Raw genomic sequence first — 57,671 nt, forward strand, 5'->3', positions numbered from 1 at the left:
AATCATCTCCAGACTGGAAAGCTGCTCGGTGGACTTCATGTTGCCGATTTCCGCAGTGAGCGCTGAGCCAGCACGCCCAGCAAACAACAAGCCAGTGACGACCGGTCCCAGTTCGCGTAGCAGAGTCAAGGCAACCAACTGCCCGACAGCCTGCTCCGAACCATAGCTGACTAGGATGTTATAGCCTTGCAGAGCCAGCACCATGCCGATGAAAAGACCAGAGACAACGATGATCGGCAACGAAAGCACACCGATCGAGTGAATTTGTCTGATCAGCAGCTGAAAGCTGCTGCCGGCACCACCCCGACCGAACATGGTGTGCAGCAGAAACAAAGCAGAACGCCCCATTGCCTCGACCACATCAATGAAGGAGCGACCAAGCAGAGCGACCTGCTCAAGGAGGGATTTCTTATGCATCAGCGCCTCCCCAGAAGGTCATTGTGATAATCGGGTGCCGGAAAATGAAATGGCACTGGGCCATCCGGAAGCCCCTTCATAAACTGGGTGACACGCGGATTTTTGGAATTCATCAAGTCTTGAGGGGTTCCCTCTCCAAGCACCTGACCATCACCTACCACATAGAGGTAATCCGCAATGCTGGCCGTCTCGGCCAAATCGTGGGAAACCACTATGCTGGTAATACCTAAAGCATCATTGAGCAAACGAATCAGACGCACCAAAACGCCCATGGCGATTGGATCTTGACCAACGAAAGGTTCGTCATACATAAGAATTTGCGGATCGAGAGCAATCGCCCGAGCCAGCGCCACACGACGCTTCATGCCACCAGAAAGCTCGTCAGGCATCAGATCAATAGCACCGCGCAATCCGACTGCCTGCAGCTTCATCAGCACGATGTCACGGATCATTTCGTCAGGCAGCTTGGTATGAACCCGTAGCGGAAAGGCCACATTCTCGAAGACATCAAGATCGGTAAATAGCGCCCCGCTCTGGAAGAGCACTCCCATTTCTTTGCGCATCTCGAACAATTCACTGCGCGACAGTTGTGGAAGGTTATGCCCATTGACCCAGACTTCGCCGCTTTCCGGCTTGAGCTGAGCGGCTATCAGACGCAACAAAGTGGTCTTGCCGCACCCGGAGGGCCCCATGATGCCGGTGACTTTGCCACGCGGGATGCGGATGTCTACATTATTGAAGATACTGCGCGAGCCTCGCTTGAAGGAGACCCCTTCAGCATGACTGCGTAGTCGTTTGAGTCGCTCATCTAGACTCCTTGTGAATACCCCCTCGGCTAAACGCCGCTACCCCCAGGATAGGGAGACGCCGTACCGCTTGACCGAACTGACAGGCACTATAACACTGCGAGCACAGGCGTCCCAAGCATACAGGCGTTGTAGACCGCTTTGGTCGCAATCGTGCCAGTCGATATGTGAGCAGGATGGGCTTTACCGCTATAATCGGCGCCTTTTTTCAAGCGACGAGCTGCCACCATGCCCCACTCGAGCAACCCGATCCAGTCAGCCCAAAGAACCATACGCCTGGAAATCGCGGCCATCGAGGCACTTCTTGCACGTATTAACGGTGATTTTGCTAAAGCCTGCAAACTGATCCTAGATTGCAAGGGGCGCGTCGTGGTTGTCGGTATGGGCAAATCCGGGCACATTGGACGCAAGATCGCCGCCACCTTGGCAAGCACTGGTACGCCAGCGTTTTTCGTTCACCCTGGCGAAGCCAGCCATGGTGACATGGGCATGATCACCCGGGACGATCTGGTATTGGCCCTGTCCAATTCCGGCTCCACCGCAGAAATTATCACTCTGCTGCCTTTGATCCAGCGCCTCGGTATTACCCTGATCAGCATGACTGGCAACCCCAACTCTCCCTTGGCCGAAGCGGCTGCCGTTAACCTCGATGCAGGCGTTAGCCAGGAGGCCTGCCCACTCAATCTAGCCCCTACCGCCTCTACGACTACTGCCCTAGTGCTCGGAGACGCCCTGGCCATTGCACTACTCGAGGCACGCGGCTTTACCGCCGAAGACTTCGCCTTTTCCCATCCGGGAGGCGCCCTCGGCCGCCGCCTACTGCTGAAGGTAGAAAACATCATGCACGTCGGCGACAGCCTGCCCTGCGTGCAACGTGGCACCACGCTACGCGATGCACTGCTGGAAATGACCCGCAAGGGCCTCGGCATGACCGTGGTACTCGAGGGCGATGGACGCCTAGCTGGCATTTTCACCGACGGAGACTTGCGCCGCACCTTGGACCGCAATATCGATGTACGCCAAGCCACCATCGACGAAGTGATGACCCCCCATGGCAAGACCGCCCGAGCCGAGATGCTCGCCGCACAAGCCTTGAAGATCATGGAGGATTACAAGATTAATGCCTTGGTTGTGGTCGACAACGCCGATCGGCCGGTCGGTGCCCTGAACATGCATGACTTACTTCGGGCGGGGGTTCTGTAAAATGAACGACAGACTACTGCAACGAGCCAAGGAGATTCGCCTGGCCATCTTCGATGTAGATGGCGTTCTCACCGATGGGCGCCTTTATTTTCTGGCCGATGGCAGCGAATTCAAAACTTTCAATACTCTCGATGGCCACGGCATTAAGATGTTGATTAACTCTGGAGTACGTACTGCTATTATCAGTGGCCGCACCACACCAGTGGTCGAACGCCGCGCCCGTAACCTGGGCATCCAGCACCTCTATCAGGGGCGTGAGGACAAGCTGGTCGTATTGGACGAACTACTGGCTGAACTAGGGCTCATCTATGAGCAGGTCGCCTACCTCGGTGACGATCTGCCCGACCTACCGGTCATCCGTCGTGTTGGCTTGGGAATGGCCGTGGCCAACGCCGATAACTTTGTCCGCAAACACGCCCATGGCGTCACCCAAGCATGCGGCGGCGAAGGGGCGGCCCGCGAATTCTGCGAACTGATCTTGCGAGCCCAGGGCAACCTCGAAGCCACGCAGAGCGCTTATCTCTAACTAGAGGCGACTATGCTGCGCAAATTCCGCCTTTCGCTGATCTTTGCCGCCTTGGCCACACTGCTGGCGGCGATAGGCTACTGGAACATTCGTCCAGCGAGCTTTATGGACAAAGCAGGCAACACTCCAGACGACAACGCCATTGATTTTTATGTAACCAATGCGCGCACACTGCAATATCAGCCTGCAGGTAATCTGCATTACGAGATGACTGCCAACAGAGTGGAGCATCTCAAAAGCAGCGAAATCACCCTACTCACTCAGCCCGATTTGCTGATTTTCCGCGGCACCCCAACCCCTTGGCACGTACGCAGCGAGCGCGGCGAGGTCAGCCCCCAAGGCGACCAGGTTGAATTGATTGATGCGGTACGGGTTGAGCGCACCGATATCCAAGAGCGCTCCACCATCCTTACTACCAGCCGCCTGAGCGTGTTTCCAGAGCGGGAATATGCTGAGACTCAGCAACCCGTTAAAATTGAGGCGGCCAACGGAGTTACGACGGCTGTCGGGATGAAAGCGTATTTGGATGACAGCAGGATGCACCTGCTGTCCAGTGTAAGAGGCCAGCATGAGGTTCGCTAACCGTTTCCCCCACCGGGCTCTCCCTTTCTTGCTCAGCCTGTGCTCCGCACTGGGCGCAGCGAGCGCTTGGGCTCTTTCTTCTGATCGTGAGCAGCCGATCCGCGTCCAGGCCGACAGTGCCGAACTCGATGACAAGCAAGGGGTTGCGGTCTACCAAGGCGACGTGGTCATTACTCAGGGCACCCTGAAAATCACCGGCAACAAAGTCACTATCACCCAAGACGACAAGGGTGAAATCAAAGTTTTCACGTCAGTCGGCAATCCTGCCTCTTACGAGCAGAAACCGGCACCTGACAAAAGCATCGTCCGAGCCTACGGCCAGACTATCCAGTACTTTGCCGAAAACGAACGCATTGTGTTGGTTGATAAGGCACGGGTAGTTCAGGATGGCAACACTTTCGAGGGTGAAAAAATCGTTTACGACACCCAACGGCAGATCGTTAATGCTGGCCGTGCCACTGGAAACAGGATATCCAGTCCGAAACCACGGATCGATATGGTCATCCAACCGAAAAAGAAACAGCAGTCAGGACAGACACAATAATGGCTACCCTCAAAGCTCAGCATCTGGCCAAGAGCTACAAGGGCCGCCAGGTTGTCCGTGACGTCAGCCTTTCCATCGAAAGCGGTCAAATCGTCGGCTTGCTCGGCCCCAACGGGGCCGGCAAGACTACCTGCTTCTACATGATCGTCGGCCTGGTCCGTGCCGACCAAGGGCGCATTCTGATCGATCAGGACGATGTCACCCACCTGCCCATGCACGGTCGCGCCCGGGTCGGTATCGGTTACCTCCCCCAAGAGGCATCGATTTTCCGCAAGCTTACGGTGGCCGATAATATCCTGGCTATCTTGGAAACCCGCAAAGATCTGGATGGAGAAGGCCGCCGCCAGGCTCTGGAAGCTCTGCTGCAGGAGTTCCACATCAGCCATATCCGCGACAGTCTCGGCATGAGTCTCTCGGGCGGCGAGCGGCGCCGGGTCGAGATTGCCCGCGCTCTGGCCACTACTCCGAAATTCATCCTGCTCGACGAACCCTTTGCCGGCGTCGATCCGATTTCAGTTAATGACATCAAGCAGATCATTTATCACCTGAAGAACAAGGGCATTGGCGTTCTAATTACCGATCACAACGTGCGTGAGACACTCGACATCTGCGAAACCGCCTACATTGTCAACGATGGGCAGCTGATAGCCGAAGGCGACGCCGAGGCCGTCCTCACCAATAAACTGGTGCAGGAAGTGTATCTCGGCCATGAATTCCGTCTATGAGATGCTCTACTCCATGGGATAGACCAGTCAAACTCCGTTATAATCAGGCATGTAATTTGCTTTAAGAAGGCGCATCGTCGCCTCGTAGTGATTGACGCGAATGCTTTGGCAAATATGGTGCTTCCTACAATTATGAAACCATCGCTAGTCCTTAAGATGGGTCAGCAGCTGACGATGACTCCGCAGCTGCAACAAGCCATCCGTCTGCTTCAACTGTCGACCCTGGATCTTCAGCAGGAAATCCAAGAGGCCCTCGACTCCAACCCCATGCTGGAACGTCAGGAAGACGCTGAGGACTACGGCAGCCCGGACACGCTAGCCGAGCATGGGGATCAGTCGGCGATCGATGCCGCATCCGCTTCTTATCAGGAGAGCTACGAGAGCACGGCCAACGGTGAGGAAGGCAACAGCCTGGAGGATGGCGACTGGCATGAGCGAATTCCCAACGAGCTGCCAGTGGATACCGCTTGGGAAGACATCTACCAGACCAGCGCCAGCAGTCTGCCGAGCAGCGAAGATGACGAATGGGACTTCACCACCCGCACCTCCACGGGCGAAAGTCTGCAGAGCCATTTGCTCTGGCAACTTAATCTGGCCCCGATGTCAGATACCGACCGCCTGATTGCCGTTACCCTGATCGATAGCATCAACAGCGACGGCTATCTGGAAGCCTCGCTGGAGGAAATTCTGGCCTCGTTGGATCCGGAGCTGAGTATCGAGCTCGATGAAGTGGAGATGGTGTTACGCCGTATCCAGCAGTTCGAGCCCGCAGGAGTTGCTGCTCGCGACCTCAGCGAGTCGCTGCTGCTGCAGTTGCGCCAACTTCCAGCCGATACACCCTGGCTGGAGGAGGCGAAGCGGTTGACAAGGGACTACCTCGATCTGCTCGGCAACCGCGACTTCACCCAGTTGATGCGGCGCATGAAGCTCAAGGAGGAAGAGCTGCGCCCGGTAATCGAGTTGATCCAAAGTCTTAACCCGCGCCCCGGTGCCCAGATCGAAGCCAGCGAGCCCGAATATGTAGTACCCGATGTCATCGTGCGAAAGCATAATGACCGTTGGCTGGTGGAGCTCAACCAGGAAGCCGTACCACGCCTGCGCATCAACCCCCACTACGCCGGCTTCATCAGACGCGCCGATGCCAGCGCCGACAACACTTTCATGCGCAACCAACTACAGGAGGCTCGCTGGTTTATCAAGAGCCTGCAGAGCCGCAACGAGACGCTCATGAAGGTATCCACGCAGATCGTCGAACACCAGCGCGGCTTCCTCGACTATGGCGAAGAAGCCATGAAACCGCTGGTATTGCATGACATCGCCGAGGCAGTCGGCATGCACGAATCGACCATTTCGCGGGTTACTACCCAGAAATACATGCATACCCCGCGCGGCATCTATGAACTGAAATATTTCTTTTCCAGTCACGTCAGCACCGCTGAAGGCGGTGAGTGCTCTTCCACGGCCATCCGCGCCATCATCAAGAAACTGATTGCAGCGGAAAATCCGAAAAAGCCATTGAGCGACAGCAAGATCGCTGGTTTACTGGAAGAACAGGGCATACAGGTGGCTCGCCGTACAGTCGCCAAATACCGGGAATCGCTCAGTATTGCGCCGTCCAGTGAACGCAAGCGACTCATGTAACACAAGATCGAACCGGCCGCAGCAATGGCAGTAATCCTTCCGCGGTCAGTCGACACAGCGTATACCGGTAGCAGGCCCGTCAGCCTGCGTCAAAACAGCAACAAGGAGAAAGCGGTATGCAAGTCAACATCAGTGGACATCAGCTGGATGTGACCGACGCCCTACGTGATTATGTCGAGGAGAAGATCAGCCGCCTTGAGCGTCATTTCGATCGTATCACCAATGTGCAGGTGATCATGACCGTTGAGAAGCTCAAACAGAAGATCGAAGCAACCTTGCATGTCTCTGGTGCCGAAGTGGTCGCCAATGCTGAGCATGAAGACATGTATGCGGCCATCGATCTGCTTGTCGACAAGCTTGACCGCCAATTGATTAAGCACAAGGAAAAGCAGATCGAACGCCAGCAGGGCGCCACGGCCCGCTGACTCTTCTGTCCCATGATCAGACTCGAAGACATTCTGACTCCCGGCCGCTCTTTGGTGAACGTGCCGGGAGGCAGTAAGAAGCGTGCCCTCGAATATATTGCCAGCCTGGTCGCCCGCGAAATGCCCGATCTAGATCAGCAGACCATTTTCGAGAGCCTAATTGCCCGTGAGAAACTGGGCTCGACCGGTTTTGGTAATGGCATCGCCATTCCCCATTGCCGTCTACCTGGCTGCCCTGCCCCGATCAGTGTACTGCTGCGCCTGGATGCTCCGATCGATTTCGATGCTATTGACGGTGCACCGGTCGATCTGCTGTTCGTCCTGCTGGTTCCAGAAGCCGCTACCGACGAGCATCTGCAATTGCTTCGCCAGATCGCCAGCATGCTCGATCGCAGCGAGATACGTGAGCATCTGCGCCAGGTCGAGAGCAGCGAAGCCCTTTACCAAGTCGTGGCGGACGCGCAGAAGGGCCAGTAGGGTTTCCCGGGAGTGGTGCGGAGGTTCGTTGACCGTGAACGAGCAATTGACCGCCGGGCTTTCGGCAATCACTGACCGCGGAAAATATTCATCATGCGCGTGATTATCGTCAGCGGCCGCTCTGGCTCTGGCAAAAGCACCGCCCTCGATGTCCTAGAGGACAATAGTTTCTTCTGCATCGACAACTTGCCAGCCGTTCTACTTCCCGAGCTGGCCGAAAGGGCGCTACTACATACTGAGCTGATCCAACCCCAAGTCGCGGTATCTATCGATGCTCGCAACTTGCCCAGCCAGCTGAAACGCTTCCCCGAACTGCTGGCAGAGGTACGTACCCGCTACATCCTCTGTGATCTGCTCTACCTGGATGCCGATGACGAAACCCTGCTCAAGCGTTTCTCGGAAACTCGCCGGCGTCATCCGTTAACCAATGAGAACCGCTCATTGGCCGAAGCAATTCGCGACGAGAGCAGGCTGCTTGCTCCGATCAAGGATCTAGCCGACCTCAAGGTCGACACATCCCACCTCAATCTTTATCAGTTGCGCGACACACTCAAGCTGCGCTTGCTGAACAAACCGGAACCGGGCACGGCTTTTTTGATCGAATCCTTCGGCTTCAAGCGAGGAATGCCAGTGGATGCAGATCTAGTGTTCGATGTTCGCTGCCTGCCTAATCCATATTGGAAGCCGGATCTACGTAGCTTTTCCGGTCTGGATCGACCGGTCATCGACTACCTCGCCGCCCAACCGGACGTCGAGGAGATGTACCAGGACATCCATGCTTATTTGCAGAAATGGCTACCCCGCTTCGCCGCCAGCAACCGTGCTTATGTGACTATCGCGATCGGCTGTACCGGCGGTCATCATCGTTCGGTCTACGTGGCCGACCGGCTCGGCCACGCATTAAAGCAGTCACTCAAGAACGTTCAGGTTCGCCACCGCGACCTCGGCTGAAGGATGGATAACGCGATGCCCACCTGCGAAGTCACCATCATAAACAAGCTTGGACTACATGCCCGTGCAGCGGCCAAGTTCGTCGGAGTAGCCGGGCGCTACGCCTGTACGGTACGCATCGGCCGAGCCCCGGAGAGTCTGGTCGACGGCAAGAGCATCATGGCGGTCATGATGCTGGCTGCCGGCAAGGGAACGCCCATTCACCTGCATACCGAAGGCGAACAGGACTGCGAAGCGCTGGAAGCACTGGTCGAATTGATCAATAACCGCTTCGACGAAGACGAATAATACATACGTATCGCTGCCGCCGGGCTTCTGGCGACAGCTTCCCCTTCACTCAGCTTCCCGCCAGAGTCATGCGCTCGATAAGCACCGAACCGGTGCAAATATTGCTGCGCTGCTCCAGATCGTTACCTACTGCGACAATCTGCCGGAATATGTCGCGCAAATTGCCGGCGATGGTTACCTCCTGCACCGGATATTGAACTTCGCCGTTCTCCACCCAGAAGCCGCCAGCACCACGGGAGTAATCGCCGGTCACCAGATTGAGTCCCTGCCCCATCAGCTCGGTCAGCAGCAACCCGCGCCCCATGCGGCGAATCAAGGCAGCCTGGTCCTCATCCCCCGGGTTGACGAATAGGTTATGCACTCCACCGGCATTGGCAGTGCTTGGCATGCCCAGCTTGCGCCCCGAATAGGTACCCAGGGCATAGCTGGCCAAGCGACCCTGCTCGACAAAATGCTTGGCGCGAGTCGGCAGGCCATCGGCATCGAAGGCCGCACTGCCCAAAGCCCGTGGAATATGTGGACGCTCATCGAGGTTCAGCCATTCGGGAAACAGCTGCTCACCCAGCGCGCCCTCCAGGAAGGAGGCGTGCCGATAGAGATTACCGCCGGTGATTGCACCGATGAAATGGCCGAACAGTCCGGTAGCCAGCTCAGCGGAGAATAGCACCGACACCTCGCAGGTCGGCACCGGACGCGCACCGAGACGCCGTACCGCCCGCTCCGCCGCTCGCCGACCGATAGCCTGCGGGTCGGCCAGCGCTTCGCCGCGCCGGTTGACATCGTACCAGTAGTCGCGCTGCATCTGTCCTTCTCCCTCGGCAATCATCACGCAACTGAGGCTGTGCCGGGTACTGGCATAACCACCAATGAAGCCGTGACTGTTGCCGTATACACGACATCCCTGATGCGAATTAAGTGAAGTGCCGTCGGCATTGCGAATCCGCGGATCGGCGGCGAAGGCCGCCGCCTCACACGTGAGCGCCCGCTCGATGGCCTGCTCGGGACTGATCGCCCATGGATGGAAGAGATCCAGCTCGGGGAGCTCATCCGGCATCAGCGCTGCATCCGGCAAACCGGCGCAATCGTCCTCGGATGCATGCCGAGCGATCGCCAGCGCCGCTGCCACGGTTTCCCGAATCGCCGCCTCGCCAGTCGCCGAGGTGCTCGCCGAGCCCTTGCGCTGCCCGAGATACAGGGTGATGCCGAAACCCTGGTCACGATTGAACTCGACGGTTTCCACCTCGCCCTGGCGCACCGTGGTGGACAGGCCCTGCTCGATCGAGACGGACACCTCGCAAGCGGTGGCACCCTGACGCTCGCTCTCGGCAAGTATCCTCTCGACTTTGGCCCGCAACTCCGGCAGTGCCTGCGGACCTACCATTTCTGCTGGATTCATAACTACTCCTGTCAGGTCCGGGCCAGTCGCTCCGGAGCTGCTGTTATCATGGCGGCGTGTATCTCTGGACCGCCACCATGTCTGAATTTCACCAAGACCTCTCCGAAGAGAAGAGCAAATCCCAGGTCAAGCGCGAACTGCATGCCCTGCAGGAGCTCGGCGAACGCCTGACCACCCTCAGGCCCGAACAGCTCGACCGCCTGCCGCTGACCGACGCCTTGCGCCGCGCTCTGCTGGAGGCGCCGAAACACAGTGCGCACATCGCCCGCAAGCGACACCTCCAGTACATCGGCAAGCTGATGCGCGACCAGGACGTCGACGCCATTCTCGCCCTCTTCGAGCAACTGGATGCTTCTAGCCGCCAGTACAACGAACGCTTCCACGCCCTCGAACGCTGGCGCGACCGGCTCCTTGGAGGCGGTGACGACGCGCTCGAGGCTTTCGTCGGCGACTATCCGGACACCGACCGCCAGCACCTACGCGGCCTGATCCGCCAGGCCCGCCACGAAACGGAGCAGAACAAGCCGCCAACCGCCAGCCGCAAGATCTTCAAATACATCCGCGATCTCGACGAAAGCAAACGCGGATTGCGCTGACGATCTAGGACGGCCCACCCACCCTGCTCCGTCTCAGGCGCCGGTGCCGCCCACGGTGATCGCATCGATCTTCAAGGTCGGCTGGCCGACGCCTACCGGCACCGACTGGCCATCCTTGCCACAGGTGCCGACACCGCTGTCCAAGGCCAGGTCGTTGCCGACCATGGAAACCCGAGTCATCACCTCCGGACCGTTGCCGATCAGGGTCGCACCCTTGACCGGCGTCGTGATCCGGCCATCCTCGATCAGATAGGCTTCGCTGGTGGAGAAGACGAACTTGCCGCTGGTGATGTCCACCTGCCCGCCGCCCAGGCTGGCACAGTAGAGTCCCTTCTTCACCGAAGCGATGATCTCCTCGGGTTCGCTCTGCCCGGCCAGCATGTAGGTGTTGGTCATGCGCGGCATCGGCAGGTGCGAATAGGACTCGCGGCGACCATTGCCGGTCGGCGCCACGCCCATCAGGCGGGCGTTCAGCTTGTCCTGCATGTAGCCGCGCAGGATGCCGTTCTCGATCAGCGTGGTGCACTGGGTCGGCGTACCCTCGTCGTCCAGGCTTAGCGAGCCGCGCCGCCCGGCCAGGGTGCCGTCGTCGACGATGGTGCACAAACTGGACGCTACCCGCTCGCCGATCCGGCCACTGTAGGCCGAGCTGCCCTTGCGGTTGAAGTCGCCCTCTAGACCATGGCCGACCGCCTCGTGCAGGAGTACGCCGGACCAGCCCGGACCGAGCACCACTGGTAGCGTGCCGGCTGGCGCCGGAATCGTCTCGAGGTTGACCAGCGCCTGGCGCACCGCCTCGCGGGCATAACCCATGGCGCGATCCTCATCGAGAAAGAAGCGGTAGTCGGTGCGCCCGCCGCCGCCCTGCCCGCCGCGCTCGCGGCGACCGTTCTGTTCGACGATGACGCTGACGTTGAAGCGCACCAGCGGGCGCACATCCGCCCCCAGGCTGCCGTCGCTGGCGGCGATCAGGATGTGCTCCCAGACCCCGGCCAGGCTCACCGTGACCTGCTTGATCCGCGAATCCAGCGCCCGGGTGGCGGCATCGATGCGCTTGAGCAGCTCGACCTTCTCTGCCCGATCGATCACCTCGAGCGGATTGCCCGGCGCATAGAGGCGCGTCACTGGAGCTGCGGCGAAAGCCTGCACGCGACCCTGCTGCCCGGCGCGGGCGATCGAGCGAGCCGCCTGGGCCGCCTGGCGCAGCGCCTCGTCGGTGATCGCATTGCTGTAGGCGAAGCCGGTCTTCTCGCCGGACTGGGCGCGCGCACCGACACCCTGGTCGAGATGGAAGCTGCCCTCCTTGACGATGCCGTCCTCCAGCACCCAGGACTCGGACACCTGGCTCTGGAAATACAGATCGGCTGCGTCGATGCCAGGACCGGCCAGCTCGCCGAGCAACGCCGGCAAAGCATCGAGATCCAGGCCACCGGGACTCAGCAGCTGCTGACTGACGGGTAACAACAACTCGCTCATATTCACTCCAATTCGACCGGCCGCGGCACGGCCGGCACTGAAAATCGCCGATGGCGGTGCACCGGCATACGCTGACGGATCGCCGCCTGTTCCTCGGCATCGCGACTGGCCAGCAGTACCCCCTCGCCCCGCGCCTGTTCAGCGAGCAGCCTCCCCCAGGGGTCGATGATGGCCGAATGGCCATAGGTCTCCCGGGGCCGGGATGCCAACCGCCCTGGCCGGCCGCCAGCAGGTAGCACTGGGTCTCCAGCGCCCGCGCACGCACCAGCACATGCCAGTGGGCGGCGCCAGTCACAGCGGTGAAGGCCGAGGGGGCACTGATCAGTTCGGCCCCTGCATCGCGCAAAGCGCCATACAGCTCGGGAAAGCGCAGGTCATAGCAGACCGTCAGGCCGAGACGGCCGACCGGAGTGTCCGCCACCACCACCCGCTCGCCGTGGGCATAGTCGTCCGACTCGCGGTAGCGCCCACGCTGGTCTGCCACATCCACATCGAACAGGTGCAGCTTGTCGTAGCGCGCCACCAGCTCGCCGTACTCATCGAGCAGCAGCGAGCAGGCGTGGGCCTTGGCCTGCGGCCGGTCGGCCGGAGGCAACGGCAGAGTGCCAGCAACGATCCACAGGCCAAAGTCACGGGCAGCCTGGCGCAGGCCCGGCAGTATCGGTCCTTGCCCCTCCGCCTCGGCGCGGCCCAGGGCAGCGCCGTCACGCCGCCCCATGGCGGCGAAGTTCTCCGGCAGGACAGCAAGACGCGCCCCGCCGGCAGCGGCCTGTTCGAGCAGGCGGCGCGCGGTCGCCAAGTTGGCCTGCACGTCGTCCTGGCTGACCATCTGCAGTACCGCCACGTTCATCGGCTTCACTCCGCTTTTTCCTGATTTCGCCCGTCCAAGCTCTCGCACTTCGCCGCCCACTGCAACCCTCCTTCCTATCAATGCGGCTTCTCGAAGGGCTTTTCGAAGGTAATTCTAGGCTCTCGCCACGGACCTTGGACGCGGTACTGCACGCTGGCGAAACGCGCAACGTGATTGCCGAGCAGCTTGTCGAAGACGAACAGCGCTCCACCGACCGCCGGTGCGCCAACCAGCAGGGCGGCGAGTGGCAAGTTGTTGGTGATCGGCAGGGTGACCAACAGCTTGGCATCGATGCTGTCGCCGGGTACATCGAGGTTTCCGTCCAGCTCGAGATTGCTCGACGGCCCGCTCAAGGTCAGGGGAATTTCCGTTCTGTAGACCCCGTTGCGTCCCTCGACCAGACCCTTGACCCGATCGTAGCTCAGCCCCTTGCTGAACAGGTCGGAGAAATCCAGACGCAAGCGGCGGCCGATGGAGTTGAAGTTGAGCAGGCCGAACATCCGCAGGGCCGATGCCGCTCCCTCCACCTCGCGAAATTGTCCGCGGTGCAGGCTGACATCGAAAGTGCCCGTGTAGTGCTGGAGGGCCATGGCCGCCGGCGATCCCGGCCAGTTGCCATCGATATCCACGCGAAAACGCTCGCTGCTTGCACTCGGCGCGAAGCCCCAGGCCAGCAGCACATCGGCAAGATCGCCGCCCTGCAGGCGCCCGCGAAACGCGCTGCGCGTAGCACCGGGCGGCCCCTGCCAATCGGCGCTGCCGAGCACCCGCAAGCCCTTGAGGTCCAGGTCCAGGTCGCTGAACTGTACGCCGCCGGCACGCGGCCGTGCCTTCAGCGACCAGGCCCGAGCGACTCGGCGCCCAGTTGCAGGCGAGCGATGCGCACATCCAGCGGCGGAATCTTGCGGGGATCGACCGATAGCAGAGGATCCGCTGCGGTGGCTGCAGCGCCCGCGGAGGCGCCGACACTGCCCTGCACGGCACTCGGCAACTGCAGATGGGACAGATCGACCACGACCGGCACCTGGGTTGAGGTCGGAACGGCGATGCGCCCCTTGATCTGCGGGCCCTCCAGCTGCAGGTTCCAGCCGGCCCGAGTGGGCGTCATCTGCGCCCTGAGCGGACTCAGTGTGAGGCCAAAACCTTGAAACCTGTCGATCTCCAGCTCGGCACCGCTTAGCAGGCGGTCCTGGCCGCCCTGAGCAACCAGGGCGCCCAGAGCCGCCTGCCAGGCCTCCCAGTCCAGATGGGGAACCCGGCCACGCAGCCGCAGGCCTTGTGTCGCAGGCAACTGGGCCTGACCGGAGCCGAGCAGCAGTTCGCCACGGGCCTTCTGGAGGCGCTCCGGCGGCGCGGCCAGGGCCAGGCTGGCCAGGTCGGCGTATTCCAGCCGATAGCGGCGCTCGTCATCGCCCAAGGTCATGTACCAGCGCGTGTCACGAGCCTCCTGGGCCACCTTGCCGAACGGCTCCGGTAGGTCGATGCGCAGGCCGCGCAAGTTGGAGCCGACCTGCAGCCAGCTGTTCGCGCCATCCAGCAGCAACTCGAGGCGATAGGGCAGTTCGCCAGACAACGGCAAGCTCTGACGCATCTGCAGCCACCGGGCCAAAGAGGACGCCGCCACCTGCCCGTCGGCCAGGATGCGAGTCCGCGCCTTGCCATTGCGCCCCTCGGCGAGCGCACGGCCGCGCACCGGTCGGCCGAATACCTGGGCGCGGATCTCCGGTGCGCTGAGCCCCTTTGCCGTGTCATAGGTGAAAGCTGCCTGCAGACGGGTCAGTTGCAGGTTCGGCTGGGCCATCTGCAACTGCGCGCCTTCGGTGCGCAGCTCGGCCACAACGCGCGACGACGAATTGGCTTCCCGCCGCAGCGGAATGTCGAGCGTGAGATGGCCCCGCAACGGCCCCTCGCCCGACCAGCCGGCGAAGATTTCTTTGGTCTCCAGCGGCGCCTCCTGGAGGATACGCAAGCCGTCGCCGACACTGCCCTCCAGCTCACCCTCCAACTGCAGCCTCGGCACTCCGCCCTTGACAGCGGGAATCTCCGCTGTGGCCGACTTCAGCTGGCTGTCCAGTACTCGCCCCCGCTCAGGGTCACGCGTACGCCGCTGTCCTCGACGAACACCTCGCCCTGCGCTTCGCGCAGCTCCGGCCAGCCCGGCTGGTAGGCCAGCTCGGCGTCGCGTACCTTGAAGAACAGACCGAGACTGCGCGCCGTATCCTCGGCTCCCTTGTTTAGCGAACCCTGATAGAGGAAATAGCCCTCCTCCACGCGGCCGGCGCGGATCGCGGTTTTCAGCCACTCGGCCAGCTGCGGCGACAGGCCGGGTGAGAGCGTCGGCAGGTACTTCTCGGCATAACGAGCATCGCCATCGCGCAGACCGACGCGCAGATCCATGTAGTCCTCTTCGGCAGGATCGTGGCGCAAGCGAATCAGGAAGTCGCCCGCAGCGCGGCCCTCCTCGCCGTCCGTCTGCATATAGGGGCTGCGCAAGGTCACGCCCCGCTCGTCGATCTGCCAGAACAGCCGCCCGGCAGCATGCCGGTAGCGCCAGGGGCGCGGGAACAGCCGTGCGAGATGCAGTGAAAAACCATCGCCGTTGAGCCGCAACTCGCCGCCGGCCAGGTCGCCGCCGACACTGCCGGCGACATTTTCCGCCGCCGGCGCGCCATACCAAGCGTTGAAGCCCACGCCTTCGAGATTGGCTGCATAGGCGAGGCGCTCGCCGCCTGCAGCCTGCGGCCGGTAGTCCAGCTTCAGATTACGCAGGATGCCGCGCGGCTGCAGTGCCGCCAGGGCGGTCTCGGCGGCCTGCGGCAGCGGCGCGAGGGCTTGCACCAGCGGCACCAGCGGGGTCAGGCCGAGACGGTTGGCGGTCAGTGTCCATGGACTTGGCGCGTCGGCCGCCGCCCGGTGTTCGAGGGCGATCTGCACACCATCCCAGCGGGACGTGCCGAAATCGACCGCCAGAGAGTCGAGCAGCGCGCGGAAATCCTCGCCATCGCGCAGGAAATACCCGTTCAGCGTCAGATCCCGCACCCCGGCCGGCTCCTGCCCGGCACGGCGGATGCGCAACTCGGGCGCCTGCAGGCGGGTCGCCGCACGCTGCAGGCGGCCTTCGGCCCAGGACAACCAGAGTTCGCCACCGGCATGCAGCCGCTCGACCTGCCAGTCGCCGGTCAGACTGCGCGGTATCCAGCCCGCCCAGTCGCTCTGCGGCAGGCTGACGTAGAGTTCGGCGGGACTCTGCCGCCAGCCCTCGTCGGCCAGCTGGCCATTCAGGCTCCACTGCAGCAATTGACCATCGGGCAGGCTCAGGCGACCGTCGAGGCGCTGCCGCCAGCCGTCGCTGCGCAGCGTGAGATCGACCTTCTGCAGCGAAAAGGGCGCCTGTCCGTGCGGGGCGAAGGTGATCTGGCTGTCCAGCAGCGACAGGTGGTCGATCCGCTCGAGGGCGCGCAGGGACTCGTCCGGATTGAACGGCCGCTGCCGGCCGCGCTGCGGTGCCCCCTCCAGGTTCCAGCGTCCCGCGGCATCCTGCACCAGGGCGAAACTGACCCCTTCCAACTCCAGCGCGGCAACGCGCAACTCACGAGCCAGCAAGGTGCGCAGCAGATCGAGACGCACCTGGACCCGCTCCAGATGCAATGCGTCGTCCCCCTCGCCGATCGTCACGTCGCGCGCCAACAGCCGTGGCGTCAGGGCCGTCCAGCGCCCCTCCAGGGCACGAATGGCAACCGGCATGTCCAGCACGTCGCGGACTCGCGCCTGTACCTCGAGACGGGTGTCGGCGACCAGCGGTGCCAACTGGCGGCCCAGGCTGACGCCCAGGGCCAACAGCATCAGGCCGACGAAGCCGAGCCCCAACAGGACGCGCAAAGCGACCGCCAGCAGGCGGGAGAGTCGCAGCATGGTCAGGGCTTACAGCAGGACAACATCGTACTGCTCCTGGAATAGGTGCCCTCGACCTGGAACTTGATGGGACGGCCGATGAAGGCCTCGAGATCGGCGACGTTACCCGACTCCTCATCGAGCAGCCGGTCGACCACCTTCTGGTTGGCCAGCACCAGATAGCCCTCGGCCTGGTAGGCGCGAGCCTCGCGGAGAATCTCGCGGAAGATCTCGTAGCAGATGGTTTCCGCGGTCTTCAGCTTGCCACGTCCGTGGCAGCAGTTGCAGGGTTCGCAGAGCACCTGCTCAAGGCTCTCGCGGGTGCGCTTGCGGGTCATCTGCACCAGGCCCAGCACGGTGATGCCGATGATGTTGGTCTTGGCGTGGTCGCGCTCCAGCTGCTTCTCCAGGGTACGCAGCACCTGGCGCTGATGCTCCTCGTCCTCCATGTCGATGAAGTCGATGATGATGATCCCGCCCAGGTTGCGCAGGCGCAGCTGGCGGGCGATCGCCGTGGCCGCCTCGAGGTTGGTCTTGAAGATGGTCTCTTCGAGGGTGCGGTGGCCGACGAAGGCGCCGGTATTGACGTCGATGGTGGTCATCGCCTCGGCCGGATCGATGATCAGGTAACCGCCGGACTTGAGCATCACCTTGCGCTCCAGGGCCCGCTGGATCTCGTCCTCGACACCGTACAGGTCGAAGATCGGCCGCTCGCCGGGATAGTGCTCAAGATGGTCGGCGATCTCCGGCATCAGTTCGGCGACGAACTGCGAAACCCGCTGGAAGGTTTCCCGGGAATCGATGCGGATCTTCTCGATGCGCGGACTGACCAGATCGCGCAGGGTGCGCAGGGCCAGGCTGAGGTCCTCGTAGACCACCGCCGGTGCGCTGGCAGTCTGCATCTGTCCGGCGATCTGGTCCCACAGGCGGCGCAGATAGCGGATATCCGCAAGGATCTCGTCGGCACCGGCGCCTTCGGCAGCGGTGCGCAGGATGAAGCCGCCCTCGTGCTCGATCCCCTCGCTGGCCACGCAGTCGGCGACCACCTGCTTGAGGCGTTCGCGCTCGGCCTCCTCCTCGATCTTCAGGGAAATGCCGACATGCCGGGTACGCGGCATGTAGACCAGATAGCGCGAGGGAATCGACAGGTGGGTGGTCAACCGGGCCCCCTTGCTGCCGATCGGGTCCTTGGTGACCTGCACCACCAGGCTCTGCCCCTCATGTACCAGGGCTGCGATGTTCTCCACCGCGCTGCCCTCGCGGGTGGAAATCTCCGCGGCATGAATGAACGCGGCGCGCTCCAGGCCGATGTCGACGAAGGCTGCCTGCATGCCCGGCAGCACCCGTACCACCCGCCCCTTGTAGATGTTGCCGACGATGCCGCGGCGCTGGGTGCGCTCGACATGCACCTCCTGCAGAACGCCGTTCTCCACTACCGCCACGCGCGACTCCATCGGCGTGATATTGATCAGAATCTCTTCGCTCATCGCATAGTCCCGAAGCTGGGCGCAGCGTGCCCGCTCAAGCGCCTTGTCATTGTTGTTGCCAGCACGGAATGCCGAACTCGGCCAGCAATTGCGCGGTTTCACAGAGCGGCAGGCCGACCACCGCCGAATAGCTGCCCTCGAGGCGGCTGACGAACACCGCGGCAAACCCCTGGATGGCATAGCCGCCAGCCTTGTCCAGCGGCTCCCCTGTGCTCCAGTAGGTCTCGGCCTCGGCCAGGGTGAGCGGGCGGAAGGCCACCCGGCTGCGCACCACCTGCACCGCACAACGTCCGGCGGCGGCCAGAGCCACCGCGGTCAGTACCTCGTGCTCGCGTCCGCCGAGCGCCTGCAGCATGGCCAACGCCTCGGCACGGCCCTCCGGCTTGCCGAGGATGCGCCCCTCCAGTACCACCGTGGTGTCCGCACCGAGCACCACCGCCTGCCGATCGCCGGCGAGGCTGGCCAGGCCGGCCGCCGCCTTGTGGCGCGCCAGACGCTCCACATAGGTTGCCGGCGTCTCGTCCGGGACAGGCGTTTCGTCGATGGCTACACCGAGCGGAACGAAAGGCACGCCGATCTGCGTCAGCAGCTCGCGCCGACGGGGCGAGCCGGAGGCCAGGTAGAGCGTGGCAACCATGCGATTTCCCTCTGTCTGAAGACCCGCTCACCCACCGCGGGAAATGGGCGTTAATTGACATTGAAGCGCAGCCGGAGGCTGCGCAGGGCGGTGAATACCCAAGGCCAGAGCAGAGCGCTGACCAAGGCCGGCAGCAGGAAGGCCAAAGTCGGCGGTCGGTTGCCGGCCAGCGCATTGAGCCAGAGCTGCACCAGCTGAGCCAGACCGAAGACTACCAGCAGGACCAGGCTCTGTTGCCACAGCGGAAACATGCGGACACGCTGCTGCAACGTCAGCATCAGAAAGGCGATCAGCGTCAGGGTCAGCGCATGCTGACCGAGCAGAACCCCGTAGAGCACGTCCATCGCCAGCCCCAGCAGCCAGGTCAGGGTTAGGCTGACCCGCTGCGGCACCGCGAGAATCCAGTAGGTGATGAACATCGCCAGCCACAGCGGCCGGCCGACCTCCATGAAACTCGGCATGGGCGCCACGCTGAGCAGCAGGCCCAGCAGATAGCTGACCCAGATAAGCCAACCGTTGTGCTCGCCCATCAGCGAGCCCCGCCTGCACCCGCCGGGGCCGGCCGCGACGGCGGAGCCGCTGTGGGAGCTGCCGGCGGGGGCGCTGGCGTGGCTCCTGCGGCGGGCTGCGGTGTCTGGTTCTTGGCTTGGTCGGCGAGCTGGCGATCGTGCGCTTCCTGGGCCTGAGCCGCCTCGCTGGCGCGCTGCTCCGGCGAGCGCGGATCGCTGAACACCATCAGCATGTAGCGGGTACGGTTGAGGGCCGCCGTGGGCACGGCCCGAACAATGGCGAACGGCTGTCCCGAGTCGTGGATCACCTCGCTCACCACGGCCACCGGATAGCCGGCGGGGAAACGCTGCCCCATGCCCGAACTGACCAGCAGATCGCCCTCCTTGATGTCGGCGGTATCGGCGACATGCCGCAGTTCCAGACGCTCCGGATTGCCGGTACCGACGGCGATGGCGCGTAGGCCGTTGCGATTGACCTGCACCGGGATGCTGTGGGTGGTGTCGGTGAGCAAGAGGACCCGCGCGGTGTAGGGCATGACCTCCACCACCTGGCCCATCAGGCCCCGGGCATCGAGCACCGGCTGGCCGAGAAACACGCCGTCGCGCTCGCCCTTGTCGATCAGAATGCGATGGGTGAAGGGATTGGGATCGACGCCGATCAGCTCGCCGACCAGCACCTTTTCGTCCACCAAGGCTGCGGAATTGAGCAGCTCGCGCAGACGCACGTTCTGCTCGGTCAGCGCCGCCAGCTTCTGCAGACGGCGTTGCATCAGCAGAGCTTCGGCCTTGAGCTTCTCGTTTTCCGCCAGCAACTCGCTGCGACTGCTGAACTGCTGGTCGATGCCGTCCCAGATGCGCACCGGCAGATCGGCCAGCCAGTAGAAGGGGGTCAGCACCAGCCCCAGTTGGCTGCGTACCGGCTTGAGGACATCGAAACGGGCATCCACCACCATCAGCGTGGCAGCGAGCACCGCCAGCACCAACAGGCGCATCACGAGCGAAGGCCCTTTGCTGAAGAGCAGTTTGATAGCGGGTTCCTCGCGACTACAAGCCTCTACCGTCACCCACACGCCGCAAGCGGCGTCAGGCGTCGCTTTCGGCATGCAGCGCGAAGCCTGCCCCTGTGGCTCACTCGGTGGAGAGCAGATCCATGCGGTGGCTGTCGATCATTTCCAGCGCCCGGCCGCAGCCGCGCGCCACACAGGTCAGCGGATCCTCGGCGACGATCACCGGCAGTCCGGTTTCCTGGGCCAGCAGCTTGTCCAGGTCGCGCAGCAAGGCGCCGCCGCCGGTCAGTACCAAGCCACGTTCGGCGATGTCCGCGGCCAGCTCCGGCGGGGACTGCTCCAGGGCGCTCTTCACCGACTGGACGATGCTCGCCAGGGACTCCTGGATCGCATCCAGCACCTCGTTGGAGTTGAGGGTGAAGCTGCGCGGCACGCCTTCGGCCAGGTTGCGCCCGCGCACGTCGATCTCGCGCACCTCGCTGCCCGGCCAGGCCGTGCCGATCTCCTGCTTGACGCGCTCGGCGGTCGCCTCGCCGATCAGGCTGCCGTAATTGCGTCGCACATAGGTGACGATCGCCTCGTCGAAACGGTCGCCGCCGACCCGCACCGACTCGGCATAGACCACGCCATTCAGGGAGATCAGGGCGATCTCGGTGGTGCCGCCGCCAATGTCCACCACCATCGAGCCATGCGCCTCGTCCACCGGCAGGCCGGCGCCGATGGCCGCCGCCATCGGTTCCTCGATCAGAAACACCTCACGGGCACCGGCGCCCAGGGCCGACTCGCGGATGGCACGCCGCTCGACCTGGGTCGACTTGCAGGGTACGCAGATCAGCACGCGCGGGCTGGGCTGCAGGAAGCTGCTCTCATGCACCTTGTTGATGAAGTACTGCAGCATCTTTTCGCAGACGCTGAAATCGGCGATCACGCCATCCTTCATCGGACGGATCGCGGTGATGTTACCCGGGGTTCGTCCCAACATGCGCTTGGCCTCGGTGCCGACCGCCACGACGCTCTTCTGGTTGCCGTGCGTGCGGATGGCGACCACGGACGGCTCGTTCAGAACGATACCGCGCTCGCGCACATAGATGAGGGTGTTGGCAGTCCCCAGATCGATCGACAGGTCGCTGGAAAACATGCCACGGAGTTTCTTGAACATTGACGGGAACCCTGAGGCGAAGCATGGGTAAAAAAGAGCGCAGACTCTAACAATGGCAGGGATTTTGGGCAAGGCGCCCACTGTGCTAAATTCCCCGTTTTCAGCAGCCTGCAAGGCCGGAAAATGCGGCCTTCGACCACCTGTCCGGGACCCGGCTCCCGGGCTTTTCATAGCGGCCGGCTGCCCGTTTTTTCTGGAGAATCCCGATGGCGCTTGAACGCTCCGACGTGGAAAAGATCGCCCATCTGGCCCGCCTGGGGCTGGATGAAGTCGAACTCCCACGCACCACCGCGACCCTGAACGACATCCTCGGCCTGATCGACCGGATGCAGGCGGTCGACACCCACGGCATAGAGCCCCTGGCCCACCCCCTGGAGGCCACCCAGCGCCTGCGTCCGGACGCGATCACCGAGAGCAACCACCGCGACGCCTACCAAGCCATCGCTCCAGCCGTGGAGAGCGGCCTGTATCTGGTTCCCAAGGTGATCGAGTGATGCATCGACTGACTCTGGCGCAAATCGCCCGCGGCCTGGCCGCCAAGGACTTCTCCTCCGTCGAGCTGAGCGAGGCCCTGCTGGCCCGCATCGCCGAACTGGATCCCAAGCTCAACAGCTTCATCACCGTCACCGCCGACCGGGCACTGGAACAGGCACGCGCCGCCGACGCCCGTCGTGCCGCCGGCGAGAACGGTGCCTTGCTCGGCGCACCGATCGCCCACAAGGATCTGTTCTGCACCCAGGGCGTACGCACCAGCTGCGCCTCGAAGATCCTCGACAACTTCGTCGCCCCCTACGATGCTACCGTGGTGGAGAAACTCGCCGCCGCCGGCTGCGTGAGCCTCGGCAAGCTGAACATGGACGAGTTCGCCATGGGTTCGGCCAACGAATCCAGCCACTACGGCCCGGTGAGGAACCCCTGGAACACCGAATGCGTGCCCGGCGGTTCCAGCGGCGGCTCCGCCGCCGCGGTGGCAGCGCGCCTGGTCCCGGCGGCCACCGGCAGCGACACCGGCGGCTCGATCCGCCAGCCGGCGGCGCTGACCAACCTCACCGGCCTCAAGCCCACCTACGGCCGGGTGTCGCGCTGGGGCATGATCGCCTACGCCTCCAGCCTCGACCAGGGCGGCCCGATCGCCCGCACCGCCGAGGACTGCGCTCTGCTGCTCGGCACCATGGCCGGCTTCGACCCGAAGGACTCCACCTGCGTAGATCAGCCGGTGGACGACTACCTGGCCGCGCTGAACCAGCCGCTGGCCGGTCTGCGCATCGGTCTGCCGCGCGAATACTTCGGCGCCGGCCTCGATCCGCGCCTGTCCGATGCGGTGATGGCCTGCGTCGAGGAGCTGAAGAAGCTCGGCGCCACGGTCAAGGAGATCGGCCTGCCGAACATGCAGCATGCGATCCCTGCCTACTACGTGATCGCCCCGGCCGAAGCCTCCTCGAACCTGTCGCGCTTCGACGGCGTGCGCTTCGGCTACCGCTGCGAGAATCCGCAGAACCTCGAGGACCTGTACAAGCGCTCGCGCGGCGAGGGCTTCGGCGCGGAAGTGAAGCGCCGCATCATGGTCGGCACCTACGCCCTCTCCGCCGGCTACTACGACGCCTACTACCTCAAGGCGCAGAAGATCCGCCGGCTGATCCGCAGCGACTTCATCGGCGCCTTCCAGGAAGTGGACCTGATCCTCGGCCCGACCACTCCGAACCCGGCGTGGAAGCTCGGCGAGAAGGGCGACGACCCGGTCGCCGCCTACCTTGAGGACATCTACACCATCACCGCCAACCTCGCCGGCATTCCCGGCCTGTCCATGCCGGCCGGCTTCGTCGACGGCCTGCCGGTGGGCGTGCAGCTGCTCGCGCCCTACTTCCAGGAAGGCCGCCTGCTCAACGTCGCCCACCAGTACCAGCAGGCGACCGACTGGCACCAGCGGGCACCGGAAGGCTTCTGAGGAATACGCACATGCAATGGGAAACCGTGATCGGGCTGGAAATCCACGCACAGCTCGCCACCCGCTCGAAGATCTTCTCCGGCAGCGCCACCAGCTTCGGCGCCGAGCCCAACACCCAGGCCAGCCTGGTCGACCTCGGCATGCCCGGCACCCTGCCGGTGCTCAACGAGGAGGCGGTGCGCATGGCGGTAAGGTTCGGCCTGGCCATCGAGGCGGAGATCGGCCGCACCAACGTCTTCGCCCGCAAGAACTACTTCTATCCGGACCTGCCCAAGGGCTACCAGACCAGCCAGATGGACAAGCCCATCGTCGGCAAGGGCCATCTGGACATCACCCTGGAGGACGGCACCGTCAAGCGCGTCGGCATCACCCGCGCGCACCTGGAGGAGGACGCGGGCAAGAGCCTGCACGAAGACTTCCACGGCATGACCGGCATCGACCTCAACCGCGCCGGCACGCCGCTGCTGGAGATCGTCTCCGAACCGGACATCCGCTCGGCCAAGGAGGCGGTCGCCTACGTCAAGGCGATCCACGCGCTGGTCCGCTACCTCGGCATCTGCGACGGCAACATGGCCGAGGGCTCGCTGCGCTGCGACTGCAACGTCTCGGTACGCCCCAAGGGCCAGGAAGCCTTCGGCACGCGCGCCGAAATCAAGAACGTCAACTCCTTCCGCTTCATCGAGAAGGCGATCAACCACGAGATCCAACGGCAGATCGAGCTGATCGAGGACGGTGGCAAGGTGGTTCAGGAAACCCGCCTGTACGACCCGAACAAGGACGAGACGCGCTCCATGCGCGGCAAGGAGGAGGCCAACGACTACCGCTACTTCCCCTGTCCCGACCTGCTGCCGGTGGTGCTGGAGGACAGCTTCCTCGAGGCTGTGCGCGAGAGCCTGCCGGAGCTGCCCAACGAGAAGCGCGCGCGCTTCGAGAGCCAGTACGGCCTGTCCGCCTACGACGCCAGCGTGCTGTCGGCCAGCCGCGAGATGGCCGAGTACTTCGAAGCGGTTTTCGCGGTCTGCAGCGATGCCAAGCTGGCGGCCAACTGGGTGATGGGCGAGCTGTCCAGCCTGCTCAACAAGGACAACCTGGAAATCGAACAGTCGCCGGTGTCCGCCGCACAGCTCGGCGGGCTGATCCAGCGCCTCCAGGACAACACCATCTCCGGCAAGATCGCCAAGATGGTCTTCGAAGCCCTGGCCGCCGGCGAAGGCATCAGCGCCGACGCGATCATCGAGCACAAGGGCCTCAAGCAGGTCACCGACAGCGGGGCCATCGAGGCCATGCTCGACGAGGTGCTGGCCGCCAACACCGCCCAGGTCGAACAGTACCGCGCCGCCGACGAAGCCAAGCGCGCCAAGATGTTCGGCTTCTTCGTCGGCCAGGCGATGAAGGCCTCCAAGGGCAAGGCCAACCCCGGCCAGGTGAACGAACTGCTGAAGAAGAAGCTCGAAGGCTGAGCCAGCGACAACGCCGGGGTCACCCGGCGTTGCACTTTCCGGAGCCTCTCATGCTGCGAACACTGCCACTCGCCCTCCTCCTCGCCCTGCTCGCCGGCTACCCCTCGGCGCCGCTCGAAGCCGCTCGCTACAGCGCCGAGGGCATGGCTTCCCACTATGCCGCCCATCATCACGGCAAACGCACCGCCAGCGGCGAACCGGTGGACCGCAATACGCTCACCGCCGCGCACCGCAGCCTGCCGCTCGGCAGCCGGGTGCGGGTGACCAGCCTGCGCACGCGCCGCAGCGTGGTGGTGCGCATCAATGACCGCGGCCCGCGCACCCGCGGCCGGATCATCGACCTGTCCTACAAGGCCGCCCGCCAGCTGGAAATGCTGAATGCCGGCGTGGCCCTGGTGCGCCTGGAGCTGCTAGACGACTGAGCGGAAAGGACGCCTCGCGGAAAAAAGATGCCTCTGACGACCATCGCCGGCCTGATCGCCGGCCTGGCTCTGCTGGTCGCCGGCGCCGAGCTCCTGGGCCATGGTGCCGCGCGCCTGGCCACGCGCTTCGGCGTCCCGCCGCTGATCATCGGCCTGACCGTGGCCGCCTTCGCCAGCAGCGCTCCGGAAATGGCGGTCAGCCTCCAGTCGGCCAGCGGCGGCCAGGGCGACATCGCCCTGGGCAACATCCTCGGCTGCAACATCTTCAACGTGCTGGTGATCCTCGGCCTGTCCGCCCTGGTCGCTCCCCTGCGGGTCTCGCGCCGGCTGATCCGTCTCGACCTTCCCATCATGATCGGCGTCAGCCTGCTGGCCTGGCTGCTGGCCGTCGACCACAGCTACGACCGCCTGGACGGAGCCCTGCTGCTCGCCGGCATCCTCGCCTATGCCGCTTTTCAGGTGCGTAGCGGCCTGAACGCCAGGAGCAACGACGAAAGCCGCGCGTTCGACGTGGCCTATGGCGAAAGGAGCGAGGGACGCCTCGTCCTGCTCGGCCACCTGGCGTTCGTCATCCTCGGCCCGGCCCTGCTGGTCTGGGGGGCTGGCCTGCTGGTCGACGCCGCGACGAGTCTGGCCCGCGCCCTCGGCCTGTCGGAACTGATGGCCGGCCTGACCATCGTCGCCGCCGGCACTTCGCTGCCGGAGCTGGCCGTCTCGGTGTTGGCCGCCCTCAAGGGCGAGCGCGATATCGCCGTGGGCAATATCGTCGGCAGCAACATCTTCAACCTGCTCGCCGTGCTCGGCCTGAGCGTGCTGGTCGCGCCCGCCCCGCTCGACGTGTCGCCCAACGCCCTGGCCTTCGACTACCCGGCGATGGTCGCAACGGCGCTGGCCTGTCTGCCGATCTTCTTCACCGGCTACCGCATCGATCGCTGGGAAGGACTGCTGTTTTTCGGCTATTACCTGGCCTACGGCGCCTACCAGGTGCTGTTCGCCAGCGGCGTCCCGCCACCGCCCCGCTGCACGACGCCCTGGCTTGGTATGCCCTGCCGCTGACCGCCCTAACCCTGCTGGTCATCGCCGCCCGCGCCTGGCGCCGGCAGGATTGACCGCAGCCCTCAGATCCAGCCGAGCCACTGCAGGACGAAGATACCGATGTTGGTGGTCACCGCGGCCAGCAGCGTGGTGATCACCACGATCCCCCCCGCCAGCTGATGATTGCCGCCCACCGCCTTGGCCATGACGAAGCTGGCCGCGGCGGTCGGGCTGGCGAAGTACAGGTAGAGGACGCCCAGCTCGGCGCCGCGGAAGCCGCACAGCCAGGCACCCAGGGTGCCCAGCAGGGGCAGCCAGACCATCTTCAGCAGACTGGCGCTGATCGCCATGCTGCCGCTCTCGCGCAGCGCCGCGAGGGAAATGGTGCCGCCGATGCAGATCAGCGCCAGCGGCATGGTCATCTGCGCGAAGTAGTCGCCGGAGGTGAGCAGCCAGGCCGGCAGGCGGACATGCCAGTAGGCGAACGGCAGCGCCAGCAGTACGCCGATGATCAGCGGGTTGCCGAGAATGCTCTTGATGATGCTCCAGGGATCGGTCTTGGCCTGCGGGCTGTAGAAGGCCAGCACCACCGACGCGAGCGTGTTGTAGACCAGGATCACCGCACCGGCCAGCACCCCGCCGAGGGACAGGCCGTAGTCGCCGTACAGGCTGGTGGCCAGGGCCAGGCCGACGATACCGTTGTTGCCGCGAAATGCTCCCTGCACGTAAACGCCGCGGTCGGCACGCGGGCAGCGCCACAGCGACCAGGCCCAGGCGACCAGAAAGCCGGCGACGGAAGCCAGGGCGAAATAGCCGAGCAGCGCCGGTTGCAGCGCCGTCTCCAGATCCGCGTGGAGGATCGAGAGGAACAGCATGGTCGGCATGGTGCCCTTGAACACCAGCTCCGAGGCCGTGTTGATGAAGGCAACGTCGATCCAGCCGAGACGCCGCAGCAAGACGCCGAGAAACAGCATGGCGAACACCGGCGCGGTGATGGCCAGGGTTTGCGAGAACAGCGCGAGCATGGGGAGAGTCCGGGAACGATAGGTGCCTATCATAACCGCATATCCCCCCGCCGGAAGACAGGAGGTAGGCCCCGACCGGCGACGGCCGGCATCGCCGCCCGGGATGCCGCCGCAACCTGCCCGGCCTGCGGGCAGGCCGGGGAAACCGCAGCCGCCTCAACGACGGACCGGACGCTTCTGCAGCTTGCGCTGCAGAGTGCGCCGGTGCATACCCAAGGCGCGGGCGGTGGCGGAGATGTTGCCGTCGTTCTCGGTGAGCACGCGCTGGATGTGCTCCCACTGCAGACGGTCCACCGACATCGGGTTGTCCGGCACCAGGCTGTTCAGGTCGACGTGCTCGGAGAGCAGCGCGGTGAGCACGTCGTCGGCGTCGGCCGGCTTGCACAGGTAGTTGCAGGCACCGCGCTTGATCGCCTCCACGGCGGTGGCGATGCTCGAATAGCCGGTGAGGATCAGCACGCGCATCTCGCTGTCCAGCTCGAGCAGCTTGGGCAGCAGCACCAGCCCCGAGTCGCCCTCCATCTTGAGGTCGAGCACGGCGTAGTCGGGCACGTCCTGGGTCGCCAGCTCCAGCCCTTCCTCCGCCGAACTTGCGCAGCTCACCCGGAAACCGCGGCGGGTCATGGCCCGCATCATGACCCGGGTGAAGGTCGTGTCGTCGTCCACCAGCAGCAGGTGTGGCTGCTGCTCTTCTCCCTCGATCGGATGCTCACTCATAGTAGTCTCCCGGACCCAGGCGCGGCAGCCGCAGCTCGGTCAGCGTGCCGCCCTCCTCGTGATTGTAGAGTTTCACCGAACCGCCGGCGCGGGTTACGCTGGCCTGGCTCAGGAACAGGCCGAGGCCGAAGCCCTTGCCCTTGGTGGTAAAGAAAGGCTTGCCCAGTTGCTCGGCGATCGCCAGCGGCACGCCCTCGCCATGGTTGTGGATGCTGATGCACAGCTCCTCGACATCCCAGTCGAGACAGATGTCCAGATCGTCCGGACAGGCGTCGGCGGCGTTGTTGAGCAGGTTGAGCAGCGACTGGGTCAGATCCGGCGCCGGCGCCAGTCGCGGCATCGAGCCCGTGCCGAGGATCTCGTAACGGTAGCTGGCCTCCGGACGCATCAGGTGCCAACGGTTGAGCGTGGTTTCCAGCCAGGCTGCCGCGCTCTGCTCCTGGACCGACTGCATGCGCTCGGCCTCGGCGGCGCGCACCAGTTGCTGCAGGGTGTCCTTGCACAGCTTCACCTGCTCCTGCAGCACCGCCAGATCCTCCTGCAGCAGCGGATCGTCGTGCTCCTGGCGCAGCTCGGTGATCAGCACGCTCATGGTCGCCAGCGGCGTGCCCAGCTCGTGGGCCGCCCCGGCCGCCTGGGTGGCCACCGCCAGCAGCTGCTGGTCGCGCATGCTCTCCTCGCGACGCGTCGCCTGAAACTCCTCCTGGCGGCGCAGTTCGCCGGCCATCCGGCCGACGAAAAAGGTGATCAGCGCCGCCGCCAGGGCGAAGCTCAGCCACATGCCATAGATCAGCAGAGTGACGCGATGCTCCGGCGGCAGGGTGGTCGGGTTGTACCAGAAGACCAGCAGGGTGTAGGCCACGAACGCCAGGCCGGCAAGCATCACCGTATGCCGCCTGGGCAGGGTCGCTGCGGCGATGGTCAGCGGCACCAGGTAATAGGAGACGAAGGGGTTGGTCGGGCCACCGGTGAAATACAGCAGCAGGCTGTGGATGATCAGGTCGCAGGCCAGATGGCCGGCGTATTCCAGGTCGGTCACCGGCCACGACATGTTCAGGCGCAGGGCGGTGCCCAGGCAGAGCATCGCCGACAGGCTGAGGGTGAAAGCGAGCGCCAGCCAGGGCAGCGACAGCAGATCGGTGAGATAGGCGAGTCCGACCGAGCCGGCCTGGGCGGCCAGCACGAGGACGCGGATCAGGATGAGCCGGCGAAGATTGTGGCGGCTGGCCGACAGCATTTGAACGGGTGCGAGCATGGCTAAATCATTCCGGCTCAGGAGCGCCGGCCAGTATACCCAAAAGCCGGCCACCGACCGGCCCGAATGCGGCAACCGGACGCAGGCAGGGCAGCAAAAACTGGACTACGTCGTTAGAGTCTGGCACCAATCATCCAGCGGACCCGCCTCCGACTTACACAAGGACTTTCCATGCCCCGCCTTTTCCGCCTCGCCACGCCCCTCGTCCTCGCCGCCCTGAGCAGCCTGCCGGCACTGGCCGAGGAAGCGCCGAGCTACAACCAAGTCGCCCTGCACGCCGAGGCGAGCCGGGAGATCCCCCACGACCTGATGCTGATGACCCTCTACAGCGAAACCCAGCACAAGGACCCGGGCCAGCTGGCCGGCGACACCACCCGCATCCTGAACGCCGCGCTGGAACGGGCCCGTCAGGTGGCGGGCGTGAAGGTCAGCCTCGGCAACCGCAGCAGCTATCCGGTCTACGACGACCAGGGACGGCGGATCGTCGCCTGGCGCGAGCGCGCCGAGCTGCGTCTGGAAAGCGCCGATTTCGCCGCCCTCTCCCGGCTGAGCGCCGACCTGCTGGGCGAGCTGAAGATCGCCGACATGCGCTTCGCCATCGCCGAGGCGACGCGCAAGAAGAGCGAGGACGAATTGCTGCAGGATGCCGTGAAGGCCTTCGGCGAGCGCGCCCAGCTCGCCACCCGGGCGCTCGGCGGCAGCGGCTACAAGCTGGTCAGCCTGAACCTGAGCAGCGCCGGACTGGTTCCGCCGCCCGCCCCCCGCGTCGCGATGATGAAGAGCATGGATCGCGCGGCCGGCATGCCGGCGCCGGAAATCGAGGCCGGCAGCAGCCAGGTGAGCGTCGGCGCCGACGGCGTGATCGAGGTGCAGATGCCCTGAGGCACAGTCCAGCATGACGTCCCGAACCCGCCGGGCGGACCGCCCCATGTCCCGACGCCCGACCGCCCTCCTGCTCGCCGGCCTGTTCGCCGGCGCCGTCCAGGCTGCGCCGAGCAGCCTGGTGGTGTGCACCGAAGGCAGTCCGGAAGGCTTCGACATCGTCCAGTACACCGCCGCCGTCAGCGCCGACGCCTCGGCGGAGACGGTATTCGACCGTCTGCTGCGCTTCGCCCCCGGCGGCACCGAGCTGCTGCCCGCCCTCGCCGAGCGCTGGGAGGTGTCCGCCGACGGCCGCGAATACACCTTCCAGCTGCGCCGCGGCGTGCGCTTCCAGCGCACGCCCTGGTTCGTCCCAAGCCGGGAGTTCAACGCCGACGACGTGCTCTGGAGCTTCCGGCGCCAGATCGACCCCGGTCACCCCTGGCACAGGCTGTCGCCGCGCGGCTTCCCCTATGCCGAGTCGATGGCCGTGGGCGAGCTGATAGAACGCATCGAGCGGCTCGACGACCACCGGGTGCGCTTCGTCCTGCGCCACCCGGAAGCGCCCTTCCTGGCCAATCTGGCGATGGGCTTCGCCTCCATCTATCCGGCCGAGTACGCCGACCGGCTGCTGGCGGCCGGCACCCCGGAACGCCTCAACAGCCAGCCGGTGGGCACGGGGCCCTTCATCTTCGAGCGCTACGAGAAGGACGCCCAGGTGCGTTTCCGGCGCAATCCCGACTACTGGGACGGCGCGCCGGCCATCGAGCGGCTGATCTTCGCCATCACGCCCGAACCCAACGTACGGGTGCAGAAGCTCAAGGCCGGCGACTGCCAGATCGCTCTCTATCCGCGCCCGGTGGACCTGCCCGGCCTGCGTCGGGATTCGCGCATCGCCGTGCTGGAGGACGAGCCGCTGCTGGTCGCCTACATCGGCATCAACACCCGCCACCCGCCGCTCGACGACGTGCGGGTGCGCCAGGCGCTCAATCTCGCCGTCGACAAGACGGCCTACCTGCGCGCCCAGTACGGCGAGGGCGGCGCCAGCCCGGCGGTGGCCCCCTACCCGCCGAACCTGTGGGGTTCGGACCCGGCGCTCGCCGGCTGGCCCCACGACCCGGCGCGGGCCCGCGCCCTGCTGGCCGAAGCCGGGCACGCGCAAGGCCTGAAGCTGAGCATCTGGACCCGCGCCGGCGGCGGGCCGACCAATCCCAATCCCGGCATCGGCGCCCAGCTGCTGCAGGCCGACCTGGCCGCCGTCGGCATCCAGGCCGAGATCCGCGTGCTGGAATGGGGCGAGCTGATCAAGCGGGCGAAGAACGGCGAACACGACTTGGTGTTCATGGGCTGGGCCGGCGACAACGGCGATCCGGACAACTTCCTCACCCCCAACCTGTCCTGCGCCGCGGCCGCCTCCGGCGAGAACCAGGCCGGCTGGTGCGACCAGCGCTTCGACGCTCTGCTGCGCGAAGCCCGCCGCGCTACCGACCAGGCGCAGCGCGCCGCGCTCTACCGCCAGGCCCTGGCGATCTTCCACGAACGGGCGCCGTGGATTCCCCTGGCCCATCCCCGCGAGTTCGCCGCCGTGCGCCGCGACGTCGAGGGCTTCGTGATCAGCCCACTGGGCACCAACAACTTCGCCGGGGTGCGTCGCACCCCGGCCAGCGCCCCGGAGTGAGCCCCGCGCATGCTGTCCTTTCTCGCCCGCCGCCTCGGCCTGCTGATTCCCACCTTCCTCGGCGTGACCCTGCTGACCTTCGCCCTGATCCGCCTGATCCCCGGCGACCCAGTGGAGGTGATGATGGGCGAGCGGCGTCTCGATCCGCAGGCCCACGCCGAGGCCATGCAGCGGCTCGGCCTCGACCGCCCGCTGCACGAGCAGTACCTGAGTTACCTCAGCCAGCTGGCGCGGGGCGATCTCGGCCAGTCGCTGCGCACCCACGAGAGCGTCTGGAGCGAGTTCGCCAGCCTGTTTCCGGCCACCGTCGAGCTGGCCCTCGCCGCTCTCCTGCTGGCCGGAGTGCTCGGCCTGCTCGCCGGCACCCTCGCGGCGCTGAGGCGCGGCTCGGTTCTCGACCACGGCACCATGGGCCTGGCGCTGACCGGCTACTCGATGCCGATCTTCTGGTGGGCGCTGATCCTGATCATGTTCTTCTCCGTGGAACTCGGCTGGACGCCGGTTTCCGGGCGCCTCGACCTGCTCTACGACGTTGAGCCGGTGACCGGCTTCATGCTGATCGACACCCTGCTCAGCGACGAACAGGGCGCCTTTCTCGACGCCCTGCGCCACCTGATCCTGCCGGCCATCGTGCTCGGCACCATCCCGCTGGCGGTGATCGCCCGCATGACCCGCTCGGCGATGCTCGAGGTGCTGCGCGAGGACTACATGCGCGCCGCCCGCGCCCGCGGCCTGTCGCCGGCGCGACTGGTGTTCGTGCACGCCCTGCGCAACGCCCTGCTCCCGGTGCTTACGGTGTTCGGTCTGCAGGTCGGCTCGCTGCTGTCCGGTGCGGTGCTCACCGAGACCCTGTTCTCCTGGCCGGGCATCGGCAAGTGGCTGATCGAGGCGATCGGCGCCCGCGACTACCCGGTGGTGCAGAACGGCATCCTGCTGATCGCCGTGCTGGTCGTCCTGGTCAACGTTGCCGTGGACATCCTCTATGGCCTGGCCGACCCGCGCATCCGCCATGGGCGCTGAGCCCTCCCCGATCGACCGCGCGGGCGCCGGCGCGCGGGAACGCTCAATCATTCAAGGCTGACCGATGAACACACCCCTTCCCCTCGCCGCCGAACCGGCCTGGTCCTCGCCCTTCGCCGAATTCTGCCGGGCCTTCGCACGCAACCGCGGCGCCCTCGTCGCCCTGCTGTTCCTCGCCCTGCTCGCCGCCTGTGCGCTGCTGGCCCCCTGGCTCGCGCCCTTCGATCCTGCCGCCCAGCACCGCGACTTCCTGCTCGCTCCGCCGGCCTGGCTGGAAGGCGGACAAGCCCGCTTCTTGCTCGGCACCGACGAGCTGGGCCGCGACCTGCTCTCGCGGCTGATCCATGGGGCGCGTCTGTCGCTCTCGATCGGCCTGGCCTCGGTGGCGCTGTCGCTCGCGCCCGGCGTGCTGCTCGGGCTCTGCGCCGGCTTCTTTCCGCGCCTGCTCGGCCCCGCGATCATGCGCCTGATGGACGTCATGCTGGCGCTGCCCGCTCTGCTGCTGGCGGTGGCGGTGGTCGCCGTGCTCGGCCCGGGGCTGCTCAATACCGTGCTGGCGATCGCCATCGTCGCGCTGCCCGCCTACGTGCGCCTGACCCGCGCCGCGGTGCTCGGCGAGCTCCACCGCGACTACGTCACCGCCGCGAAGATGGCCGGCGCCGGGCGCCTGCGCCTGATGTTCGTCGCGGTGCTGCCGAACTGCCTGGCGCCCCTGATCGTCCAGGCCACCCTGGGCTTTTCCGCGGCCATCCTGGAGGCCGCCGCGCTGGGCTTCCTCGGCCTCGGCGTGCAGCCGCCGACGCCCGAATGGGGCAGCATGCTGGCCTCGGCGCGCGACTACATCGAACGCGCCTGGTGGGTGGTGACCCTGCCGGGCCTGGCCATCCTCTCGACCGTGCTGGCGATCAACCTGGTCGGCGACGGCCTGCGCGACGCGCTGGACCCGAAACTGAAGAACCCGGACTGAGGAGCACGCCATGAGCCTGCTGGAAATCGACAACCTCAGCGTGCGCTACGGCCCCGCCGACGCCCCGCCGGTGGTGGACGGCCTCGACCTGCGCCTGGAGGCCGGCGAGGTGCTGGCCATCGTCGGCGAGTCCGGCTCCGGCAAGTCGCAGGCCATGCTCGCTTTGCTCGGCCTGATCGATCCGCCCGGCCGGGTCGCTGCCGAGCGCCTGCGGTTCGCCGGCCACGACCTGCTCGCTCTCAAGGAGCGCCAGCGGCGCCGGCTGCTCGGCAAGGAACTGGCGATGGTCTTCCAGGACCCGCTGGCCGCCCTCGACCCGAGCTACCAGATTGGCTTCCAGCTCGAGGAAGTGCTGCACCGGCACCTCGGCCTGCGCGGCGGTGCTGCCCGCCGGCGCGCCCTGGAGCTGCTCGAGCAGGTGGAGATCCCGGCCGCCGCCAGCCGTCTGGACGCCTACCCGCACCAGCTCTCCGGCGGCATGGCCCAGCGCGTGGCCATTGCCCTGGCGATCGCCGCCGAACCGCGCCTGCTGATCGCCGACGAGCCGACCACCGCCCTCGACGTGACCATCCAGGCGCAGATCCTCGAACTGCTGCTCAACCTGCAGCGCGAGCGCGGCATGGCCCTGCTGCTGATCAGCCACGACCTCGCCGTGGTCGCCGAATGCGCCCGCCGGGTCTACGTGATGTACGCCGGCCAGGCGGTCGAGGTCGGCACCCTGCCCGGGCTGTTCGACGCCCCGGCGCATCCCTATACCGAGGCGCTGCTCGCCGCACTGCCGGAAGCCGGCCAGGCACGCCGTCCGCTGCGCGGCCTGCCGGGCAGCGTTCCCGGCCGCCACGATCGCCCGACGGGTTGCCTGCTGGCGCCGCGCTGCCCCTACGTGCAGGACGATTGCCGCGCCCTTCGACCGCCATTGGAAAGCAAGCGCCAGAGCCAGGCGCGCTGCTATCACCCGCGCAACCAGGAGAGCCCATGAGCCCGGTGCTGATCGCCCGCGACCTGACCCGTCACTACCGCGTCTCCCGCGGCCTGTTCCGCCCCGCCGCCCGCGTCCAGGCGCTGAACGGCCTGTCCTTCGCGCTCGAGGCCGGCGAGACCCTGGCGGTGGTCGGCGAGTCCGGCTGCGGCAAGTCGACCCTGGCCCGCGCCCTGACCCTGATCGAGGCACCGACCGCCGGCTCGCTGCAGATCGCCGGCCGGGACGTCGCCGGCACCGATCACCGGCTGCTGCGCCGCGACGTGCAGATGGTCTTCCAGAATCCCTACGCCTCGCTCAACCCGCGGCGGCGGATCGGCGACCAGCTGGCCGAACCGCTGGCCATCAACACCGACCTTTCCGGCGCCGAGCGCCGCGCCCGGGTGCTGGCGATGCTCGAGCGGGTCGGCCTGCGCGCCGAGCACTCTGCGCGTTATCCGCACATGTTCTCCGGCGGCCAGCGCCAGCGCATCGCCATCGCCCGGGCGATGATCCTGCGCCCCAAGGTACTGGTCGCCGACGAGCCGACCTCGGCGCTCGACGTATCGGTGCAGGCTCAGGTGCTCAACCTGTTCCTGGAGTTGCAGCAGCGATTCGGCACCGCCTATGTGTTCATCTCCCACAACCTGGCGGTGGTGCGCCACGTCGCCGACCGCCTGCTGGTGATGTACCTCGGCCGGCCCATGGAGCTCGGCCCCGCCGAACGGATCTACCAAAAGCCACTGCACCCCTACACCCAGGCGCTGCTCGCCGCCACGCCGAGCCTGCATCCCGAGCCGGGCCGCCAGCGCGTCCGCCTCGCCGGCGAGCCGCCCAACCCGCTGGAGCCGCCGACAGGGTGCGTGTTCCATCCGCGCTGCCCGTATGCGACGGAGCGCTGTCGGGGCGAGGTGCCGGCGCTGCGGGAGGTGGATGGGCGGGAGGTGGCTTGTCACTATGCGGAGCGGTTCGTGTGAAGCTTACGCATTTGTCGACTTGGGCCTGACCCAAGGGGCAATGACGATGCGCTTTCCTCGGCGCAACCGACAGGTTTCGCCTTGCACGGCGAGTTCCTTTCTTCTTGCTTGCCCAAGAAGAAAGGAACCAAAGAAGAAGGGCACCCGACATCCGGGTCTGACCGCTTCGCGGCCAGACTGCCCTCGCTCCGGCACTGCTCCGAGGGCACGCCACGAAGGGACGTCCCTGTCGCTTCGTGCCTTGCTCGGCGTCCTGCCTCGCATCCCCCTCCGCAGCGCCTGCGCTCGGCCTCCTGTACGGGGCCGGGGAGTTGGCAGACAGTCGAGAGAAAAGCTGGAGGGCTCCGCCTCGGCTTTGACGCCCAAGCCATCAGGCAGCGCCGAACGCCCCTTTCAGGAGGCCGAGCGAAGTCGTTGCGCAAGGGGTCGAGCGGCATGGATGCCGCGAGAGCTGCGAGGGCCATGGATGGCCCTTCGTAGCGAGCCCCTGGAGCGACGACGGAGGGAGGGAACCCCGCCGCAGGCGGGGCCGAATGACAGGGGCAAGCGTTTTTGCTTACTTTTTTCGCGACTGAAAAAAGTGAGTCGCCGTGCAAGGCGAAATCTGTAGTTCGGGCCGAGGAAAGCGTCGCGATTGAGCATGAAGGTCTGGCAAGAGAAAACCAGGCTTGTGTCCCTCAAGCGCTCAGCGCCCGAAGAACCGATAAAACTCCCGCACCTCCCCCTGCACCGCCTCCACCGCCACCCGCTCGAAGCGCACCGTCCGGTGCGCCGGACACTGCGCCAGCAGCCCCAGGTCCAGCGGATGCACCCAGCCGAGGATCGGATAGCCGCCCATGGTCTGCCGGTCGGCCATCAGCACGATCGGCTGGCCGTCCGGCGGCACCTGGATGGCGCCGGTGGTCACTCCCAGCGACCACTGCCGCGCCGGCGCCCGCAACGGCTCGCCGGAAAGGCGCGCACCCATGCGGTCGGACTGCGGGCTGAGGCGCCAGGGCTGGGCGAAGAAGCGCCGGCGCTCGGCCACGGAAAAGTCCCCGGCATCGCCGCCGAGCATCACCCGCAGGCGGGGCTCGGCCCGGTAGTCCGGCACGAAGCACCAGGGCACGCTGGCTGCGCCGGGCAGGCTGGCCGGCACGCAGGGCAGCACGTCTCCAGCGCACAGGGGCTGGCCGTCGCCGTACAGGCCGCCGAGGCCTTCGCGGGTCTGGGTGGCTACGCTGCCCAGCACCGTCCCGGCACCGAAGCCCCCCGCTACCGCCAGGTAGGCACGCTGACCGCTGCGGGCGAAACCGAGGCAGAGGCGCTGCCCGGCGCGCACGGCGAAGCGCGACCAGTTCGGCCGCGGCGCATCGTCCAGCCGGATGTCCAGCTCGGCGCCGCAGACCGCCACCCAGGTATCGACGGCGCTTTGCAGTTCCATGCCACCCAGGGCGATCTCGACCAGCGGCGTTCCCCAGCGGTTGCCCAGCAGGCGGTTGGCCCAGGCCGCCGCGTGGATGTCCAGCGGGCCTGCCGGGGACACGCCGAGGTGTTGCCAGCGGGCGCGGCCGGCATCCTGCAACAGGCCGAGCGGACCGGGACGGATCACCGCGAGGCCCGTCACGGCATGCTGTCCTCGGCGCGGAAGGTCGCCTCGTCGACGGCGAAGAAGCGTACCCGGTCGCCCACCGCCAGCGGACAGGGCGGCTCGGCGCGGGCGTCGAACAGGCGCCGCGGACAGAGGCCGATCAGGTGCCAGCCGCCTGGCGAGGCCTGCGGGTAGACCGCGGTCTGCCGTTCGGCGATGGCCAGCGCGCCGGCCGGCACCCGGGTGCGCGGCGTGCGCCGGCGCGGCAGGGCCAGCCGCGCGTCCAGCTCGCCCAGGTAGGCGAAACCCGGCGCGAAGCCGATCGCGCCGACCCGGTATTCCGCGCCGCTGTGCAGGGCGATCACCTCGGCCTCGCTCAGCGCGCAGGCGCGGGCGACCTCGGCCAGGTCCTCGCCGGCGTACCAGACGGGGATTTCGTGCAGACGGCCGACGCCGGACGGCGGCGGCTCGGCGTACCAGTCCTCGAGCAGCGGCAGCAGGCGTCTGCCGAGCTGCCGGTGGTCGGTGCGCAGCAAGTCGTAATGCAGCAGCAGGGTGGTCCAGCCGGGCACCAGGTCGACGAGCCAAGTCCCCAGCTCGCGCTGGATACGCTCGGCCAGGGCGGCGATGCGCAGCGGCAGATCGGCATCCGGTCGCTCGGCCAGAACCAGCAGCAGGGCCTCGGCACCGGCCGGTTCGAGGCGCATCAGAGGGCGTCGAGGGCCGCGCGCAGACGGCGCAGCACGGCCAGCGACTCGGCGTTGTCGCCGTGCACGCAGAGGCTCTCGGCGCGCAGGCGCAGCGGCTTGCCGTCGAGGTCCGGAAAGGGCTCGCCGCGGGCGATGGCCAGCGCCTGGGCGAGGATGCGCTCGGGCTCCTGGTGCACCGCTCCGCTCAGGCGGCGCGGCGCCAACCGGCCGTCGGACAGGTAGGCACGGTCGGCGAAGGCCTCGAACAGCAGCGGCACGCCGGCGGCCTCGGCCAGGCGTACCTCGCGGGCATTATCGGCCAGCGCCAGGACCATCAGCGGCAGGCCCGGGCGGAAGGCCGCGCAGGCCTCCAGCACGGCGCCGAGCAGCGCGTCGTCGCGCACCAGATCGTTGTACAGCGCGCCGTGCGGCTTGACGTAGTCGATGCGGGTGCCGGCGGCGCGGCAGAAGGCGTCCAGCGCGCCGAGCTGGTAGAGCACCTGGGCGCGCACCTCGTCGGGCGAGCAGTCGAGATGGCGGCGGCCGAAGCCGGCCAGGTCCGGATAGGCCGGATGCGCACCGATGCGCGCCCCGTGGCGCACCGCCAGGGCCACGCTGCGCTGCATGGTCAGCGGGTCGGCGGCGTGGAAGCCGCAGGCGAGATTGGCCTGGTCGATCAGCGGCATGGCGAGCGCGTCGTTGCCCATTTTCCAGGCGCCGAAGCTTTCGCCCATGTCGCAGTTGAGGAGGATGCGGGTCGGAATATTCATGGCGCTAGCTTGCGGCCTCCACCGGGCGGCCGCAAGCCTGTCTCAGAACAGATCGCGGCGGAAGCGTCCCTCGTCGCGCAGACGCTCGACTTCGGCGCTGCCGAGCAGCTCGATGAGCACCGCTTCGACGCCGGACGCCATGCCCCGGCTGCCGCACAGGTAGACGACGGCGCCCTCGGCCAGCCAGTTGCGCAGGGCGTCGGCCGATTCGCGCAGGCGATCCTGCACATAGATCTTGCTTCCTGCGTCGCTGGAGAAGGCCAGGTCGAGGCGGGCCAGCCGGCCGGCCGCCTGCCAGGCCAGCAACTCGTCGCGACAGAGGAAGTCGTGGGTTTCGCTGCGCTCGCCGAAGATCAGCCAGTTGTGGCTCTGCCCGCGGCGGATGCGCTCGCGCAGCAGGCCGCGCAGACCGGCGAGGCCGGCGCCGTTGCCGATCAGCAGCAGCGGCCGGTCGTCCGCCGGCAGGCGGAAGCCGCTGTTGGCGCGCAGGCGCAGCGGCACGCGGGCTCCCGGCGCCAGCTCGCACAGCCAGCCCGAACACAATCCCAGCGTGCCGTCGGGGCGCCGCTGCCGGCGCACCAGCAGCTCGAGCACGCCATCTTCGACCAGCGAGGCGACCGAGTAGCAACGCGGCAACGCACCGGCCTGCGGCGGACGGATCTCCACCAGATCGCCGGCTTCCCAGCGCTGCCCCTGCGGAATCTGCAGGATCAGGCGCCAGATCGGCTCGGCCGCACTGCTTGGGTTGAGGCATTCGCGGGCCAGCAGCATCCACTCGCCGAAGCCCTCCTCCTCCGCTGCCGGCGGCTCGCTGCCGGACAGCCGGCCGAGTTGCTCGCGCCAGCTTTGCAGGGCCGCGGCATCGCCGCTGTCCACCTCCACCGGGGCGAACAGCCGGCGTGCGCCCTGCTGCTGCAGCCACTGGTCGAGCTGCCGGGCGAAGGCGCAGAAACGCTGGTACTGGCTGTCGCCGAGACCGAGCAGGGCGTACTGCAGATGGTTCAGCTCGCACTCGCCGCCGAGTACCCGGCGCACGAAGCCGCGCGCGCTGTCCGGCGCCTCGCCGTCGCCGAAGGTGCTGACCACGAACAGCGCGCGCTCGGTGCCGCGCAGCTCGCTCACCTCGAGCTGCGCCAGCGAACGCACCTGCACCGCGGCACCGCCCGCCTGCAACTGGCTGGCGGCCTGCCAGGCCAGCCGTTCGGCGAAGCCGTTTTGACTGGCGAAACCGATCAGCCACGGCTGGCCGCCGGCCGAAACCGCCAGCGCCTGCTGCGCCTCGCGGGCGGCGCGGCGGCTGCGCCGGCGGTCGAGATAGAGCTGCCAGCCGGTGACGAAGAACAGCGGCATGCCCAGGCTGGCGAGCAGCATCAGCACGCGGCCGGGATGGCCGAAATATTCGCCGGTATGCAGCGGATAGAGGCTGGCGAGCAGCCGCTGGGGCAGGCTCTTGTCCGCGTAGCGCTCGTGCTTGAGCGGCGCACCGCTGGCGACGTCGAGGCTCAGGCGGTTGATCGCCCGGGGATGGTCGGCGTCGGGCGCGACATACATGACCTGCAGCGGCTGGCCGGGGCGCTCGGGCAGCGTCAGGTTGACCTGCCGATAGCTGTCGCCCACCTCGCCACGGAAGGCCTGGAACAGCGGATCGAGGCTGATCGCCGACGCTGCGGGCCGGGCCTGCTCGCCGCTCGGCGGCGGCCCGCGGCGCCCGCCGGGACCGCCGTGCTGCGGAGCGGCTTCGCCGGCCAGGGCGAAGAGGCCCTGGCGGTACCAGTCGTAGGACCAGCTCAGGCCGGTCAGCGCGGCCAGCAGGTAGAGCAACAACACCCAGGTGCCGGCCACCGCATGCAGGCTCCAGAGGAAACCGCGTCCCTTGCGCGACCAGTCGAGGGTCAGCCAGGCGCGCCAGTCGCCGGCCCGGCGCGGCCAGCGCAGGTAGAGGCCGGACAGGCAGAGGAACACCAGGATCAGGGTCGAGGCGCCGGTGATCGCCTTGCCGGTGTCGCCGATGGCCAGCCAGCGGTGCACCTGCATCATGAAGCGGAAGAAGCCCAGGCCGCGCGCCGCGCCGAGCAGATCGCCGCTGTAGGGGTCGGCGTAGAGGGTCTCGCCGCGCGGACCGCCGCCGCTGACGATCACCTGGGCCGCCTCCTCCGGCGCGCTCGACAGGGTCAGCCCGAGCACCTGGCGCTGTCCCACCTGGCTGCGCAGGTGCTCGAGCAACGCATCCGGACTCAGCGCCTGGACGCCCGACCGCGCCTCGACGGTCATCACCCCGGGATTGAGAAAGCGCAGCAGCTCGCCCTGGTAGGACAGGGTCGCGCCGGTCACGCCCATGACCGCGAGCACCAGCCCGGCGCTGATGCCGAGCAGCCAGTGCAGCTGGAAAAGGATCTTCTTCGCCACCTGATGTCACCTGATCGGTGCCGCCTCTGGCGGCACGGTTGGAATCGAATGCGGTCGCCCGCTTTATGCATTGCCGTGCATGGCACAGTGCGAAGGAATTCTATTCGAGAACGTTTTTCATCGAACCGGATTTACCCAACTTTTACCCGGCTACCGGCAGACACGCGAAGGCCGCCCGCAGGCGGCCTTCGACGGCTTCGCAGCCTCTTCTTCAGAAGTGGAGGTTGGTGGCCAGCAGCACGGTGCGTCCCGGCGCCACGTGGGCCATGTGGGTCGGGTAGACCTGATCGAAGTAGCGCTTGTCGGTCAGGTTCTGGATGTTCAGCTGCATGTCGAGGTTCTTGCTCACCTTCAGGTTAGCCATCGCGTCGTAGCGCCAGTAGCTGGACACCCGGGACGTGTTGGCGGCGTCGCCGTAGCGCGAATCGACGTAGTTGGCGCCCCCGCCGACGGTCAGGAAGGGGAACAGCTGATAGGTGTTCCAGAAGCTGAAGCTGTTCTCCGGCGTGCTGGGGTTCTCGTTGCCGTCGTTGGCACCGTCGACGCGCACCACGGCCGAGCTCGGGTCGATGTCCACCACGCCGCCGTTGACGATCTCGCTGTCCAGGTAGGTGTAGTTGGCGAAGACCTGCCATTCGGGGGTGACCCGGCCGCTGACACCGATCTCGAAACCCTTGATTTCCACCTCGCCCATGTTCTGCGTCCGGCCGTCCTGGTCGGTGACCCGCGCGTTGGACTTCTTGGTCTTGAAGATCGCCGAGTCCAGCGCCAGGCGGCCGTCGAAGAACTCCCACTTGGTGCCCAGCTCGACGTTGCGGTTGCGTTCCGGCTCGAGGTCCTGGGTGTTGACCCCAATGCTGTCGGCACCTTCGCCGGAAGTCTCGCCGACCGGGTTGCGCGAGGTCGACCAGGCCACGTAGATGCTGCCGTTGGGCAGCGGGTTGAACACCACGCCCAGCTGGTGGCTCCAGAAGTTGTTGTTGTTCTCGTACTTGAAGTTGCCCAGCGTGTTGCTGTAGCCCGAGGACGTGGTCTCGAAGTCGTCGTAGCGCAGGCCGAGGTTCAGCGACCACTTCTCGTTGAACTTGAGGGTGTCGAACAGGTAGGCGGACTTGGTCTGGGTATCGGTGTCGGTGTAGGCCAGGCCGTCCTTGTAGTAGCCGTTCCAGTCGTCCTTGTAGTTGGGGCTGCTCAGCGCGGTGCAGTTGCCCGAGGCCTGCGAGGCGGCGTTACAGCTGGACGTGGTGGAGATGGCGGCGCCGCTTGAGGTGTAGAAGGCATAGGGACGGTTGTGCACGTCCTGGTCGGTGACCTCGATACCGCCCACCATGGTGTGCTCGATGAAGCCGGTCTTGAACTTCGCCTGGATGTCGGTCTGGTTGACCCAGCCTTCCGAGGTGGAGTTGCGGCTCTTCGGCGAGCGCCAGACCAGGTCGCGGCTGACGTTGCCCCGCGAGTCGTCCGGGTTGGTGGCGATGTAGTCGAGGGTGGTGCGCACCTGGCGGAAGGAGTTGGAGATCGTCACGTTCTCGTTGAGGTCGTGCTCGATCTTGAAGGTGCCGGAGTCGGTGGTGCTTTCCCGGAAGTCGCGCCCGGTCAGGCCGTAGAAAGCGTCCTTGTCGCCCACCGGACGGCGTTTCACGCCGATGCCGGACGGGCTCATCGGAATGCCGTAGTCCGGGGTGTCGTCGGCCTCCACGTGGTAGTAGGAAAGGGTCGCGCGGGTCGGGGTGTCGAAGCCGAAGGTGATGGTCGGCGCGAAGCCCCAGCGGCTGACGTCCACCGCCTCGCGGCCGGCGACGTTGGCGTCGTGCTTCATCAGGTTCAGGCGGAAGCCGACCTGGTCGGTCAGCATCCGGTTGAGGTCCAGGGTCGAGCGGCGGGTCTGGTCCGAGCCGAAAGTCTGGCTGAGGTCGAGGAAGTTGTTGCGCTTGGCGGTCTTGGTGATCATGTTCACGCTGCCGCCGGTGGAGCCGGCGCCGGTGTAGGCCGAGCCGGGGCCCTTGCTCACCTCGATCTGCTCGATGTTGAAGATCTCGCGGGTCTGCGAGGCGACGTCGCGCAGGCCGTCGATGAAGGTGTCGCTCTCGGCGTTGAAGCCGCGGATGATCGGCCGGTCGCCCGCCGGGTTGCCGCCCTCGCCGGCACCGAAGGTGATGCCGGAGGTGGTGCGCAGGGCGTCGACCAGGCTCAGCGAACCGGTGTCCTCGATGACCTGCTGGGAAATGATGGTGACCGACTTGGGCGTCTCGCGCAGCGGCGCGGTGAACTTCTTCGACGCCGACTCGACCTTGTAGTCGCCCTCGCGCTGGTCGACGACGCTGTCCGTCTCCAGCGACACGATCCCCTGCTTGTCCGTTTCCTTTCCGCTGGACTTCTTCTGTGCCGCCTCCTCGGCACGCACCCCGTCGACCGCGCTGAAGGCGGTCATGACTCCCAGTGCGGAAGCCAGGACGCGCGGCGTGGCGGTCGGGCGCTCGTTGATACGCGACATAAGTGTTTACTCCCCGGATGAATCGAATGGCGCGCACTCTAGACGAGAATGATTCTTGAAAGCAACAGATACAATTTTACATACGCGAATTGTTAATTTTTTATGTCCGCGCCCCATTTACCCATCAAATAAAAGGAAATACCATTTGAGATATATTCTCGATTGATGGAGATCAGGCGCCATGCTGCTACACATACCGGGGGTGTTTTCCCGCGACGAGGTCCGGCGCATCCGTCAGGCGCTGGAACAGGCACAGTGGCTCGACGGCAAGGCGACCGCGGGCTATCAATCGGCGCGCACCAAGCACAACCTGCAACTGGCCGAGGACGATCCGCTGGCGCGGGAGATCGCCGGCGCCATGCTCGAACGCCTCTGGCAGAACCCGCAATTCATGTCCGCCGCGCTGCCGCACAAGGTCTACCCGCCGCTGTTCAACTGCTACACGGACGGCGGCACCTTCGGCTTCCACATCGACAACGCCGTGCGCCAAGTGCGCGGTTCCGCCGAGCGGGTGCGCACCGACCTCTCCTCCACGCTGTTCTTCAGCGACCCGGACGAGTACGACGGCGGCGAGCTGGTGATCCAGGACACCTACGGCACGCAGCGGGTCAAGCTGCCGGCCGGCGACCTGGTGCTCTACCCGGCCACCAGCATCCACCAGGTCACCCCGGTCACCCGCGGGGCGCGCTACGCCTCCTTCTTCTGGACCCAGAGCCTGGTCCGCGAGGACTCCCAGCGCAGCCTGCTGTACGAGATGGACCAGGCGATCCAGAGCCTGTCGCGCGACGTGCCCGACCACTCGGCGCTGGTCCAGCTGACCGGCAACTACCACAACCTGTTGCGCCGCTGGGGCGAGGTGTGAGCGAACGACCATGAGCTTCATCCTCCGCCGCAGCGAAACCCCCGACCTCGCGCAACTGGGCCGCAGCCTGGCCGACGATCCGCGCCAGGCGGCACGCTGGATTCTCGCCGCGGCGAGCGCCGGCGAGCTGGAAGCCCAGGCTCTGCTCGGCCAGCTCCTGCTGGACGGTCTCGGCATCCAGCGCGATGCGGCCCTGGCCCGCGACTGGTTCGAGATCGCCGCCCAGCGCGGTCACGCCATGGCCAGCAACATGCTGGGGCGCTGCTGCGAACTGGGCTGGGGCGGTCCGCTCGACGAAGCGGCCGCCGCCCGCCATTACCGCACGGCGGCCGAGCTCGGCCTCGACTGGGGCATGTACAACTACGCCAACCTGCTGGCCACCGGCCGCGGGGTGGCGCGCAACGAGGAGCAGGCCTTCGCCTGGTACCGGCGCGCCGCCGGGCTGGGGCACGCCAAGTCGATGAACCTGGCCGGCCGCTACTACGAGGAAGGCCGGGTGGTCCGCGCCGACCCGCAGGCCGCCTTCGACTGCTACCGGCGCTCCGCCGAGGGCGGCGACTTCCGCGGCCAGTTCAGCTACGCCACGGTGCTGATGGGTCTGGGCCGCTGGGACGAGGCCCGCCACTGGCTGCGCGAAGCCCTCGCCCGCGGCCATCTGAAATTCCTGCGCAAGGCCTGCGACGAACTGCAGCGGGCCGCCGTCGCGGAGATCGCCGATATCGCCGAGGCCTACGCCCGGCGCCGCGCCGAGCTGGAAGCCGCGTCGGCCGGGTAGCGCTCAGCGCTCGACCAGGGACGGGCCTATCTCGGCCAGGGTCCGGCAGCCGGTCAGGGCCATGGCGACCTCCAGCTCGGCGCGCAGCAGCTGCACCACGTGGCAGACCCCCGGCGCGCCCGCCGCGGCCAGGCCGAAGACATAGGGCCGCCCCACCAGCACCGCGCTGGCGCCCAGGGCCAGAGCCTTGAACACGTCGGTGCCGCGACGGATGCCGCCGTCCAGCAGCAGCGGAACCCGCCTCTCGACGGCCCCGGCGATCTCCGCCAGCACCTCGATGGTCGCCGGCTGGGTATCCAGGGTGCGCCCGCCGTGGTTGGAAACGATGATCCCGTCGATCCCCTCGGCCACCGCGCGGCGGGCGTCCTCGGGGTGCATCACGCCCTTGACCAGCACCGGCAGGCGGGTCAGCGAACGCAGCCAGGCGAGATCCCGCCAGGTCGGCGCGGCGGCCAGCAGCGGGCCGCCGAACAGCACGCTGTCGCCGATCCGGCTGGCGGCCGGCGGCAGCGTGCGCATGCCGCGCAGGTTGACCGCCTCGATGCCCGCCGGCAGCGCGAAGCCGGCGCGCTGCTCGCGGTTGCGCAGGCCGTTGACCGGCGCATCCACGGTCACCACCAGCGCCTGGTAGCCGGCCGCCTCGGCGCGCCGCACCAGCTCGCGGGTGAACTCGCGGTCGGGCTGCACGTAGAGCTGGAACCACAAGGGCGTCTGCGCTTGGCGGGCGATCTCCTCCAGCGCCACGCTGGCCTGGGTGCTGACCACCATGCCGGCGCGCACCGCCGAGGCCGCCAGCACCGTGGCCAGCTCGCCGTCCGGGTGGAGCAGCTTCTGGTAGGCGACCGGCGCCAGCAGGATCGGCTGCTCGAAGCGCTGGCCGAACAGCTCCAGGCGGGTATGGCCGTCCGTCAGGTCCTGCAGCGCCCGACTGCGCAGGCGCAGGCGCCGGAAGGCCGCGCAGTTGTCGCGCAGGGTCAGCTCGTCCGCCGCGCCGCCGGCCATGTAGGCCCAGGCCTGCTCGCTCATCCGCTCGCGGGCGAAGGGCTCGTAGTCGGCGACCGCGGCGATGCTCGCGGGGATCTGCTGCAGCGTGGGCAGGGGCTGGTGCATGGCGTCCGCTCCTCGGTCATCGGGAATTGCAACGAAAAACGCCGCGACAAGCGCGGCGTTGTTTCGCGGGCAGGCGGATCTTATATATAGAAGGCCTTCAGCGGCGGGAAGCCGTTGAATTCCACGGCGCTGTAGCTGGTGGTGTAGGCGCCGGTGGACAGCCAGTACAGGCGATCGCCGCTGGCCAGGTTGAGCGGCAGGCCGTACTTGTAGTTCTCGTACATGATGTCGGCGCTGTCGCAGGTCGGGCCGGCGATCACCACCTCCTCCATCTCGCCCTTCTTCTCGGTCCAGATCGGGTACTTGATGGCCTCGTCCATGGTCTCGATCAGGCCGGAGAACTTGCCCACGTCGGTGTACACCCAGCGCTCCACGGCGGTGCGCGACTTGCGCGAGACCAGCACCACTTCGCTGACCAGAATGCCGGCGTTGGCGATCAGCGAGCGGCCCGGCTCGAGGATGATCTCCGGCAGCTCCTCGCCGAAGTCCTCCTTGAGGAAGCGGATGATCTCCTCGGCGTAGGTCTGCAGGCTGTTGGTCTTGGTGATGTAGTTGGCCGGGAAGCCGCCGCCCATGTTGATCATCTTCAGCTCGATGCCGTCCTCTTCCTTGAGGCGCTCGAAGATCACCTTGACCTTGGCGATCACCGCGTCCCAGACGTCGATGTCGCGCTGCTGGCTGCCCACGTGGAAGGACACGCCGTAGGGCACCAGGCCCAGCTGGCGGGCGAGGATCAGCAGGTCCAGGGCCATGTCCGGCTGGCAGCCGAACTTGCGCGACAGCGGCCAGTCGGCCGACGCGGTGCCCTCGGTGAGGATGCGCACGTAGATCTTCGAGCCCGGCGCGGCCTTGGCGATGTTGCGCAGGTCGGCCTCGGAGTCGGTGGCGAACAGGCGCACGCCCTTCTCGTAGAAGTAGCGGACGTCCTTGGCCTTCTTGATGGTGTTGCCGTAGCTGATGCGCTCGGCGCCGACGCCTTCGGCCAGCACCTTGTCCAGTTCGTAGATCGAGGCGATGTCGAAGTTCGAACCCTTGTCGCGCAGCAGGCGGATGATCTCCACCGCCGGGTTGGCCTTCACCGCGTAGTAGATGCGGGCGAAGGGGAAGCAGTCGCCCAGCTCGTTATAGGCGTTGGCGATGGTCTCGGTGTCGATGACGACGAAGGGGGTTTCCTGCTTGTCGGCGAAGGCCTTCATGCGCTGGAAGGTGGCAGGTGGGTAGTAGTCTTCGATCTTGATCGACATGCACGGACTCCAATGGCAAAACGCGGAAAGGATGGAAAAAGGGGTTACACGAACGCCTGATCAGTTTCCCCACTTTGGTTCGCCTACTTCCCAAGGCATGTCGCCGAAAGCAAAAAAGGTCAACCGGGGACACGGGTTGACCTTGCTGTCTCGTCGTCAGTACTTGAGCCGGATGGATCGTTTCCAGCATGGACGTTCGGCCGCGAACTTTAGGACCAAGGGGGGGCAAGATCAACCCTAAATTGCCGCTTTGTCCCCCCTCCTTGGTCCAACCCGCAAATATCCGGTATCGGCAACGAAAACATTCGAAATTCCGAACGGCCCGGCGAACGGGGAAACGCACGGCAGCGAGTGCTGCTCGCACCCGCCCCCGTCCTGACAGACCGGCATGAGCGCCCGACGTTCCCTGCCCGGCCAGCCGACCGGGCGGTGTCGGCACGGGCTGGCCGGCGCCCGGTTTCAGGTATAATTCCGCGCTTTTCCGGGCTCTCCCCGCCCGCCACCGCATCCTCCCAGGCACGAATTCATGACCACCCAGGCCGCCGAAGTCGCGAAGCGCCGTACCTTCGCCATCATCTCCCACCCCGACGCGGGCAAGACCACCATCACCGAGAAGCTGCTCCTGATGGGCCAGGCGATCGCCGTGGCCGGCACGGTGAAATCGCGCAAGTCCGACCGCCACGCCACCTCCGACTGGATGGAGATGGAGAAGCAGCGCGGCATCTCCATCACCACCTCGGTGATGCAGTTCCCCTACCGCGAGCACATGATCAACCTGCTCGACACCCCGGCCACGAGGACTTCTCGGAAGACACCTACCGCACCCTGACCGCGGTGGACTCGGCGCTGATGGTGCTCGACGGCGGCAAGGGCGTCGAGCCGCGGACCATCGCGCTGATGGACGTCTGCCGGCTGCGCGACACGCCGATCGTCAGCTTCATCAACAAGCTCGACCGCGACATCCGCGACCCCATCGAGCTGCTCGACGAGATCGAGGCGGTGCTGAAGATCAAGGCCGCGCCGATCACCTGGCCGATCGGCTGCTACAAGGACTTCAAGGGCGTCTACCACCTGACCGAGGACAAGATCATCGTCTACGTGCCCGGCCACGGCCACGAGCGCATCGAGGTGCCGGTGATCCAGGGCCTGGACTCGGCCGAGGCGCGCGCCCACCTGGGCGACCTCTACGACGGCTTCGTCGAGCAGCTGGAGCTGGTCCAGGGCGCCTGCCACGCGTTCGACCGCGAGGCCTTCCTCAAGGGCGAGATGACCCCGGTGTTCTTCGGCACCGCGCTGGGCAACTTCGGCGTCGACCAGGTGCTCGACTGCATCGTCGACTGGGCGCCGCAGCCGCTGTCGCGCGCCGCCCACGAGCGGGTGGTGGAGCCGACCGAGGAGAAGTTCACCGGTTTCGTGTTCAAGATCCAGGCGAACATGGACCCGAAACACCGCGACCGCATCGCCTTCATGCGCATCTGCTCGGGCAAGTACGAGAAGGGCATGAAGATGCGCCACGTGCGGATCAAGAAGGACCTGAAGATCGCCGACGCGCTGACCTTCTTCTCCAGCGAGCGCGAGCAGCTGGAAGAGGCGTATGCCGGCGACATCATCGGCCTGCACAACCACGGCACCATCCAGATCGGCGACACCTTCAGCGAGGGCGAGGTGCTCGGCTTCACCGGCATCCCGCACTTCGCCCCGGAGCTGTTCCGCCGCGTGCGCCTGAAGGACCCGCTGAAGTCCAAGCAGCTGCGCCAGGGCCTGCAGGAGCTGGCCGAGGAAGGCGCCACCCAGGTGTTCTTCCCCGAGCGCAGCAACGACATCATCCTCGGCGCGGTCGGCGTGCTGCAGTTCGACGTGGTGGCCAGCCGGCTGAAGGAGGAATACAAGGTCGAGTGCGCCTACGAGGCGATCAACGTCTGGTCGGCGCGCTGGATCGAGTGCGACGACAAGAAGAAGCTCGAGGACTTCAAGGTCAAGGCCTTCGAGAACATCGCCATCGACGGCGGCGGCCACCTCACCTACCTGGCGCCGACCCGGGTCAACCTGAGCCTGATGGAAGAGCGCTGGCCGGAGGTGAAATTCCGCGCCACCCGCGAGCATCACTGAGGCCCCTGCCCAGGAGCCGGCCCGCCGGCTCCGCACCTCCCGCCGCCCTCCCCGCACAAAGGCTGCCAGGCCTTGTCGAACCGCTCTGGCATGCTACTTCTACGCCCTCGCGTTCGCCCCGGCGAGCCAATCCCCCCACTCAAGGAGCAAGTCCATGGACCTTCAATTGCAGAATCGAAACGTGCTGGTCACCGGCGGCACCCGTGGCATCGGCCGCGCCATCGTCGAAGGCTTTTTGCGCGAAGGCGCGCGCGTGGCCTTCTGCGCCCGCGACCCGCAGGGCGTGGCGCAGGCCGAACGGGAGCTCGGCGAACGCGCCTTCGGCCAGACCGTCGACGTCACCGACAGCGCGGCGCTGGAGCAGTGGGTGAAGGACGCGGCGGCGCGCCTGGGCGGAATCGACATCGTCGTGCCCAACGTCAGCGCGCTGGCCGGCGGGCAGAGCCTGTCGGCCTGGCGGCAGGCCTTCGAGACCGACCTGCTCGGCACCGTCGGCCTGGTCAACGCCGCCCTGCCCTGGCTCCAGCAGTCCGAGGCGGGCGCGATCGTGATCATCTCCAGCGTCTCCGGCCGGCAGATCGACCTGTTCGCGGAACCCTACGGCGCGCTCAAGGCGGCGCTGATCCACTACGGCAAGGGCCTGGCCCTGCGCCTGGCTGAGCAGCGCATCCGGGTCAACGTGGTTTCGCCGGGCAACGTCTACTTCGAGGACGGCGTCTGGGGCCAGATCGAGCGCGAGCAGCCGGAACTCTTCGCCAAGTGCCTGGCGATGAACCCCATGGGCCGCATGGCGCGGCCCGAGGAAGTGGCCAACGCCACGCTGTTTCTGGCCAGCGCGGCCGCCAGCTTCACCACCGGCACCAGCCTGCTGGTCGACGGCGGCCTGACCCAGGCGGTCCAGTACTGAGAGGCTGTGAAAAAACTCCCGCCTGCTGCGACCGCCTCCAAACGCCCGCTGCCGCGTTGCGCTACGTGAAAAGCAAGGTCATTTAGCTTGCTAAACTCCCCCGCTTTTCACGTAGCGCGCCTGGCCGCGAACGCTTGGAGACGGTCTCGCGACGGCGCTCGATTTTTTCACAACCTCTGAGTTCAGGCGTGCCGGCCTGACGGCCGCTCGGCGAGCGGGCCGCCGGCGGCCGGCGCCTGCTCCGTCGCGGCCGCCAGCTCGGCGGTCTCGCCGCGCTTGAGCAGGGCATACAGCACCCCGGTCAGCAGGCTGCCGGCGACGATCGCCAGCAGGTACCAGAGCGCATGGTTGATCGCGTTGGGAATCGCCAGCACGAACAGCCCGCCGTGCGGCGCCATCAGCTTGCAGCCGAAATACATCGACAGCGCGCCGGTCAGGGCGCCGCCGGCGATGCTCGCCGGGATCACCCGCAGCGGGTCCTTGGCGGCGAAGGGAATCGCCCCCTCGGAGATGAAGCACAGCCCCAGCACGCCGGCGGCCTTGCCGGCCTCGCGCTCGGCCTGGGCGAACTTGTAGCGAGCCAGCAGGGTGGCGATGGCCATGCCCAGCGGCGGCACCATACCCGCGGCCATGGTCGCCGCCATCGGCGCGTAGGTCTGCGAGGCCAGCAGCCCCACCGAGAAGGCATAGGCCGCCTTGTTGACCGGCCCGCCCAGATCGACGCACATCATCCCGCCGAGCAGCAGGCCGAGCAGCACGGCGTTGGTGCTGCCCATGCCGTTGAGGAAAGCGGTCAGCCCGGCGAGCATGCCGGCCACCGGCGCGCCGACCACGTAGATCATCACCAGGCCGGTAAACAGGCTGGCCAGCAGCGGGATGAGCAGGATCGGCTTGAGCGATTCGAGGCTCTGCGGCAGGCGCAACCAGCGGCTGAGGGCGCTGGCGCAGTAGCCGGCGAGGAAGCCGGCGACGATGCCGCCGATGAAGCCCGCGCCCAAGGTGCTGGCCAGCAGACCGCCGATCATCCCCGGCGCCAGGCCGGGGCGGTCGGCGATGGAATAGGCGATGTAGCCGGCCAGCACCGGCACCATCAGCTTGAACGCAGCCTCGCCGCCGATCTGCATCAGCGCCGCGGCCAGGCTGCCCTCCTCCTTGAACGCCTCGATGCCGAAGACGAACGACAGGGCGATCAGCAGGCCGCCGGCCACCACCATCGGCAGCATGTAGGACACCCCGGTCAGCAGATGCTTGTAGGGACCGCTCCGGACCGCCGCCTTGCCCGGCGCGGCGGCCGCGGCGGGGCTGGCACCGGCCTGCGGCACCGCCTCCTCCAGGGCGCGGCGCAGGGTCTGCTGCGGCTGCTTGAGGGCCACGCCGGTGCCGCAGCGGTAGATCTTCTTGCCGGCGAAGCGGCTGGTGTCCACCTCGATGTCGGCGGCCAGCAGCACCACGTCGGCGGCGGCGATGGCCGTCTCGTCGAGCAGGTTGCGCGCGCCCACCGAACCGCGGGTTTCCACCTGCAGCGCGTAGCCGAGCTGCTTGGCGGCCTGCTGCAGGGCCTCGGCGGCCATGAAGGTGTGGGCCACCCCGGTCGGGCAGGCAGTCACCGCCACCAGCCGCGGCTGGGCGCTGGATGCGGCAGCCGGCGCGGCGACTTGCGGCGGAAGCGGCTCGGCATGCGCGGCGGCCTCTTCGAGAAAGCGTTGCGGGTCCTGCAGCGCCTCGGACGGGGTGGACTGCACCAGGCGCTTGCCGACGAAGCGCTCGAGCGCCAGCTCGCCGGTCTTGACCACCACCACCAGGTCGGCGGCGGCGATGTCCGCTTCGGACAGCGGCGAGCCGATCGCCCGCGGGTCATGCACCTCGACGCGGGTGGTCCAGCCCAGGCGCAGGGCGGCCGCCTCCAGCAGGCGTGCGCAGAGCACGCTGGTGACCATGCCGTTCGGGCAGGCCGTGACGATCAGCAGATTCATGAAAAAGAAACCTCTTTTCTTGTTGTGTCGTATCAGGCCAGCGGCGTGAGCGTCACGCCGGCCTCCAGGCGCGTCAGCTGTTCCCGGTCGTGGATGCCGAAACCCAGTTGGGTGACCGCCTGGGCGGCGACGGCGGTGGCCAGGCGCAGGGTGCGCTCGGCCGGCCAGCCTTCGAGCAGGCCGTGCAGGGTCGCGGCGAGCAGCGAGTCGCCGGCACCCACCGTGCTGACCACTTCGACCGCGGGCGGCCGCGCCTCCAGGGCGATGCCCGGGCCGAACCAGTCGACTCCGGCGGCGCCGCGCGACAGCAGCACGTGCTCGACGCCCTGCGCGTGCAGGCGCGGCGCAGCGCTCAATGCCTCGCTCGCGGCAACGCCCAGGGCCTCGGCCAGCTCCTCCTCGTTCGGCTTGACCAGCCAGGGCGCCACTGTCAGGCCGGCGCGCAGGGCTGCGCCGCTGCTGTCCAGCACCAGCGGCACGCCGAAGGCCTTGAGCCGGCGCAGCAGCACGGCGAACCATGCCGGCTCGACGCCCTGCGGCAGGCTGCCGGCGACCACCACGGCGTCGTGCCCGGCGACGATCGGCTCCAGCCGCTCGAAGAGCGCGTCGCGGTGCTCGGCCTCGACCTGCGGCCCCGGCCCGTTGATGTCGGTGATCCGCCCGCTGTGCTCGGTCAGCTTGATGTTGCTGCGGGTTTCCCCGGGCACCCGGACGAAGGCGTCGAGAAAGCCGCGGCGATGGAACAGCGCCTCGAAGGGCGCCGCATTGGCGCTACCGAGAAAGCCACAGACGGTCACCCGGTGGCCCAGGTCGGCGAGCACCTGGGCGACGTTCAGGCCCTTGCCGGCGGCATGGCTGACCAGCGCCTGGCTGCGGTTGACCGCGCCCGGCTGCAGGCTGTCGAGGCGCAGGGTCAGGTCCAGCGCCGGATTCAGGGTCAGGGTCAGGACGCGCGCCATCAGTGCGTCTCCCCGACCAGGTCGCGCACCGCTCCGGCGCTCTCCAGCGCCAAAGCCCGTTGCGCCAGTGCCCGGCTGTGGGCGAAGTCCAGCTCGCGCACCCGCGCCTTGACCAGGGCGACGGCCCTGGCCGAGACGCTCAGCTCGTCCACCCCGAGGCCGACCAGCAGGGGCACGGCGAGCATGTCGCTGGCCAGCTCGCCGCACACGCCGACCCACTTGCCCTCGGCATGCGCCGCCTCGACGGTCAGGCCGATCAGCCGCAGCACCGAGGGGTGCAGGCCGTCGGCCTGGGCCGACAGGGTCGGATGGCCGCGGTCGATGGCCAGGGTGTACTGGGTCAGGTCGTTGGTGCCGATGCTGAAGAAGTCCACCTCGCGGGCCAGCACCGGGGCCAGCAGCGCCGCCGAGGGCACCTCGACCATGATGCCGAGCTGCAGGTCGGCGACCGGGATCTCCTCGCACAGGCTCAGGGTCAGGTCGCGGGCGATGCGCCATTCCTCGACGCCGCCGACCATCGGAAACATGATCCGCAGCGGCCGGCCGTCGGCCGCGGCCAGCAGCGCGCGCAGCTGGGTCTCCAGGATGTCCGGGCGCTGCAGGCTGAGGCGGATGCCACGCACGCCGAGGAAGGGGTTCTCCTCGGCCGGCATCGGCCAGTAGGGCAACGGCTTGTCGCCGCCGACGTCCAGGGTGCGCACCACCAGCGGGCGGCCGCCGAGGCCGTCGAGCACGCGGCGGTATTCGGCCTCTTGGATGTGCCGGTCCGGCGCCTCGGCGTGGTCCATGAACACCAGCTCGGTGCGCAGCAGACCGACGCCCTCGGCGCCCAGCTCGACCGCCTCGGCGCTTTCGGCACTGGCGCCGATGTTCGCCGCCACCTCCAGCGCATGGCCGTCGCGGGTCACCGCCGGCTGCAGGCGCTCGGCGTGGGCGCGCTCGCGGCGCAGCCGGTTGGCCTCGCGCTCGCGCCGCGCCTGCTCGAGGGTCTGCGCGTCCGGCGCGACGCGCAGCACGCCGTGGTCGCCGTCGAGCAGCAGCGGGGTGCCCTGGGCCAGGGCCAGCACGCCCTCGCCGGCGCCGACGATGGCCGGAATGCCCAGGGCGCGGGCGATGATCGCGCTGTGCGCGGTGGCGCCGCCGCGGGCGGTGAGGATGCCGGCCACGCGCTGGCGGTTGAGGCTGGCCACGTCGGAAGGCGCCACCTCGTCCATCACCAGGATGTAGGGCTCGTCGGGCTCGCGCGGCGTCTCGACGCCGCACAGGTGGGCCAGCACCCGCCGGCCGATGTCGCGCAGGTCGGCGGCGCGCTCGGCGAGCAGCGCATCGTGCAGGGCCTCCTGCTGCTGCGCCGCCGCCTCGGTTTCCACGCTCCAGGCGGCTTCGGCGCTGAAGCCGTCGGCCAGCCGCGCATTGACGTCCTCGCGCAGCGCCGGGTCGCGCAGCATCGCCTGGTGGGTGATGAAGATGTCGCGGATGTTGGTTTCCGTGCTGTTGTCGATCAGCCGCTGGATATCCGCGGTGACCTGCGCCAGGGCGCTGTCCAGGCGTTGCAGCTCGACCAGCATGCCCTGGCCGCGCTGCGGATAGTCGAGCTCCAGCGGCGTGCGCACCAGCGCCGGGCCGATGGCGATGCCCGGCGCGGCGGCGACCGCCTGCAGACGTGTCCCGGCCGCCGGTGCCTGCGGGCGGACGAAGGTGGAGACATGGGCGGGCTCCTTGGGCACCGCCGCCTCGTCCTGCACGGCCAGGGGCTCGATGCTCTCGCCGAGGCCGGACAGTACGGCCGCCTCGATCGCCGGCAGGGCGTCGGCGGCGATGCTCGGCTCGGCACTGAACTCGAGTTCCTGGCCGCGCCGTGCGCCGAGGGCCAAAAGCTTGCTCAGGCTCTTGGCCGACACCCCGCGCCCGGTTTCGCCGGCCAGGCGGATGCGGATCTCGCCGTCGAAGGCCTGGGCGACTTCGACCAGCGCCTTGGCCGGCCGCGCGTGCAGCCCGTGGGCATTTGCCAGGACGACGCGCCGGCTCGGCCAGTCGTCGGGCAGCTCGGCGCCCAGCGCCTCCAGCACGGCGCGGCTGCAGGTGGCCCGGCTGAAGGTCGCGCCGCGTCCCTCGATCAGCAGGTCGCAGAGCCGTTCGAGCAGCTGGCGGTGCGCTTCGCCCAGGCTGGCCAGGCAGAACAGCCCGGTCAGCGGCTGGCCGTGCAGGCTGAGCGGCTGCCCCGGGGTGACGAAAGCCAGTCCGGGCTGTTCCACCGCCTGCTCGCTGTTGAGCCACCAGAGCCCCTCGCCGAGCGGCAGCGGCTGGCCCTGCAGCAGGCTGCCGGCGAAGCCGGAGGCCACGCAGCCGGCCGCTTGAGGAGACGCGCGCCGTGCCAGACCAACTCGTCGAAGTCCTCGGCGGCCACGCCCAGGCCGATCAGCTGGCTGTCCAGGGCCAGCTCGCGCGGCGCGCCCTGCAGTAGCGCGACGAGCTGCTCGGCCTCGCGGGCCTCGCGCAGCGCCTGGCTGAGATCGCCCTCGCCGAGCGCCCGGGTCAGCAGCTGCAGCAGGTGCAGGTGCTCATCGGAGCGGGCGGCGATGGCGATCGCCAGGTAGACCTGCTGGCCGTTGCCCCAGTCCACACCCTCGGGGAACTGGATCAGGCGCACGCCGGTGCGCCGCACCTGGTCGCGGGTTTCCGGCGTGCCGTGGGGAATCGCGATGCCCTGGCCGAGGAAGGTCGAGCCCTGGGCCTCGCGGGCCTGCATACCGGCGAGGTAGCCGGGCTCGACCAGCCCGTCGTCGATCAGCCCCTCGGCGAGCAGCGCCAGCGCCGCCTGCTTGTCCGGCGCGCTGCGGCCCATGCGAATCTGCGCGGCATTCAACTCGAGCATGGAAATCTCCTAATTGTTCTGTTCTGGCAAGAGCCACCGTCGAGCACAGGCGAGTCCGGCCATCCTTGGAAGAATAGTCCGCCCGACCGCCTGCTGAATCGTTTCATCATGGACTGGCACGTTACCCGATAATGGGCGATCCTTGAAGCCCTGCCGTCATCCAGGATGCAACCTTGAAACTCAGCGATATCGCCCGTCTGGCCCAGGTCTCCGTCACCACCGCCAGCTATGTGATCAACGGCCAGGCCGCCCAGCGGCGCATCAGTCCGGCCACCGTGGAGCGCGTGCTGGCAGTGGTCGAGCAGCACGGCTATCTCCCCGACCAGCAGGCCGCCGGCCTGCGCCGCGGGCAGAGCCGCTGCCTGGGCTTCATCCTCCCGGATCTGGAGAACCCCAGCTACGCGCGCCTGGCCAAGCTGCTCGAACAGGGCGCCCGCGCCGCCGGCTACCAGCTGCTGATCGCCAGCTCCGACGACGACCCGGCCAGCGAGCGCCAGCTGCTCGAGCTGTTCCGCTCGCGGCGCTGCGACGCGCTGATCGTCGCCAGTTGCCTGCCGCAGGACGATCCTTTGTACCGCAACCTGGTCGAAGGCGGGCTGCCGGTGGTCGCCGTCGACCGCGCCCTCGACCCCGCGCACATCCGCTCGGTGGTCAGCGACGACCAGTTGGCCGGCGCCCAGCTCACCGCCAGCCTGCTCGAACCGCCGCCGCGGCACATCGCGCTGATCGACGCCTACAGCGCCCTGCCGATCAGCCAGGCGCGCGAGCGCGGCTTCCACCAGGCCCTGGCGGGCTTCGGCGGGATCGTCAGCGTGCATCACGCCGAACAGTTCAGCCGGGCCTGCGGTTGCCGGCAGATGCACGCCCTGCTGGACGGCGCGGATCGCCCGGACGCCGTGGTAACCACCTCCTACGTGCTGCTGGAGGGGGTCTTCGAGGCCCTGCGCGACTACCCGGCGGAAACCTTCTCCGCGCTGCGCCTGGCCACCTTCGGCGATGCCCAGCTGCTGGATTT

General features: G+C 66.8%; 44 protein-coding genes and 7 pseudogenes (2 of these 51 only partly in view). 27 read left to right on the forward strand and 24 right to left on the reverse strand.

Annotated elements, in window-relative coordinates; translation table 11 throughout:
• Both mlaE and Atro_RS07760 read right to left on the reverse strand, forming a co-directional pair.
• Positions 1-417: the 5' portion of a lipid asymmetry maintenance ABC transporter permease subunit MlaE gene (gene mlaE / locus Atro_RS07755; protein WP_497927112.1), read on the reverse strand. The gene continues 381 nt to the left of window position 1, outside the view; 417 of the gene's 798 nt are visible here — the first part of the coding sequence; its start codon is at positions 415-417; its stop codon lies off the left edge, out of view.
• Positions 417-1,225, reverse strand: a pseudogene (locus tag Atro_RS07760) (ATP-binding cassette domain-containing protein). Before Atro_RS07760 ends, mlaE begins: the two are co-directional and overlap by 1 nt.
• A gap of 226 nt (positions 1,226-1,451) precedes the next feature.
• Here Atro_RS07760 and Atro_RS07765 point away from each other — a divergent pair.
• The 10 genes from Atro_RS07765 to Atro_RS07810 all read left to right on the forward strand — a co-directional run bounded on the left by Atro_RS07765 (position 1,452) and on the right by Atro_RS07810 (position 8,585).
• Positions 1,452-2,426, forward strand: coding sequence for a KpsF/GutQ family sugar-phosphate isomerase (locus Atro_RS07765; protein WP_497927113.1), 975 nt, complete (start codon positions 1,452-1,454; stop codon positions 2,424-2,426).
• A gap of 1 nt (position 2,427) precedes the next feature.
• The gene (locus Atro_RS07770; RefSeq protein ID WP_497927114.1) at positions 2,428-2,952 is read left to right on the forward strand and encodes a KdsC family phosphatase; all 525 of its coding nucleotides are present in this window, start codon (positions 2,428-2,430) and stop codon (positions 2,950-2,952) included.
• Positions 2,953-2,964: 12 nt separating this feature from the next.
• Positions 2,965-3,534: an LPS export ABC transporter periplasmic protein LptC gene (lptC, locus tag Atro_RS07775; RefSeq protein ID WP_497927115.1), complete on the forward strand. Its 570-nt coding sequence runs from the start codon at positions 2,965-2,967 to the stop codon at positions 3,532-3,534.
• Positions 3,521-4,078 (forward strand): lipopolysaccharide transport periplasmic protein LptA, encoded by a 558-nt coding sequence (gene lptA, locus Atro_RS07780; protein ID WP_497927116.1) that lies wholly within the window; start codon positions 3,521-3,523, stop codon positions 4,076-4,078. The genes lptC and lptA overlap by 14 nt, the downstream gene beginning before the upstream one ends.
• Positions 4,078-4,803 carry an LPS export ABC transporter ATP-binding protein gene (lptB, locus tag Atro_RS07785; RefSeq protein WP_497927117.1) on the forward strand — a complete coding sequence of 242 codons (726 nt, stop codon included), beginning with the start codon at positions 4,078-4,080 and terminating at the stop codon, positions 4,801-4,803. Before lptA ends, lptB begins: the two co-directional genes overlap by 1 nt.
• A 132-nt stretch (positions 4,804-4,935) precedes the next feature.
• Positions 4,936-6,444: an RNA polymerase factor sigma-54 gene (locus Atro_RS07790; RefSeq protein WP_497927118.1), complete on the forward strand. Its 1,509-nt coding sequence runs from the start codon at positions 4,936-4,938 to the stop codon at positions 6,442-6,444.
• A 116-nt stretch (positions 6,445-6,560) separates the two neighbouring features.
• Entirely contained in the window at positions 6,561-6,869 is a 309-nt protein-coding gene (gene hpf / locus Atro_RS07795) for a ribosome hibernation-promoting factor, HPF/YfiA family (protein ID WP_497927119.1), read from the forward strand.
• Between the two features lie 12 nt (positions 6,870-6,881).
• On the forward strand, positions 6,882-7,346 hold the full coding sequence (gene ptsN / locus Atro_RS07800; RefSeq protein ID WP_497927120.1) for a PTS IIA-like nitrogen regulatory protein PtsN: 465 nt from the start codon (positions 6,882-6,884) through the stop codon (positions 7,344-7,346).
• Positions 7,347-7,439: 93 nt separating this feature from the next.
• Positions 7,440-8,297 (forward strand): RNase adapter RapZ, encoded by an 858-nt coding sequence (rapZ, locus tag Atro_RS07805; protein WP_497927121.1) that lies wholly within the window; start codon positions 7,440-7,442, stop codon positions 8,295-8,297.
• Between the two features lie 15 nt (positions 8,298-8,312).
• Positions 8,313-8,585 carry an HPr family phosphocarrier protein gene (locus tag Atro_RS07810; protein ID WP_497927122.1) on the forward strand — a complete coding sequence of 91 codons (273 nt, stop codon included), beginning with the start codon at positions 8,313-8,315 and terminating at the stop codon, positions 8,583-8,585.
• Between the two features lie 49 nt (positions 8,586-8,634).
• On the opposite strand, the gene pmbA is transcribed toward Atro_RS07810, so the two are convergent.
• Positions 8,635-9,981 (reverse strand): metalloprotease PmbA, encoded by a 1,347-nt coding sequence (gene pmbA / locus Atro_RS07815; RefSeq protein WP_497927123.1) that lies wholly within the window; start codon positions 9,979-9,981, stop codon positions 8,635-8,637.
• Positions 9,982-10,058: 77 nt separating this feature from the next.
• On the opposite strand from pmbA, the gene yjgA reads away from it, so the two are divergent.
• The gene (gene yjgA, locus Atro_RS07820) at positions 10,059-10,577 is read left to right on the forward strand and encodes a ribosome biogenesis factor YjgA (protein WP_497927124.1); all 519 of its coding nucleotides are present in this window, start codon (positions 10,059-10,061) and stop codon (positions 10,575-10,577) included.
• Between the two features lie 33 nt (positions 10,578-10,610).
• Here the strand turns inward: yjgA and tldD are convergent, their stop codons facing one another.
• The 8 genes and pseudogenes from tldD to Atro_RS07860 all read right to left on the reverse strand — a co-directional run bounded on the left by tldD (position 10,611) and on the right by Atro_RS07860 (position 21,593).
• On the reverse strand, positions 10,611-12,053 hold the full coding sequence (gene tldD / locus Atro_RS07825; protein ID WP_497927125.1) for a metalloprotease TldD: 1,443 nt from the start codon (positions 12,051-12,053) through the stop codon (positions 10,611-10,613).
• Between the two features lie 2 nt (positions 12,054-12,055).
• Positions 12,056-12,903: pseudogene (locus Atro_RS07830) on the reverse strand (carbon-nitrogen hydrolase family protein).
• 77 nt (positions 12,904-12,980) lie between these two features.
• Positions 12,981-16,815, reverse strand: a pseudogene (locus Atro_RS07835) (YhdP family protein).
• A 9-nt stretch (positions 16,816-16,824) separates the two neighbouring features.
• A pseudogene (rng, locus tag Atro_RS07840) lies at positions 16,825-18,281 on the reverse strand (ribonuclease G).
• A 46-nt stretch (positions 18,282-18,327) separates the two neighbouring features.
• Entirely contained in the window at positions 18,328-18,918 is a 591-nt protein-coding gene (locus tag Atro_RS07845; RefSeq protein ID WP_497927126.1) for a Maf family protein, read from the reverse strand.
• Positions 18,919-18,968: 50 nt separating this feature from the next.
• A complete protein-coding gene (gene mreD / locus Atro_RS07850; protein ID WP_497927127.1) occupies positions 18,969-19,448 on the reverse strand; it encodes a rod shape-determining protein MreD in 480 nt (159 codons plus the stop codon).
• Entirely contained in the window at positions 19,448-20,419 is a 972-nt protein-coding gene (mreC, locus tag Atro_RS07855; protein ID WP_497927638.1) for a rod shape-determining protein MreC, read from the reverse strand. The genes mreD and mreC overlap by 1 nt, the downstream gene beginning before the upstream one ends.
• Before the next feature lie 136 nt (positions 20,420-20,555).
• Complete coding sequence (locus Atro_RS07860; protein ID WP_497927128.1) at positions 20,556-21,593, reverse strand: rod shape-determining protein; 1,038 nt, start codon at positions 21,591-21,593, stop codon at positions 20,556-20,558.
• 206 nt (positions 21,594-21,799) lie between these two features.
• Between Atro_RS07860 and gatC the strand changes: the two genes are divergently transcribed.
• The 5 genes and pseudogenes from gatC (at position 21,800) to Atro_RS07885 (ending at position 26,529) form a co-directional block, all read left to right on the forward strand.
• Entirely contained in the window at positions 21,800-22,087 is a 288-nt protein-coding gene (gene gatC / locus Atro_RS07865) for an Asp-tRNA(Asn)/Glu-tRNA(Gln) amidotransferase subunit GatC (RefSeq protein ID WP_497927129.1), read from the forward strand.
• The gene (gene gatA / locus Atro_RS07870; RefSeq protein ID WP_497927130.1) at positions 22,087-23,538 is read left to right on the forward strand and encodes an Asp-tRNA(Asn)/Glu-tRNA(Gln) amidotransferase subunit GatA; all 1,452 of its coding nucleotides are present in this window, start codon (positions 22,087-22,089) and stop codon (positions 23,536-23,538) included. Before gatC ends, gatA begins: the two co-directional genes overlap by 1 nt.
• 11 nt (positions 23,539-23,549) lie before the next feature.
• A complete protein-coding gene (gene gatB, locus Atro_RS07875; RefSeq protein ID WP_497927131.1) occupies positions 23,550-24,998 on the forward strand; it encodes an Asp-tRNA(Asn)/Glu-tRNA(Gln) amidotransferase subunit GatB in 1,449 nt (482 codons plus the stop codon).
• A 50-nt stretch (positions 24,999-25,048) separates the two neighbouring features.
• Positions 25,049-25,420, forward strand: coding sequence for a septal ring lytic transglycosylase RlpA family protein (locus Atro_RS07880; protein WP_497927132.1), 372 nt, complete (start codon positions 25,049-25,051; stop codon positions 25,418-25,420).
• A gap of 27 nt (positions 25,421-25,447) precedes the next feature.
• Positions 25,448-26,529 (forward strand): annotated as a pseudogene (locus Atro_RS07885) (calcium/sodium antiporter).
• A 9-nt stretch (positions 26,530-26,538) separates the two neighbouring features.
• Here the strand turns inward: Atro_RS07885 and Atro_RS07890 are convergent.
• The 3 genes from Atro_RS07890 to Atro_RS07900 all read right to left on the reverse strand — a co-directional run bounded on the left by Atro_RS07890 (position 26,539) and on the right by Atro_RS07900 (position 29,452).
• Positions 26,539-27,480 carry an AEC family transporter gene (locus Atro_RS07890; RefSeq protein ID WP_497927133.1) on the reverse strand — a complete coding sequence of 314 codons (942 nt, stop codon included), beginning with the start codon at positions 27,478-27,480 and terminating at the stop codon, positions 26,539-26,541.
• 156 nt (positions 27,481-27,636) lie between these two features.
• Positions 27,637-28,197: a response regulator transcription factor gene (locus tag Atro_RS07895; protein ID WP_039805648.1), complete on the reverse strand. Its 561-nt coding sequence runs from the start codon at positions 28,195-28,197 to the stop codon at positions 27,637-27,639.
• Complete coding sequence (locus Atro_RS07900) at positions 28,190-29,452, reverse strand: ATP-binding protein (RefSeq protein WP_497927134.1); 1,263 nt, start codon at positions 29,450-29,452, stop codon at positions 28,190-28,192. The genes Atro_RS07895 and Atro_RS07900 overlap by 8 nt, the downstream gene beginning before the upstream one ends.
• Before the next feature lie 171 nt (positions 29,453-29,623).
• On the opposite strand from Atro_RS07900, the gene Atro_RS07905 reads away from it, so the two are divergent.
• From Atro_RS07905 to Atro_RS07930, 6 genes are all read left to right on the forward strand, one after another.
• Entirely contained in the window at positions 29,624-30,334 is a 711-nt protein-coding gene (locus Atro_RS07905; RefSeq protein WP_497927135.1) for an SIMPL domain-containing protein, read from the forward strand.
• A 46-nt stretch (positions 30,335-30,380) separates the two neighbouring features.
• Positions 30,381-31,991: an ABC transporter substrate-binding protein gene (locus Atro_RS07910; protein WP_497927136.1), complete on the forward strand. Its 1,611-nt coding sequence runs from the start codon at positions 30,381-30,383 to the stop codon at positions 31,989-31,991.
• Between the two features lie 9 nt (positions 31,992-32,000).
• On the forward strand, positions 32,001-33,011 hold the full coding sequence (locus Atro_RS07915; RefSeq protein WP_497927137.1) for an ABC transporter permease subunit: 1,011 nt from the start codon (positions 32,001-32,003) through the stop codon (positions 33,009-33,011).
• Between the two features lie 64 nt (positions 33,012-33,075).
• Positions 33,076-33,978, forward strand: coding sequence for an ABC transporter permease subunit (locus tag Atro_RS07920; protein WP_497927138.1), 903 nt, complete (start codon positions 33,076-33,078; stop codon positions 33,976-33,978).
• 10 nt (positions 33,979-33,988) lie between these two features.
• Positions 33,989-34,957, forward strand: a complete 969-nt coding sequence (locus Atro_RS07925) for an ABC transporter ATP-binding protein (protein ID WP_497927139.1) — start codon at positions 33,989-33,991, stop codon at positions 34,955-34,957.
• On the forward strand, positions 34,954-35,913 hold the full coding sequence (locus Atro_RS07930) for a peptide ABC transporter ATP-binding protein (protein ID WP_497927140.1): 960 nt from the start codon (positions 34,954-34,956) through the stop codon (positions 35,911-35,913). The genes Atro_RS07925 and Atro_RS07930 overlap by 4 nt, the downstream gene beginning before the upstream one ends.
• A gap of 685 nt (positions 35,914-36,598) precedes the next feature.
• Here the strand turns inward: Atro_RS07930 and Atro_RS07935 are convergent.
• The 5 genes from Atro_RS07935 to Atro_RS07955 form a co-directional block, all read right to left on the reverse strand.
• Positions 36,599-37,519: a 5-oxoprolinase subunit C family protein gene (locus Atro_RS07935; RefSeq protein ID WP_497927141.1), complete on the reverse strand. Its 921-nt coding sequence runs from the start codon at positions 37,517-37,519 to the stop codon at positions 36,599-36,601.
• Positions 37,516-38,193, reverse strand: a complete 678-nt coding sequence (pxpB, locus tag Atro_RS07940) for a 5-oxoprolinase subunit PxpB (protein ID WP_497927639.1) — start codon at positions 38,191-38,193, stop codon at positions 37,516-37,518. Before pxpB ends, Atro_RS07935 begins: the two co-directional genes overlap by 4 nt.
• Entirely contained in the window at positions 38,190-38,942 is a 753-nt protein-coding gene (locus Atro_RS07945; protein ID WP_497927142.1) for a 5-oxoprolinase subunit PxpA, read from the reverse strand. The genes pxpB and Atro_RS07945 overlap by 4 nt, the downstream gene beginning before the upstream one ends.
• Before the next feature lie 42 nt (positions 38,943-38,984).
• Positions 38,985-41,348: a PepSY domain-containing protein gene (locus Atro_RS07950; protein WP_497927143.1), complete on the reverse strand. Its 2,364-nt coding sequence runs from the start codon at positions 41,346-41,348 to the stop codon at positions 38,985-38,987.
• Between the two features lie 211 nt (positions 41,349-41,559).
• Positions 41,560-43,842: a TonB-dependent receptor gene (locus Atro_RS07955; protein WP_497927144.1), complete on the reverse strand. Its 2,283-nt coding sequence runs from the start codon at positions 43,840-43,842 to the stop codon at positions 41,560-41,562.
• 181 nt (positions 43,843-44,023) lie between these two features.
• Between Atro_RS07955 and Atro_RS07960 the strand changes: the two genes are divergently transcribed.
• Together Atro_RS07960 and Atro_RS07965 are read left to right on the forward strand one after the other, a co-directional pair.
• A complete protein-coding gene (locus tag Atro_RS07960) occupies positions 44,024-44,704 on the forward strand; it encodes a Fe2+-dependent dioxygenase (RefSeq protein ID WP_497927145.1) in 681 nt (226 codons plus the stop codon).
• A gap of 10 nt (positions 44,705-44,714) precedes the next feature.
• On the forward strand, positions 44,715-45,479 hold the full coding sequence (locus Atro_RS07965; protein WP_497927146.1) for a tetratricopeptide repeat protein: 765 nt from the start codon (positions 44,715-44,717) through the stop codon (positions 45,477-45,479).
• A gap of 3 nt (positions 45,480-45,482) precedes the next feature.
• Here the strand turns inward: Atro_RS07965 and Atro_RS07970 are convergent, their stop codons facing one another.
• Together Atro_RS07970 and Atro_RS07975 are read right to left on the reverse strand one after the other, a co-directional pair.
• The gene (locus Atro_RS07970; RefSeq protein WP_497927147.1) at positions 45,483-46,589 is read right to left on the reverse strand and encodes an alpha-hydroxy acid oxidase; all 1,107 of its coding nucleotides are present in this window, start codon (positions 46,587-46,589) and stop codon (positions 45,483-45,485) included.
• A gap of 80 nt (positions 46,590-46,669) precedes the next feature.
• Entirely contained in the window at positions 46,670-47,833 is a 1,164-nt protein-coding gene (locus tag Atro_RS07975; protein WP_497927148.1) for a type III PLP-dependent enzyme, read from the reverse strand.
• A 526-nt stretch (positions 47,834-48,359) separates the two neighbouring features.
• On the opposite strand from Atro_RS07975, the pseudogene Atro_RS07980 reads away from it, so the two are divergent.
• Both Atro_RS07980 and Atro_RS07985 read left to right on the forward strand, forming a co-directional pair.
• Positions 48,360-49,942, forward strand: a pseudogene (locus Atro_RS07980) (peptide chain release factor 3).
• Positions 49,943-50,096: 154 nt separating this feature from the next.
• The gene (locus tag Atro_RS07985; protein ID WP_497927149.1) at positions 50,097-50,849 is read left to right on the forward strand and encodes an SDR family NAD(P)-dependent oxidoreductase; all 753 of its coding nucleotides are present in this window, start codon (positions 50,097-50,099) and stop codon (positions 50,847-50,849) included.
• A gap of 182 nt (positions 50,850-51,031) precedes the next feature.
• On the opposite strand, the gene Atro_RS07990 is transcribed toward Atro_RS07985, so the two are convergent.
• From Atro_RS07990 to ptsP, 3 genes and pseudogenes are all read right to left on the reverse strand, one after another.
• Positions 51,032-52,822 carry a PTS fructose-like transporter subunit IIB gene (locus Atro_RS07990; RefSeq protein WP_497927150.1) on the reverse strand — a complete coding sequence of 597 codons (1,791 nt, stop codon included), beginning with the start codon at positions 52,820-52,822 and terminating at the stop codon, positions 51,032-51,034.
• A 32-nt stretch (positions 52,823-52,854) separates the two neighbouring features.
• Complete coding sequence (gene pfkB, locus Atro_RS07995; protein WP_497927151.1) at positions 52,855-53,781, reverse strand: 1-phosphofructokinase; 927 nt, start codon at positions 53,779-53,781, stop codon at positions 52,855-52,857.
• Positions 53,781-56,656 (reverse strand): annotated as a pseudogene (gene ptsP, locus Atro_RS08000) (phosphoenolpyruvate--protein phosphotransferase). The gene pfkB and the pseudogene ptsP overlap by 1 nt, the downstream one beginning before the upstream one ends.
• A gap of 173 nt (positions 56,657-56,829) precedes the next feature.
• Between ptsP and cra the strand changes: the two are divergent.
• On the forward strand, positions 56,830-57,671 hold the 5' portion of the coding sequence (gene cra / locus Atro_RS08005; protein WP_497927152.1) for a catabolite repressor/activator. The gene runs 172 nt beyond the window's last position; the window shows 842 of its 1,014 coding nt (coding positions 1-842); the start codon lies at positions 56,830-56,832; its stop codon lies beyond the right edge, outside the window.

Source organism: Azotobacter tropicalis (assembly GCF_059739045.1).

Excerpts from the sequence above, each read along its gene's own strand:
- Atro_RS07990 (WP_497927150.1), bottom strand. The coding sequence starts at position 52,822 with ATGAATCTGCTGATCGTCACGGCCTGCCCGAACGGCATGGTCACCAGC.
- Atro_RS07975 (WP_497927148.1), bottom strand. The coding sequence starts at position 47,833 with ATGTCGATCAAGATCGAAGACTACTACCCACCTGCCACCTTCCAGCGC.
- Atro_RS07970 (WP_497927147.1), bottom strand. The coding sequence starts at position 46,589 with ATGCACCAGCCCCTGCCCACGCTGCAGCAGATCCCCGCGAGCATCGCC.
- Atro_RS07915 (WP_497927137.1), top strand. The coding sequence starts at position 32,001 with ATGCTGTCCTTTCTCGCCCGCCGCCTCGGCCTGCTGATTCCCACCTTC.
- Atro_RS07910 (WP_497927136.1), top strand. The coding sequence starts at position 30,381 with ATGTCCCGACGCCCGACCGCCCTCCTGCTCGCCGGCCTGTTCGCCGGC.
- Atro_RS07765 (WP_497927113.1), top strand. The coding sequence starts at position 1,452 with ATGCCCCACTCGAGCAACCCGATCCAGTCAGCCCAAAGAACCATACGC.
- hpf (WP_497927119.1), top strand. The coding sequence starts at position 6,561 with ATGCAAGTCAACATCAGTGGACATCAGCTGGATGTGACCGACGCCCTA.
- Atro_RS07960 (WP_497927145.1), top strand. The coding sequence starts at position 44,024 with ATGCTGCTACACATACCGGGGGTGTTTTCCCGCGACGAGGTCCGGCGC.
- lptB (WP_497927117.1), top strand. The coding sequence starts at position 4,078 with ATGGCTACCCTCAAAGCTCAGCATCTGGCCAAGAGCTACAAGGGCCGC.
- Atro_RS07845 (WP_497927126.1), bottom strand. The coding sequence starts at position 18,918 with ATGGTTGCCACGCTCTACCTGGCCTCCGGCTCGCCCCGTCGGCGCGAG.
- gatA (WP_497927130.1), top strand. The coding sequence starts at position 22,087 with ATGCATCGACTGACTCTGGCGCAAATCGCCCGCGGCCTGGCCGCCAAG.
- rapZ (WP_497927121.1), top strand. The coding sequence starts at position 7,440 with ATGCGCGTGATTATCGTCAGCGGCCGCTCTGGCTCTGGCAAAAGCACC.
- ptsN (WP_497927120.1), top strand. The coding sequence starts at position 6,882 with ATGATCAGACTCGAAGACATTCTGACTCCCGGCCGCTCTTTGGTGAAC.
- gatC (WP_497927129.1), top strand. The coding sequence starts at position 21,800 with ATGGCGCTTGAACGCTCCGACGTGGAAAAGATCGCCCATCTGGCCCGC.
- yjgA (WP_497927124.1), top strand. The coding sequence starts at position 10,059 with ATGTCTGAATTTCACCAAGACCTCTCCGAAGAGAAGAGCAAATCCCAG.
- Atro_RS07905 (WP_497927135.1), top strand. The coding sequence starts at position 29,624 with ATGCCCCGCCTTTTCCGCCTCGCCACGCCCCTCGTCCTCGCCGCCCTG.
- Atro_RS07900 (WP_497927134.1), bottom strand. The coding sequence starts at position 29,452 with ATGCTCGCACCCGTTCAAATGCTGTCGGCCAGCCGCCACAATCTTCGC.
- Atro_RS07770 (WP_497927114.1), top strand. The coding sequence starts at position 2,428 with ATGAACGACAGACTACTGCAACGAGCCAAGGAGATTCGCCTGGCCATC.
- Atro_RS07790 (WP_497927118.1), top strand. The coding sequence starts at position 4,936 with ATGAAACCATCGCTAGTCCTTAAGATGGGTCAGCAGCTGACGATGACT.
- lptA (WP_497927116.1), top strand. The coding sequence starts at position 3,521 with ATGAGGTTCGCTAACCGTTTCCCCCACCGGGCTCTCCCTTTCTTGCTC.
- Atro_RS07955 (WP_497927144.1), bottom strand. The coding sequence starts at position 43,842 with ATGTCGCGTATCAACGAGCGCCCGACCGCCACGCCGCGCGTCCTGGCT.
- mreC (WP_497927638.1), bottom strand. The coding sequence starts at position 20,419 with ATGCGCCTGTTGGTGCTGGCGGTGCTCGCTGCCACGCTGATGGTGGTG.
- Atro_RS07920 (WP_497927138.1), top strand. The coding sequence starts at position 33,076 with ATGAACACACCCCTTCCCCTCGCCGCCGAACCGGCCTGGTCCTCGCCC.
- lptC (WP_497927115.1), top strand. The coding sequence starts at position 2,965 with ATGCTGCGCAAATTCCGCCTTTCGCTGATCTTTGCCGCCTTGGCCACA.
- gatB (WP_497927131.1), top strand. The coding sequence starts at position 23,550 with ATGCAATGGGAAACCGTGATCGGGCTGGAAATCCACGCACAGCTCGCC.
- Atro_RS07810 (WP_497927122.1), top strand. The coding sequence starts at position 8,313 with ATGCCCACCTGCGAAGTCACCATCATAAACAAGCTTGGACTACATGCC.
- Atro_RS07895 (WP_039805648.1), bottom strand. The coding sequence starts at position 28,197 with ATGAGTGAGCATCCGATCGAGGGAGAAGAGCAGCAGCCACACCTGCTG.
- mreD (WP_497927127.1), bottom strand. The coding sequence starts at position 19,448 with ATGGGCGAGCACAACGGTTGGCTTATCTGGGTCAGCTATCTGCTGGGC.
- Atro_RS07890 (WP_497927133.1), bottom strand. The coding sequence starts at position 27,480 with ATGCTCGCGCTGTTCTCGCAAACCCTGGCCATCACCGCGCCGGTGTTC.
- pfkB (WP_497927151.1), bottom strand. The coding sequence starts at position 53,781 with ATGGCGCGCGTCCTGACCCTGACCCTGAATCCGGCGCTGGACCTGACC.
- Atro_RS07985 (WP_497927149.1), top strand. The coding sequence starts at position 50,097 with ATGGACCTTCAATTGCAGAATCGAAACGTGCTGGTCACCGGCGGCACC.
- tldD (WP_497927125.1), bottom strand. The coding sequence starts at position 12,053 with ATGAGCGAGTTGTTGTTACCCGTCAGTCAGCAGCTGCTGAGTCCCGGT.
- Atro_RS07860 (WP_497927128.1), bottom strand. The coding sequence starts at position 21,593 with ATGTTCAAGAAACTCCGTGGCATGTTTTCCAGCGACCTGTCGATCGAT.
- Atro_RS07880 (WP_497927132.1), top strand. The coding sequence starts at position 25,049 with ATGCTGCGAACACTGCCACTCGCCCTCCTCCTCGCCCTGCTCGCCGGC.
- Atro_RS07965 (WP_497927146.1), top strand. The coding sequence starts at position 44,715 with ATGAGCTTCATCCTCCGCCGCAGCGAAACCCCCGACCTCGCGCAACTG.
- Atro_RS07930 (WP_497927140.1), top strand. The coding sequence starts at position 34,954 with ATGAGCCCGGTGCTGATCGCCCGCGACCTGACCCGTCACTACCGCGTC.
- Atro_RS07925 (WP_497927139.1), top strand. The coding sequence starts at position 33,989 with ATGAGCCTGCTGGAAATCGACAACCTCAGCGTGCGCTACGGCCCCGCC.
- pmbA (WP_497927123.1), bottom strand. The coding sequence starts at position 9,981 with ATGAATCCAGCAGAAATGGTAGGTCCGCAGGCACTGCCGGAGTTGCGG.
- Atro_RS07945 (WP_497927142.1), bottom strand. The coding sequence starts at position 38,942 with ATGAATATTCCGACCCGCATCCTCCTCAACTGCGACATGGGCGAAAGC.